This is a genomic window from Pseudanabaena sp. PCC 9330, from assembly GCF_055795045.1.
Genome location: NZ_JAYFES010000112.1, coordinates 1 through 45,631, shown reverse-complemented (window position 1 = coordinate 45,631; position 45,631 = coordinate 1). Strand labels below are relative to the sequence as shown.

Annotated in this window: 40 protein-coding genes and 1 pseudogene; 32 read left to right on the top strand and 9 right to left on the bottom strand. The window is 58.4% G+C overall.

Annotated features, from left to right (window positions below):
- The first annotated feature begins 428 nt into the window (after nt 1-428).
- The 10 genes from AC0QKW_RS16685 to AC0QKW_RS16640 all read left to right on the top strand — a co-directional run bounded on the left by AC0QKW_RS16685 (nt 429) and on the right by AC0QKW_RS16640 (nt 7,642).
- Nucleotides 429-800: an ArsR/SmtB family transcription factor gene (locus AC0QKW_RS16685; RefSeq protein ID WP_473152215.1), complete on the top strand. Its 372-nt coding sequence runs from the start codon at nt 429-431 to the stop codon at nt 798-800.
- A 39-nt stretch (nt 801-839) separates the two neighbouring features.
- Nucleotides 840-2,228 (top strand): F0F1 ATP synthase subunit beta, encoded by a 1,389-nt coding sequence (gene atpD / locus AC0QKW_RS16680; protein WP_473152214.1) that lies wholly within the window; start codon nt 840-842, stop codon nt 2,226-2,228.
- Complete coding sequence (locus AC0QKW_RS16675) at nt 2,228-2,617, top strand: F0F1 ATP synthase subunit epsilon (protein ID WP_473152216.1); 390 nt, start codon at nt 2,228-2,230, stop codon at nt 2,615-2,617. Before atpD ends, AC0QKW_RS16675 begins: the two co-directional genes overlap by 1 nt.
- Nucleotides 2,614-2,931: an AtpZ/AtpI family protein gene (locus AC0QKW_RS16670; RefSeq protein WP_473152213.1), complete on the top strand. Its 318-nt coding sequence runs from the start codon at nt 2,614-2,616 to the stop codon at nt 2,929-2,931. Before AC0QKW_RS16675 ends, AC0QKW_RS16670 begins: the two co-directional genes overlap by 4 nt.
- A gap of 39 nt (nt 2,932-2,970) precedes the next feature.
- The gene (locus AC0QKW_RS16665) at nt 2,971-3,285 is read left to right on the top strand and encodes an N-ATPase subunit AtpR (protein WP_473152212.1); all 315 of its coding nucleotides are present in this window, start codon (nt 2,971-2,973) and stop codon (nt 3,283-3,285) included.
- Between the two features lies 1 nt (nt 3,286).
- Nucleotides 3,287-3,991: a F0F1 ATP synthase subunit A gene (locus AC0QKW_RS16660; RefSeq protein WP_473152211.1), complete on the top strand. Its 705-nt coding sequence runs from the start codon at nt 3,287-3,289 to the stop codon at nt 3,989-3,991.
- On the top strand, nt 3,988-4,257 hold the full coding sequence (locus tag AC0QKW_RS16655; RefSeq protein WP_473152210.1) for a F0F1 ATP synthase subunit C: 270 nt from the start codon (nt 3,988-3,990) through the stop codon (nt 4,255-4,257). Before AC0QKW_RS16660 ends, AC0QKW_RS16655 begins: the two co-directional genes overlap by 4 nt.
- Before the next feature lies 1 nt (nt 4,258).
- Entirely contained in the window at nt 4,259-5,068 is an 810-nt protein-coding gene (locus AC0QKW_RS16650; RefSeq protein ID WP_473152209.1) for a F0F1 ATP synthase subunit B family protein, read from the top strand.
- Nucleotides 5,028-6,584 carry an alternate F1F0 ATPase, F1 subunit alpha gene (locus AC0QKW_RS16645; protein ID WP_473152208.1) on the top strand — a complete coding sequence of 519 codons (1,557 nt, stop codon included), beginning with the start codon at nt 5,028-5,030 and terminating at the stop codon, nt 6,582-6,584. Before AC0QKW_RS16650 ends, AC0QKW_RS16645 begins: the two co-directional genes overlap by 41 nt.
- 98 nt (nt 6,585-6,682) lie before the next feature.
- The gene (locus tag AC0QKW_RS16640; protein ID WP_473152207.1) at nt 6,683-7,642 is read left to right on the top strand and encodes a F0F1 ATP synthase subunit gamma; all 960 of its coding nucleotides are present in this window, start codon (nt 6,683-6,685) and stop codon (nt 7,640-7,642) included.
- Nucleotides 7,643-8,051: 409 nt separating this feature from the next.
- Here the strand turns inward: AC0QKW_RS16640 and AC0QKW_RS16635 are convergent, their stop codons facing one another.
- Genes AC0QKW_RS16635 through AC0QKW_RS16625 form a run of 3 tightly spaced genes read right to left on the bottom strand, consistent with a single transcriptional unit; the run spans nt 8,052 to nt 10,393 of the window.
- On the bottom strand, nt 8,052-8,585 hold the full coding sequence (locus AC0QKW_RS16635) for a DUF1349 domain-containing protein (protein WP_473152206.1): 534 nt from the start codon (nt 8,583-8,585) through the stop codon (nt 8,052-8,054).
- A 12-nt stretch (nt 8,586-8,597) separates the two neighbouring features.
- A complete protein-coding gene (locus tag AC0QKW_RS16630) occupies nt 8,598-10,052 on the bottom strand; it encodes a serine hydrolase (RefSeq protein WP_473152205.1) in 1,455 nt (484 codons plus the stop codon).
- Between the two features lie 44 nt (nt 10,053-10,096).
- Nucleotides 10,097-10,393 carry a hypothetical protein gene (locus AC0QKW_RS16625; RefSeq protein WP_473152204.1) on the bottom strand — a complete coding sequence of 99 codons (297 nt, stop codon included), beginning with the start codon at nt 10,391-10,393 and terminating at the stop codon, nt 10,097-10,099.
- A gap of 170 nt (nt 10,394-10,563) precedes the next feature.
- On the opposite strand from AC0QKW_RS16625, the gene AC0QKW_RS16620 reads away from it, so the two are divergent.
- The 4 genes from AC0QKW_RS16620 to AC0QKW_RS16605 all read left to right on the top strand — a co-directional run bounded on the left by AC0QKW_RS16620 (nt 10,564) and on the right by AC0QKW_RS16605 (nt 13,391).
- Nucleotides 10,564-11,115, top strand: a complete 552-nt coding sequence (locus AC0QKW_RS16620; protein ID WP_473152203.1) for a GNAT family N-acetyltransferase — start codon at nt 10,564-10,566, stop codon at nt 11,113-11,115.
- Nucleotides 11,112-11,582, top strand: a complete 471-nt coding sequence (locus AC0QKW_RS16615; protein WP_473152202.1) for a GNAT family N-acetyltransferase — start codon at nt 11,112-11,114, stop codon at nt 11,580-11,582. Before AC0QKW_RS16620 ends, AC0QKW_RS16615 begins: the two co-directional genes overlap by 4 nt.
- A gap of 20 nt (nt 11,583-11,602) precedes the next feature.
- Nucleotides 11,603-11,914, top strand: coding sequence for a cupin domain-containing protein (locus AC0QKW_RS16610; protein ID WP_473152201.1), 312 nt, complete (start codon nt 11,603-11,605; stop codon nt 11,912-11,914).
- Nucleotides 11,915-11,981: 67 nt separating this feature from the next.
- Nucleotides 11,982-13,391 carry a sensor histidine kinase gene (locus AC0QKW_RS16605; RefSeq protein WP_473152200.1) on the top strand — a complete coding sequence of 470 codons (1,410 nt, stop codon included), beginning with the start codon at nt 11,982-11,984 and terminating at the stop codon, nt 13,389-13,391.
- 79 nt (nt 13,392-13,470) lie between these two features.
- Here the strand turns inward: AC0QKW_RS16605 and AC0QKW_RS16600 are convergent, their stop codons facing one another.
- From AC0QKW_RS16600 to AC0QKW_RS16590, 3 genes and pseudogenes are all read right to left on the bottom strand, one after another.
- Nucleotides 13,471-13,911: a GNAT family N-acetyltransferase gene (locus AC0QKW_RS16600; RefSeq protein WP_473152199.1), complete on the bottom strand. Its 441-nt coding sequence runs from the start codon at nt 13,909-13,911 to the stop codon at nt 13,471-13,473.
- A 189-nt stretch (nt 13,912-14,100) separates the two neighbouring features.
- Nucleotides 14,101-14,763 (bottom strand): annotated as a pseudogene (locus tag AC0QKW_RS16595) (response regulator).
- A gap of 627 nt (nt 14,764-15,390) precedes the next feature.
- The gene (locus AC0QKW_RS16590; RefSeq protein ID WP_473152198.1) at nt 15,391-16,626 is read right to left on the bottom strand and encodes a winged helix-turn-helix domain-containing protein; all 1,236 of its coding nucleotides are present in this window, start codon (nt 16,624-16,626) and stop codon (nt 15,391-15,393) included.
- Between the two features lie 123 nt (nt 16,627-16,749).
- Between AC0QKW_RS16590 and AC0QKW_RS16585 the strand changes: the two genes are divergently transcribed.
- The 8 genes from AC0QKW_RS16585 to AC0QKW_RS16550 all read left to right on the top strand — a co-directional run bounded on the left by AC0QKW_RS16585 (nt 16,750) and on the right by AC0QKW_RS16550 (nt 26,103).
- Complete coding sequence (locus AC0QKW_RS16585) at nt 16,750-17,244, top strand: permease (RefSeq protein WP_473152197.1); 495 nt, start codon at nt 16,750-16,752, stop codon at nt 17,242-17,244.
- A gap of 59 nt (nt 17,245-17,303) precedes the next feature.
- Nucleotides 17,304-18,875, top strand: a complete 1,572-nt coding sequence (locus AC0QKW_RS16580; RefSeq protein ID WP_473152196.1) for an MFS transporter — start codon at nt 17,304-17,306, stop codon at nt 18,873-18,875.
- A gap of 22 nt (nt 18,876-18,897) precedes the next feature.
- Entirely contained in the window at nt 18,898-19,671 is a 774-nt protein-coding gene (gene hdhA / locus AC0QKW_RS16575; protein ID WP_473152195.1) for a 7-alpha-hydroxysteroid dehydrogenase, read from the top strand.
- Nucleotides 19,672-19,872: 201 nt separating this feature from the next.
- Entirely contained in the window at nt 19,873-20,664 is a 792-nt protein-coding gene (locus tag AC0QKW_RS16570; RefSeq protein ID WP_473152194.1) for an SDR family oxidoreductase, read from the top strand.
- Nucleotides 20,657-22,633, top strand: a complete 1,977-nt coding sequence (locus AC0QKW_RS16565; RefSeq protein WP_473152193.1) for an alginate export family protein — start codon at nt 20,657-20,659, stop codon at nt 22,631-22,633. Before AC0QKW_RS16570 ends, AC0QKW_RS16565 begins: the two co-directional genes overlap by 8 nt.
- A 30-nt stretch (nt 22,634-22,663) precedes the next feature.
- Nucleotides 22,664-23,269: a hypothetical protein gene (locus tag AC0QKW_RS16560; protein WP_473152192.1), complete on the top strand. Its 606-nt coding sequence runs from the start codon at nt 22,664-22,666 to the stop codon at nt 23,267-23,269.
- Between the two features lie 10 nt (nt 23,270-23,279).
- Nucleotides 23,280-23,561 (top strand): hypothetical protein, encoded by a 282-nt coding sequence (locus AC0QKW_RS16555; protein ID WP_473152191.1) that lies wholly within the window; start codon nt 23,280-23,282, stop codon nt 23,559-23,561.
- 22 nt (nt 23,562-23,583) lie between these two features.
- Nucleotides 23,584-26,103: an alpha/beta hydrolase gene (locus tag AC0QKW_RS16550; RefSeq protein WP_473152190.1), complete on the top strand. Its 2,520-nt coding sequence runs from the start codon at nt 23,584-23,586 to the stop codon at nt 26,101-26,103.
- Between the two features lie 968 nt (nt 26,104-27,071).
- Here the strand turns inward: AC0QKW_RS16550 and AC0QKW_RS16545 are convergent.
- A complete protein-coding gene (locus AC0QKW_RS16545) occupies nt 27,072-27,263 on the bottom strand; it encodes a hypothetical protein (RefSeq protein ID WP_473152189.1) in 192 nt (63 codons plus the stop codon).
- Nucleotides 27,247-30,186 carry an AAA-like domain-containing protein gene (locus AC0QKW_RS16540; protein ID WP_473152188.1) on the bottom strand — a complete coding sequence of 980 codons (2,940 nt, stop codon included), beginning with the start codon at nt 30,184-30,186 and terminating at the stop codon, nt 27,247-27,249. Before AC0QKW_RS16540 ends, AC0QKW_RS16545 begins: the two co-directional genes overlap by 17 nt.
- A gap of 223 nt (nt 30,187-30,409) precedes the next feature.
- Here AC0QKW_RS16540 and AC0QKW_RS16535 point away from each other — a divergent pair, with 223 nt between their 5' ends.
- Nucleotides 30,410-30,967, top strand: a complete 558-nt coding sequence (locus tag AC0QKW_RS16535; RefSeq protein ID WP_473152187.1) for a transposase — start codon at nt 30,410-30,412, stop codon at nt 30,965-30,967.
- A 9-nt stretch (nt 30,968-30,976) separates the two neighbouring features.
- Here AC0QKW_RS16535 and AC0QKW_RS16530 read toward each other — a convergent pair whose 3' ends face one another.
- Entirely contained in the window at nt 30,977-32,383 is a 1,407-nt protein-coding gene (locus AC0QKW_RS16530; protein WP_473152186.1) for an AAA-like domain-containing protein, read from the bottom strand.
- Between the two features lie 468 nt (nt 32,384-32,851).
- On the opposite strand from AC0QKW_RS16530, the gene AC0QKW_RS16525 reads away from it, so the two are divergent.
- The 9 genes from AC0QKW_RS16525 to AC0QKW_RS16485 all read left to right on the top strand — a co-directional run bounded on the left by AC0QKW_RS16525 (nt 32,852) and on the right by AC0QKW_RS16485 (nt 45,419).
- Complete coding sequence (locus tag AC0QKW_RS16525; RefSeq protein ID WP_473152185.1) at nt 32,852-33,100, top strand: hypothetical protein; 249 nt, start codon at nt 32,852-32,854, stop codon at nt 33,098-33,100.
- 121 nt (nt 33,101-33,221) lie between these two features.
- Nucleotides 33,222-33,863: an SH3 domain-containing protein gene (locus tag AC0QKW_RS16520; protein WP_473152184.1), complete on the top strand. Its 642-nt coding sequence runs from the start codon at nt 33,222-33,224 to the stop codon at nt 33,861-33,863.
- 110 nt (nt 33,864-33,973) lie between these two features.
- On the top strand, nt 33,974-34,603 hold the full coding sequence (locus tag AC0QKW_RS16515) for a hypothetical protein (protein ID WP_473152183.1): 630 nt from the start codon (nt 33,974-33,976) through the stop codon (nt 34,601-34,603).
- Between the two features lie 138 nt (nt 34,604-34,741).
- Complete coding sequence (locus AC0QKW_RS16510) at nt 34,742-35,377, top strand: hypothetical protein (RefSeq protein ID WP_473152182.1); 636 nt, start codon at nt 34,742-34,744, stop codon at nt 35,375-35,377.
- A gap of 186 nt (nt 35,378-35,563) precedes the next feature.
- Nucleotides 35,564-37,417 carry a mechanosensitive ion channel family protein gene (locus AC0QKW_RS16505; protein ID WP_473152181.1) on the top strand — a complete coding sequence of 618 codons (1,854 nt, stop codon included), beginning with the start codon at nt 35,564-35,566 and terminating at the stop codon, nt 37,415-37,417.
- A 113-nt stretch (nt 37,418-37,530) separates the two neighbouring features.
- Nucleotides 37,531-39,306 (top strand): amidase family protein, encoded by a 1,776-nt coding sequence (locus AC0QKW_RS16500; protein WP_473152180.1) that lies wholly within the window; start codon nt 37,531-37,533, stop codon nt 39,304-39,306.
- A 233-nt stretch (nt 39,307-39,539) separates the two neighbouring features.
- Nucleotides 39,540-41,504: an alpha/beta hydrolase gene (locus AC0QKW_RS16495; protein ID WP_473152179.1), complete on the top strand. Its 1,965-nt coding sequence runs from the start codon at nt 39,540-39,542 to the stop codon at nt 41,502-41,504.
- Nucleotides 41,505-41,556: 52 nt separating this feature from the next.
- On the top strand, nt 41,557-43,326 hold the full coding sequence (locus tag AC0QKW_RS16490) for an amidase family protein (protein ID WP_473152178.1): 1,770 nt from the start codon (nt 41,557-41,559) through the stop codon (nt 43,324-43,326).
- Between the two features lie 122 nt (nt 43,327-43,448).
- Nucleotides 43,449-45,419 (top strand): alpha/beta hydrolase, encoded by a 1,971-nt coding sequence (locus AC0QKW_RS16485; RefSeq protein WP_473152177.1) that lies wholly within the window; start codon nt 43,449-43,451, stop codon nt 45,417-45,419.
- Nucleotides 45,420-45,631: the final 212 nt, after the last annotated feature.

Genomic DNA, 45,631 nt, shown 5'->3' with positions numbered 1-45,631 from the left:
GCTCGTCTGTAAATATCCTTCGCGGTTTTTGGGTCATCTGAACATTCTCCTTCGTTATCGACTCTTCGGGAATGTCCTCTTTTTCGAGGCAAGGTCAGTGCGCGGTAGGGGCGTTGTCGGGTTCATCACAGTCCTCCTGTGTTGATGTTCACCCAGGTAGACGACGAAGTTGCAAAAAGGACGCAAAAGTTGCAAAAACCCTTGGCCTTGTACCCAATCAAGGAATTGCCAGGGAACGACTTTTTAGCCCATTCCTATGATGAGCTACATCATCATTTCGACGTCGATCAGGCCACTCTGCAAGTAGAACGAGGGGATGACCAGTTTTTCTGCCGCCTAGAGTCCGACGATCATGCTTGAGTACATATGCTTATCACAAAATATTTCAATAGTTATTGAACTATTGAACAGAGCGGTATGGTTGAACCATGGAAAGAGATGCAGCCACCACCATTTTTGAATCACTCTCCTCCGGCGTGCGGCTCGATGCCTTTCGGCTGCTGGTGAGGAAGGGGTCGCAGGGCATGGTAGCGGGGGATATTGCGATCGCCCTCAACGTGCCGCCCAGCAATCTCTCCTTTCACCTCAAGGCGCTGACCCAGGCTGGACTATTGACCGTAGAACAGGAGGGGCGATTTCAGCGCTATCGGGCCAACACGGCGTTGATGCTGGACTTGGTGGCCTACCTGACAGCGGAATGTTGCGTGGATAGTCTGAGTCAATGCCCGAGCGCGTCTGCGATATCAATGGGCTCAGGCGCGGCACAACCGGCAACGGCTCTGGCTTCGGGGCCGCCATGAACCACCGCTGAGGTAGAGGTAAGCAGAAGGAGTACCCCCATGTCGAACCCAGTCGAGCCACCCAGCAATAGCGGTTCCGTGGTGTCGGTGCGGGGCAGTGTGGTGGATGTGCAGTTTCCTGAGCGCTTGCCCGGATACCTGAATCGGCTGAATGCCGGGGATGATGGCAGCGTCGTAATTGAAGTGATTGCCCATTTGAATGCAGAAGTGGTGCGCGGCATTGCCCTCACCCCCACGTCGGGGTTGGCGCGGGGTGCGCCCGTGGTTGATTTAGGCCATCCCCTTCAGGTACCGGTCGGAAAACCCTTGCTGGGCCGCATGTTCAATGTGTTTGGCACCCCCATCGACAAGCGCGAGCCCCTGGAGGAGGTGGCGTGGCGATCGATCCACCAGGCGGCGGTTCCGCTGATGCAGCAGTCTACCCAGTCAGAAATTTTGGAGACGGGCATCAAAGTGATTGACGTGCTGGCTCCCATCGAGCGCGGCGGCAAAACGGGTCTGTTTGGCGGGGCAGGGGTAGGCAAAACGGTGCTGATCACCGAAATGATTCACAATATGGTGAGTCAGCACCAGGGCATTAGCCTGTTTTGCGGCATTGGCGAGCGCAGCCGCGAGGCGGAAGAACTCTACCACGAGATGCAGGCCGCCGGGGTGCTCGACCAAACGGTGATGGTGTTTGGGCAAATGAACGAGCCGCCCGGTGCCCGGTTTCGTGTCGGCCATGCGGCCCTGACCATGGCGGAATATTTTCGCGATGACGCTCACCAAGATGTGCTGCTGCTGATCGACAATATTTTTCGATTTATTCAGGCGGGGCAGGAAGTGTCGGGTTTGATGGGGGAACTGCCCTCGCGGGTTGGCTATCAGCCGACCTTAGCCACGGAGCTGGCCGCCCTAGAAGAGCGCATTAGCAGCACCACCACCGGAGCCATTACCTCGGTGCAGGCGGTATATGTGCCCGCCGACGACTTTACCGACCCGGCGGCGGTGCATACCTTTGGCCATCTGTCGGCCTCGATTGTGCTGTCGCGCAAGCGGGCTAGCGAGGGCTTTTACCCAGCGGTTGACCCCCTGCGGTCGAGTTCCAAGATGCTGATGCCTGCGATCGCCGGCCAGCGCCACTACGCCACCGCCTTGGCTGTGCGTCAAACCCTGGCCACCTACGACAAACTCAAAGACATGATCGCCATGCTGGGGATGGCGGAGCTGGCGGCGAGCGATCGCCAGATTGTCTACCGCGCCCGCCGCCTAGAGCGGTTCCTCACCCAGCCCTTCTTTTCCACCGAGCAATTTACCAGCAAGCCGGGACGGCTGGTGCGGTTAGAGGCCGCGCTGGCGGGGTGCGATCGCATTCTCAACGACGACTTTGCCGACTACCCCGAAACGGCTCTCTATATGATTGGCGACATTGGGGAGGCGAAACCGTGATGCACCTACAAGTCATGCAACCCACCGAAATCCTGATCGATCAAGCGGTCGCCAAAATCACCGCCGAGGGGCAAGACGGTGGCTTTTGTCTGCTGCCCCAGCATGTCGATCTGGTTGCCGCCCTGGTGCCTGGCATTCTCGCCTTTGAGCTAGAGGGTGGGGAAGAGGTGCTGCTGGCGATCGATGACGGCATTTTGGTCAAGCAGGGAGTCTCGGTACGGGTGTCGGTGCGTAATGCCGTGCGGGGTGACCATCTGGAAGCCCTACAACAGGCAGTGCAGCAGCAGTTTCGCCACCTCGATGAGCGCGAACAACAGGCCCGCCATACCCTGGCCCATCTAGAAACCAGTTTCATCCGCGAGTTGATCGACCTGGGAGGCAGCCCATGAAGCCCTCGAATCCGTCAGGCCAGGAAAATTCTGAGCGAGACCCCACCGCCTTTGAGCAGCAGGTGAAGGCAAAGTCGCAGCGTAAAGCGCAGGCGCGGCGGGAGGGCGATCGCAGCATTTGGTCGGGCCTCGGCCTGTTTGGCATGGTGGGTTGGTCGGTGATGGTGCCGACCTTGCTGGGCATTGCCCTGGGTCGCTGGATCGACCACCGCTGGCCCAGCCCCTACTCCTGGACGCTGATGCTGCTGTTTATCGGCCTAGTGCTGGGCTGCTGGAGTGCATGGCACTGGATTCAGCAGGAGCAAGAAAGATAAGGTTGTCTACTTTAAATCAAACGTTTAAGGAGCATCAATATGAATCTTTTTGTTAACACCTTACTTCCTGATCTCTTCGCATTTCCTATTGGCTTTACGTTAGGGCTCTTTTACTTCAGCTTTTTGTGGTTTACTGTGCAGCGATTGGTGAGCAGTCCCCACCCGGTATTGCTCATGGTTAGCAGTGGGTTGGCGCGGTTAAGTGTGGCGCTGCTGGGGTTTTATTTAATCGTAGGTGGCCATTGGGAACGGTTGCTGATTGCCCTGGCCGGTTTTTTAGTCGCCCGCACTTTGCTCATAGCCCGCTGGAAACCGCAAACCTCCCTAGCCGACCTTTTGGCTCTGGAGGATTGAGATGGAGATCAGCCCTGACAACATCATTTACTTTGCTCGATCGCCTGTGGTGATCAACGCCACCCTGGTCTTTACCTGGCTCACCATGGCCTTGCTGGTCGGGGTTTCGGCCTGGGTAACGCGACACCTCTTAATGGCTCCCCCCTTGCCGAGCTGGCAAAATGTTTTAGAACTCTTGGTAGACGGCATCTACCAGCAAATCAAAGACATTACCCAGCAAGACCCAGAACCCTATTTGTCCTTTGTGGGAACGCTGTTTTTGTTCATCGTCACCGCTAATTTGCTGGCGGTGGTGCCGGGTTACCAGGCTCCAACCGGCTCCCTATCGACAACCACAGCCCTAGCGCTCTGCGTGTTTGTGGCGGTGCCCATCTATGGCATTCGTCAACAAGGCTTAGGGCGCTACCTCAAGAGCTACCTAGAACCCAATCCGATCATGCTGCCCTTTCAGATTATTGGCGAATTTTCGCGCACCCTGGCCCTGGCAGTGCGGCTGTTTGGAAATATCATGAGCGGCAATTTATTGGCGGCCATTTTGCTGTCGCTGGTGCCGCTGTTTGTGCCCATAGTCATGCAGGTTTTGGGTCTGGTATTTGGCATTATTCAGGCCTACGTCTTTGCGGTTTTAGCGCTGGTATATATTGCCTCGGCCACCAGCGCACAACAGTGCCCTCAACCTCTTTCTACCCAGGAGAACAACCCATGAGCGATTTAGCATTAATCGGTGCCGTAGCGATGGTAACGGCAGGTTTGACCATTGCCATTGGCTCCATTGGCCCGGCCCTAGGCGAGGGCATGGCGGTGGCGCGGGCCTTGGGGGCGATCGCCCAGCAGCCCGACAAAACGAACACCATTACCCGCACCCTATTTGTGGGTCTAGCCATGGTCGAATCGACCGCCATTTACTGCCTGGTTGTGTCGATGATTTTGCTGTTTGTCAATCCGTTTTGGAATCACTTTTTGGGGAACTAAGGTGCTAATTAACTGGTTCACCGTCTTCGCCCAGATTCTCAACTTTTTGATTTTGGTGGCACTGTTGCGGTGGGTTCTCTACAAACCCATTCTCAAGGTGATGCATAAACGCCAGGCGCTGATTGAAGAGCGCTGGCAAGAGGCCGAGCGCCTTCAGGCCGAGGCCCAGCAGGCGCTTGTGACCTACCAGCAGCAGCAGCAAGACCTCCAGCACCAGCGGGCCCAGTTGCTGACCGAGGCCCATGCCGCCGCCGACCGAGAACGCCAACACCAATTAACCCAGGTGCGCCAAGAGATGAACGCCCAGCGCGCCGCTTGGCAAGCTGATCTGCACCAGGAGCAAGCGGCGTTTTTGCGCACCCTGCGGCAGCAGGTGATTCACCAGACCACGGCGATCGCCCGTCAGGCCCTGGGCGATCTGGCCAATGCCGATCTAGAGCGGCAGATGGTGGGCGTGTTTTGCGATCGCCTGCACCACCTCGACCCGGCTCAACACCAAGCGATCGCCCAAGCCCTGACCCAAGGCGACCAGTCGATCCTGATTCGCAGCAGTTTTGAGCTGCCGCCTGACCTGCGCCAGCAGCTCATTGACACCCTGCACGCCCAGTTTGCGATCGCCCAGCCCATCGACTTTGCCACCACCCCCAGCCTGCTCTGCGGCATCGACCTCAAACTCGCCGGACAGGAAATTGTCTGGAGCCTAGACACCTACCTGCACACCCTAGACCAACGCCTCTCCACCGCCCTCACCCACGAAGAAACGACCCACCATGACCCCCATCTCTCAGCAGGTGCAGGCTGCCTGCACTGAGGCTTGCGCCACCATAGAACAGGTTTTAGCCGACTATGCCGCCCCCCTGGTGCTGCGGGAGACGGGTCTGGTGCAGTCGGTGCGTCCCGGCATCGCGCGGATCACGGGGTTGCCCGGCGTGCGGGCCGATGAGCTGGTGTGCTTTCCTCGGGCGGGGGTAGGCTCAGGTGGGGAGCCATTGCTGGGCATTGCCTTTAACCTCGACCCCGATGAGGTCGGCGTAATTTTGCTGGGCGACAGTCAGTACCTGCAAGCGGGCGATGAGGTCTACCGCACCGAGCGGGTGATGGATGTGCCCGTGGGCGAGGCGCTGCTGGGGCGGGTGATCACGGTCATGGGGCAACCCCTAGATGGTCGCGGCGCGCTGGATATTGCCGAACGCCGCCCGGTGGAGCGAGAAGCTCCGGCCATTCTCGATCGCGCCCCGGTCACCGTGCCTCTGCAAACCGGGCTGAAGGTCGTGGATGCCCTGATCCCCATTGGGCGGGGCCAGCGAGAGTTGATTATCGGCGATCGCCAGACGGGCAAAACGGCGATCGCCATCGACACCATCCTCAACCAAAAAGACCAGGATGTCCTGTGCATCTACTGCGCCATTGGCCAGCGATCGGCGGCGATCGCCCAAGTGATCGCCACCCTGCAAGCGCAAGGCGCGATGGACTACACCATTGTGGTGGTCGCCGCCGGGCAAGACCCCCTGGGCCTGCAATACATCACCCCCTACGGGGCCACCACCATGGCCGAATATTTCATGGAGCAGGGCCGCGATGTGCTGATTGTCTACGACGACCTCACCCACCACGCCCGCACCTACCGCGAACTGTCGCTGCTGCTGCGTCGCCCTCCCGGTCGCGAAGCCTACCCCGGCGATATTTTTTACCTGCACTCGCGGCTGCTAGAGCGCGCCACCCACCTGAGCGATGATCTGGGCGGCGGCTCCATCACCGCCCTACCGATCATCGAAACCCAGGCCCAAAACCTCTCGGCCTACATTCCCACCAACTTGATCTCCATCACCGATGGCCAGATCTACCTCTCCCCCGAGCTGTTTCAAAAGAGCATTTTTCCAGCGGTGGATGTGGGCAAATCGGTCTCCCGCGTGGGTGGCAAAACCCAGCTCCCTGCCTACCGCTTCGTCGCCGGAGACCTGCGCCTCTCCTATGCTCAATTTCAGGAAGTTGAAGTCTTTGCCCGCTTTGGCACCCAGCTCGACGAGCAAACCCAGCAAACCCTCGAACGCGGCCGCCGCATCCGCGAAGTGCTAAAGCAGCGCCAGTCGCAGCCCCTCGCCGCCGCCGAACAAATCGCCATTCTTCTGACTGTCACCAGCGGCTGGCTCGATGCCGTACCCCTCAACCAGGTGGATGAGACCGAACGGCAGGTGGCCCAAGCCATGACCGGACAATTGCCCGATCTGTGCGATCTGATTCACAGTGGCGGGGCACTGACAGAGGGCGATCGCGATCGGGTATTGGCCGTGCTGTCGGCAGCCCTGGCGGTGGGTTACGGCCCATGACGTTACCGAGAACCGCAAAATCTGGGCAAGCCTAACCCACTCTACGGGGCTATCATCCCCATCCCCCCATCCCCCCATCTCTCCATCCCCCCATCTCCATGCTCACCCTCGAAGCCCTTCAAACCCAAATTCACAGCATCGAAGACCTCCAGGCCGTGGTCAGAACTATGAAAGCCCTGGCCATGGTGAGCATTCGCCAGTACGAAAAAGCCAGAACCGCCCTGACCAACTACAACACCACAGTTGAGCTGGGGCTTCAGGGGTTACTTCACCACCGCCGCTTTTCTGAAGATTCCGCCGGGCTGCTTCCCTTCGCGGATTCATCTCAAAAACAGACATGGGTAGGAGTGATTGTATTCGGGTCTGACCACGGCCTCTGTGGTCAGTTCAATGAGCAGATTGCCGCCTATACCCTAACGCAACTGCATCAGCGCCACATTCAGCCCGATCGCTGCCTGGTCGCTGCCGTAGGAGCACGGCTAATACCTTATCTAGAAGCTGCTAAACAGCCTGTTCAGCAGCTGTTTGCCCTCCCCAGTTCCCTGGCGGGAACTCCTGGGCTCATTCAAGATCTGCTGCTGGCAATTGAGCAGTGGCGCTTTCCCCAAAATGCTGTCCAAAGTTCTCCGATAGACGAGCCAGCAGACAGCCCCTGCCCTGCTATGGGTCAAATTCTTCTGTTCTATAACCAGTCACTTTCAGCCACCACGTTTCAACCCGTCACCCTGCAATTGCTGCCCCTTGATCGCACCTGGCTGCACCAGCTAGAGCAACGCCCCTGGCAATCCTCCGCCTTGCCCATGGTAGGCACCCACTGGCAGCCGCTATTTTTAGCCTTGGTTCGTCAATACCTGTTTGTCTCGCTCTACCGCGCCACCGTCGAATCTCTAGCCAGTGAGAATGCTGCCCGACTGGCTTCAATGCAGGCGGCTGAAAAAACCATTGAAGAACGCCTCGCAGACCTCAATGCCGACTATCGTCAGCAACGCCAAAATGCGATTACCGGAGAACTCCTCGATATCGTGGCGGGATTTGAGGCCTTGGGAACCAATAGCTGAGGTTAGTCCTTGACTGACAAGGACGCAGTGTTAGAGCGGCTTGCTCAACAGCCCAAGTTTCCAGGAACCATTACTTCGGAGATGGCACCAGCCTCGACTTAGCGTTTCAACTCGACCTGACAAGAGCGATGAGAGATTCGCATCGCCTGGTCCAACAATCGCTGAGCCTTATAGCGTTGGCAATATTCTCTGCCTAAGAATAGTCTCCGCTCAGGCCGCATAGTTGCCTGGTCTAGTTGCCCGCGCCGCAACCAGCCTCCCAATCTCTATCGCAGAATCTTTCGTGAAAAGTTCCAAAAATTGTCCTACGCAGAGTAGGACAATTTCTCCCCGGTTGCATCAGCGCAAGCCAGATCGGCTAGTTGAGCGCGTAGGCAACTATTCAGCGCACCATTCTACATATCTGCGACTAAGCCCGCACCACATAATTAGCAAAGGTGACGGTAAATCCTGCTCCCTCTGGAGATGCGCCCATGATCCCCACCTGAAGGGCAGGCGAGTCACGAAAATAGGTCAGCCGAAACGGCCTGAAGTCTCCTGTTTCATCCCGGTAAAATATCTCGATCGCATCGCCCCGCCGCTCTAGTCGCAGCCTTAGTGCTTCAGGGGCTTGCGGTAAGGCCATTCTCGACCAGTCAGAATAGTCGTGGGTGACAACGGCACTGAGGTTTTGCACCCCATTGACGTACTCAATTCCAGCCTTAATCCAGTGGTGGTCGTCAGTGCGCACCATCAGCCCAGCCTGGTCGTAGAGGTCGCGGTATTGCCCCCGGATGGTGACCTCGGCCACGAAGTCTCCGGCAATAGTTTCGTAGAAAAAGTGGCCGCTGTGGCGGATAAAACCGTAGTGGGTGACCCGCCAAAAATCGGTCTGGGGTGCGGTGGTGAGGGTGATTTGTTGATCGGTTTGCGCCCACTGGGGCGGTTCATTAAGCCATTGCATCGGGTTGTCCTGTTAATTTACACTGGGAGCCACGGTATTTTGGCCGCTCTGAATCAGGGTCAGGCTCTCCACCGCGCCGCTGGCGGCGGGGTTAAAGACGATGCGCAGTTCTGGGGCAAGGGCAAAGAACTCGGTGTCAGAGGCGGGGTAGAGGGCGATCGCCGGTTGTCCTGTGCCCTGGGCATACAGTTGCCCATCCTTAACGGTGATCGTGATCTGAAACTCCGGAGCAAACTGGTAGGTACCCACGTAGCGCTCCAGCACCGCCCTATCTACCGTCACCGTGTCCAGGGCCTGGGGCAGCGCGTAGGGTTCGCCCAGCAAAATAGAGGCTAGACCCGCCGAAATCTGCTCAGGGTTAATCGATTCCACATTGCTGAGCACCACGATGGTGGCGTCCTGGTCTGGCAAGTACAGCAGGCTGCTGACAAAGCCGCTGATACCGCCGCCGTGGCCAATGCGGGGTTGGGCAGACTGGTTATCAATCACCAGCCCGTAACCGTAGGAGAGATCTGGAGCCTCCACAATGCCAAGGGATACCTGAGGCGTGGTCATGGCGGCGATCGCAACCTCACTTAAAACAGCCCGATCGCCGGGGATATTGCCAAACAATGCCTGGTTCCACCGCGCCAGATCGCCCACGGTGGAATATAGCCCCCCCGCCCCCTGGGCCGCGGTGGGGTGGGTGGAGGGCACGCTCTGATAATCCTGGGCGTTGCCCCGATAGCCCTGAGCTAGGCCAGGCACGGGCGGCGGCTGATCGTAGCCGGTGTTCTCCATCCCCAACGGCGTCAGCAAATTGTCCTGCACATAGTCGCCGTAGGACTGGCCCGACACCGTTTCAATCACCTGGCTCAGCAGCACATAGCCGGAGTTGCTGTAGCGGTGCTGGCTGCCCGGCTCAAACTCTAGGGGCAAGTCCCGAAAGCGGGCGATTAGCTCGTCGAGAGTAGCGGGCTGCTGCATCCATTCAAAATAGTCGGGGACACTGGTGAAGTTGGGCAGTCCGGCGGTGTGGGTGAGCAGGTGGTGCAGGGTAATGGTCTCGTTGGGGTAATCGGGTAGGTAGGTGGCAACGGGGGCCTGCACGTTCAGCAAACCCCGGTCTTGCAGCTGGAGAATGGCGGCAGCGGTGAACTGTTTGGTTACCGAGCCAATGGGAAAGCGGGTGTCGAGGGTGTGGGGAATCTGCTGTTCTAGATCCGCCAGACCATAGGCCCGGCTCAGCACGGTTTCGCCATCGCGCACCACCAGCACGGTGCCCATAAACTGCCGGTGGTCGGCGTGGGCCTGGACAAAGGCCTCCATTTCAGCGGCGAGGGCGGTGGTGAAGGCAGCGGAAAGTTCTGGGGATGGGGTCATGGCAGCGGGTTGGAGCAGGGGGGACGGGGCGGCGGTGGATGCGATCGCCTGGACTGGGCAGAGGACCAGGCAGAGGGCCAGGCCTAAACCTAATTTAGACAGCATAGGATTACGTTCCTTGGGTAAAAAAATGAGGATGCGGGGGTTGGCTAGTTCGTTTGAATGCAGGTGATGGCCGCTTGGGCCACCCCACCGCTGCGATCGACGCAGGGCCGAGCCACGGACGCTGCTGGGGCGGGACGGCTCAGCGCTGGGGCAGGGGTAGTAGAGCTTGGATAGATGTAAGGCGACGCCTCGCCCTGGGCGACAAACCAGAGCAGTGCCGCTCCGGCCCCGCCACCGATGAGAAAAAATAGCCCGACCTCTAACCCCGCCGCCCAATTGAAAGCTCTAGCCGGAGAACGATGAGGACGTATCGGACGACGGGAGCAGTTGGTTAATAGCATGGGGCTGGGCTTGAACTCGACCCTCACACCGTAGGCGAGGCAACCGGGGCGCTCCTACCTGCTATTGGGTATCGCCCTGGAGGGTTTGATCTCCCCCAACTGGGTGAGTCTGATCGTGGGAAGCCCCCGCGCCGTCTTTCCCCTTAGGCTCAAACCATCACCCCTTGGCGATGCCGATCATGTTTTTCTACCCCATTACCAACTCGCTTAGCCTGCGGCCTTTGAGCCTAGCCGATGCCGACGAGCTGTTTGCTCTGACTGATGACAACCGAACTTACCTGCGCCAGTGGCTGCCCTGGCTGGATACGGTGAAATCTGCCGACGATACTCGCCGCTTTATTCAGTCTTTTTTGCGCCAGTGGGCCGAGAACCGGGGCTTTGGCGCGGCGATTTGCCACCACGGTGCGATCGCAGGCATCATCGGCTACAACCACCTCGACGGTGCCAACCAGGTCGGCACCATCGGCTACTGGCTGGGGGAAGCCCACCAGGGCCAGGGGTTAATGACGGCGGCCTGTCGCGCTCTGGTGGACTACGGCTTTACCGGGCTGGGGCTAAACCGTCAGATGATTGCCTGCGCCACGGAAAACCACCGCAGCCGACGCATTCCTGAGCGGCTGGGCTTTCGCCACGAGGGCACCCTGCGCCAGGCAGAATGGCTCTACGATCGCTACGTCGATCACCACCTCTACAGCTGCCTCAAACAGGACTGGCAGCCATGAGCCTTCGCCCCTATCGCTCCCAAGATTGTGAGGCGGTGTTGGCAGTGTGGCACCAGGCCGCGACCATCGCCCACAGTTTCTTGCCTGCTGACCACTTTGCCCAAGAGCGCATTGCCATTGCTACCCAATACCTGCCAATGGTCGAAACTTGGGTATACGAACACCAGGGGCATATCGTGGGGTTTGTGTCTTTGCTCAATGCCGAGGTGGGCAGCGAGGTGGGCGGTCTGTTTGTCGCTCCCTATTGGCAGAGGCATGGCGTGGGCCGAGCCCTGCTGGATCACGCCGTGGGGCTAAAAGGGGCGCTAACGGTGGCCGTCTTTGAGCAAAATGTCATGGGGCGGGGCTTTTATGCTCGCTATGGCTTTGGTGAAACCGGGCGATCGCGCCACGGCGATACCGGGCTGATCCTGGTGCACATGCAGTATTCTTTTCCCCGTTCACCCGATCAACCCAAGCAACCTTAACATCGACAATTCAGTGACCTATGGACATCATCACTGCTAAATCGTTCACCTCTGATCACCCCTGGGGTGCGCTCGATATCGCCACCATGAACGGCATAACTATCCGCCTGCACTGGACAGATCAGCCTTACCAGTGGCATGTCAATGACGGCGAAGAGGTGTTTGTGGTGCTGGATGGGGCGGTTGACATGCACTACAAACGAGACGGCGCGGTGCAGGTAGTACGGCTCAACCCTGGCGATATTGCCTTTGCCTCGGAAGGCACCGAACATGTCGCCCATCCCATCGGGGAAGCTCGCATTTTGGTGGTGGAGCAAGAGGGCAGCCCTTAGGCGGTTAATCTCCCAACCCTCGGCATCCCTACAAGACGGCCTCCCTCACCCGTCCAGAGCCCCAGCTATGATTTCCATTACCTATCACTGGCAACGCCTGACTCAGTTTTTGGCCCACTCCCCAGGGCTTGGGGCCTCGATATCCAAGGAGTATTACACCTGGCGGCAGCAGTTCATTCGCGATCGCCTTCAGCTGGCCATCTGGATTGCCCTGGGGTTTTTGGTGATTATTGCGGGGCTCAACCTGGGGATGCTCTTGCCCGCCATGGAGCGCAGCGGCGAGGTGGATGAATTTCTCAATAGTGAACGGTTTTGGTTGCTGATCTGGGCGCTGTTGATCACTCCAGCCCTGGGATTGATAATGACCTGGCTGATGCTGCGCTACGTACTGCCCATACACCGGGTTAAGGCTGCATTTCTGGGGTATTCGATTGCCCTAGTATGGGTGCCACAGATCTACTTCACCCTGCAGGGCGAAGCCTTCCTAGACTTTGGCGTCTGGCTAATTTTCTTTACCCTCCAGGCCCTCTTGATTCCCGTGAAATGGACCTGGCATTTGCTTTCCCAGGGGTTAGCGTTGGGGCTACTCATGGCCTCGGCTACAGTCTTCAACCTCAGGGTTGTCGATATCCCTGAGGGCATGGGCTGGTTAGCCTACCTGTTGTTTTTTGCCATCGCCACCAGCTTCTTTTTTTTGCTGGATCTGGGGGTTTATTTGTACGAGCGTATGCTGCTACGCGAATTTGAGCTCCGGCAGCGGCTCCGGCTATTTCTCCATGCCGTCTCCCACGACCTGCGCAACCCGGTGCTGGGACTGGCCATGGTGCTCAAGAGTTTGGCCAAAACAGAGGGGGACACCGTACCCCTGCCACGCCCGGTACTGGAGCAGATGCTCGCCAGTAGCGATCGCCAAATCCAGTTCATTGACTCGCTACTGGAGGTGCATGCAGCAGAGGTGCACGGACTGGTGCTGCACCGTCAGCCCATGGCACTACAGGATCTGGTGGAGTCGGTGCTGGCGGATTTTCAGCCCTTTTTTGAACAGCACCGAGCGATCGTTCAGGTCAACTTCCCTTCGGATTTGCCCTTGGTGGATATCGACCCGCTCCAGGTGCGGCGGGTGTACGAAAACCTGATTGCCAACGCCCTTAATTACAACCCAGCTGGTGTCATCCTCACCCTGGGGGCCGCCGCCCTCCGGCTCCCGTCTGCCCCGCGAGGTGTCGCATTGGAGCCCCAGGGGCTGCGCTGCACGGTACATAACAATGGGGCTGAAATGACAGCGGAGCAGTGCGATCGCATTTTTGACCTCTATACCCGTGGCCCCAACCGCCGCCAAACCCTAAGCCTGGGCTTGGGACTCTACATTTGCCACCAAATTGTCACGGCCCACGGCGGCGAAATTGGGGCAATCAGCCCCCCAGGGCAGGGGGTAACGTTTTGGTTTACCCTGCCCAAGGCTCAGACCAAGCTATGACCCCGGCATGGTTTACCGAGGTCGGACATAGCAGACAGTGAGCCTGCGCACAGGCCCACTGTCTGCTTACCCGCCAAACTTATAGGCTCAATGAGTAATGGTAAAACTCCGTATCTCGCACATAGCCCCGCCCCTCGTACAGAGCCTGAGCAAAAGTATTGGTGACCTGGGTTTCCAGCACCATGCGGATCGCGTCACTGTCACGGGCAAAGGTCTCCGCTGCCTCGATCAAGCCCCTGGCAACGCCCTGGCCCCGGTAGGCTTCTGCCACAAACAGGTCATTCAAAATCCAGATGGGTTTCATCGACACCGACGAAAAGCTGGGGTAAAGCTGGGTAAAGCCCACCAGGTCACCTCCAACCATCGCCCCCAAAATAGTCGAATCGCCCTTTGTCAAACGTTCTTGCAAAAACCGCCGTGCCGCCGCCAGGTCGGAGGGCTGCTGGTAAAACACTCGGTAGCCATCAAACAGCGCTGCCAGATCCTCCAGATAGGCCAAACTTGCGACCACAATCTCCATCCACTCTCTCCTTAGTAAAAAGCCCTGGCCTACCTGCGGTTGGGCGCAATTCGCAAAGTGCTCCCCGAGGGAGTCGCAGGGATGGCTGGGCGGTAACGGCTTCATCCTAGGGGAGCATCATGGCGGGCCACTTCCCCCAGGTCGCGCATCCAGTTGGGTGGAATGGGCCGGTACGCACCGCTGCCTGTCTTAGTCCACCAGCCCCCAGCGCACAGCGGCTACAGCAGCCTGCACGCGATCGCTCACCACCAGCTTGTTCATAATTCCCTTTACGTAGGTCTTCACCGTATTGGGGCTGAGGTAAAGCCGTTCACCAATTTCGGTATTGCTTAGGCCTTCAACAATCAGCTGCAACACCTCCAGCTCACGGCCCGACAGCAGCCCATCCGCCTAGGGGCCAGCCTTGGGCCGCACTGTGGCCAAGTTTTGCACCACCGTTTGAGCAACCTTTGGATCCAGATATGCCGCCCCAGAAGCTGCTACCTGAATGGCGTTGATCAGGGCATTGACCTCGGTACCCTTGATGCAGTAGGCATCGGCCCCGCTAGAGAGAGCGGCAATCACCTCGGTATCGTCGGTGTGGGAGGTCAGCATCACCACCCGCAGGCCAGGGGTGGCAGCCTTAATCGCCTGGGTGGCCACAATCCCATCCATCCCTGGCATACCCACATCCATCAGCACCACATCGGGGCAGAGTGCTGCCGCCTGCTCAACGCCCTGTCGTCCGTCGCTGGCCTCTCCCACAATAGTTAAGTCGGGGTAGCTCCCTAACGCCGCCGTCAGCCCCAGCCGCATCATGGGGTCATCATCCACAATCAGCAGCTTGATTGAACTCGCAGATGCAGATGCCATAGCAGTTGCAGAAAAGTCAGATTCAATCTTAGCCGCGAAGAATGTTGATGATTCTCTTAGAGGTCTAGGATGTGGGCAACCCTGCTAAAACCGGCAATATAGAGAGCTGTCTCCCCTAGCCTGATTAGTTGACTCAAGCATTATCTGCTTACCCTCGTCTGCGGTGTAGTCATCCAGCACCCGAGAGTGGCTTCCGTTAAAGCTGCAGATTGGCTGAGTAGTTACCCGCGCCGCAACCAGCATCCCAATCTCCCTCAGCGGCTCTTTCGTGAAACGTTCCGAAATTTATCCAACGCGATGTTGGACAATCATCCTCTAGCTGCATCGGCGTCAGCCAGATCAGCTAGCTGCGCGCGCAGGCAATTACTCAACCCACAAGCCTTCATCAGGTTAAGGCCCTTGGCCACTCGGCTCATCGATAGTCATCTCAGCTACCTCCCCACAGTGCCATTCTGCCTATTCAAAGTCGATATTTCAGGAAACAAGTTGATTGCAGGCGGTCTAACGGCTCATAGGATTAGCTGCTGCTGAAGTTTATGGGTAGTCCTGAGCGTTTGGCCTCAAGCTGAAACAGACCCATACATACGCTGAGCGACAGAAAACCAATGCTGTACCTTGCCACTACATCTATAGACCATAACTTTCTTTCCGGGGAAAAATTCCATCGGTTACCCACCGAGTTACGTCGAAGGTTGTTCCTGTTAGCTTGATCATTTTGCCGTCCGCATCAAACAGAGGACCTCCTCGGGCATTGATGTACCGAATCTCGCCATCGTTGGCCCGCACAATCCGCAGGTTGGCTTCAAAGGCCTCCCCTCTGGCGGCCGGCTGTCGAATAGCCTCTTCGTGCAATTGTCGATCATCGGGGTGAATTAGGCGCAACGATTCTTCGTAACCGGGCGTTGGCCCTTCGGGAGACAGCCCGTGAATCAGAAATAACTCCTCAGTCCAGTAAATCTCCCGAGTGTGAAAGTCAAATTCCCAGGAGCCAATTTGGGCGACCTGTTGAGCGGTACGTAACATGAGTTCTGAACGTCGCAGTTGGGCTTCAATCTGCTTGCGTTGCTCAATTTCCTGCTGCAAGCGGGCATTGGCAGTCATCAGTTCTTGCCAAAGATTGGCGGTGATATTGTCCATCATCAGTTCTGGCATGGGTGCTCCCCGCTGCAAGGGTTTGGTGCCAGGATCGTAGGCCGGGTTTAAGCAGTACCCCTGGCCGTAGTGGGTTTGAATCAAATCGTTAGCCCCCACCTGCTCTAGCTTGCGGCGAATGCTGCGGATGTGGCTTTTGATCGTGGCGTCGCTGGGAATTTCGTCGTCTAGGGTCCACAGGCGATCGCCGATTTCACTGCGGGCAAACATCTGCCGGGGATGGCTCAGTAACAGCTCCAGGAGTTGATATTCTTTGCGATTCAGTTTCAGCTCCTGCCCCTGACAGGTGAACCGCCGAGCGGTGGGGTCAAGCAATAGTGGCCCCCAAGAGAGGGCCGGACTGGCACGACGCACCCCCCGCCGAGCTAGGGCTCGCAGTTGGGCCAGCAGTTCTGGCTCGTGAATAGGTTTAATCAGGCAGGCGTCTGCGCCGTTATCTAAACCCTGAATGCACGTTCCGGCAGCAGTAGGCTCAATGATCAGCAAAATTAGCACCGGGTTGCCCACATCACGCAAGCGTTGGCACAGGCTCAGCCCATCTAGCTTGGGCAAGAGAGCCTCCATCAAAATCACGTCGTACATAAAGGCTTGCAGCAGATCCCAGGCTGCTTGGCCATCGGTGGCGGCATCAACAATTAAATTGTGGCGAGATAAATCTTTGTGCAGCTGTTGTTGCAAAAGTTTATCGGATGAAACCAGCAGAATTTTCATGATCCAAGGGAATGGATTGAACAATCCAAGGGGGCACCCCTCGATATTACACAAACTTTTTACCTTTTGATGCCATGCTCTTTATCGACTAGCTGATTAAGCTCTCTTCGCTAGGGCAATGTGATGATTTATGTCTCCAGTCATGTCAAAGATTTAATTCAAAAAGATGCCCTGATCAGTAGCATTTCCAATGCAGTGATTAATGGGGTGATTGGCTGGTTCATGTTTCGCGGGAAAGAGGCTCTACCCCTCACGGTTGACACCATATCAGCCCATGAAAAAACGGTGTTCTCCACGGGAGTGATGACAGCCTTTATTCTGTCGGTCATTTTGGGGATAATTGCATTTTTTACCTTTGGCAAGAAGGCGCGAAGCCTACAGCTAGCAGCACCAGAACTTTTAAATCGTCCTTTCTTTTTCTTTGGCGTCAGAACCGTTTTGTTTTACTCGCTGTTTGCCTTTGGTACAGCTGCATTGGTGGCCCTGTTTGTGCAAAAGTTTTTAGGCACTATTCTGGTCACGCCGCTGGCTGGAGCCATTTTGTTAGGAGCCATCGCAGGCATTGCGGCCTGGTTTATCAATGCAGCCGTAATGAGAGCCATGCTACGCCCTGAATAAATTCTTGAACCGATTTTCAGCCTGATGAATCGGCCCTCTACTGCTTGTTAGGGATTACTATGTCAGTCTCGACATCGACTCAGTCTCGCGACCCAAACCGATGGATGGTTCTAGTGGCCTGTATTGTTGCAGTGCTCATGGTCGCCATTGATGCCGGAATTTTGAATTTAGTGGTGCCCGCCATCCAAAAGGAGTTTAATCCGTCCCAGGCAACGATTGGCCTGATGTCTAGCATTTCTACACTGATGCTAGCGGCCTTCATTTTGGGAGGTGGCACCCTGGGAGATTTGTATGGGCGACGGCGATTTTTACTGATTGGCACCGGCGGTATTCTGTCAGCGGCAGTTTTATCGATGGTAGCCTCTACCCCTGAGGCGCTAATCGGTATTCGCGCTTTAGACGGAATCTTTCAGGCCTTGGTTAACCCCCTGGCGCTGGCGATTCTAACAGTTACCTTCGATGCGGAAGAGCGGCCCAAAGCTCTGGGCATTTACGGGGCAGCATTGGGGATTATGGGCGGTCTTTCCTCCCTAGCCGTTCAGTATTTAAATCAAACCCTGGGCTGGCGATCGGTGTTTTTGCTGGTGATCGGCCTGGCATTATTAACCCTGTTTCTCATGCTGCGGTTTGTGGCTGAAAGTAGGGCTGGCGGACAGCGAAAACTCGATTGGGTAGGAATTCTGCTCTGTACTGCTGGACTATTTTCTCTGGTGTATGGCATTAGCCAGGCCAGTGGAACAGGGGGATTTTTCAGTTCTGTGGTGTTGACTCCTGCCCTGTTAGGACTGGCTATACTCGCCCTTTTTGTCTGGTGGGAATCGCGGGTTGAATTTCCAGCCTTAGAGCTGTCTCTATTTCGAGAATCAGCCTTTTCGTTGGGGTGTTTGCTGGTTTTACTGCTGGCGTTTGCCCAAACCGGGGTATTCTTTCACCTCTCCAATTACTTCCAGGTTTTGTTGCAGCAGTCCCCGGTGCAATCGGCGATGATGTTGCTGCCGCTGACCCTGTCTATATTTGTCTTCAGCATTCTGGCTGGCACCCTTGTGGCCAAGTTTACGGTGCGATCGCTGATGGTTATAGGCACAGCTTTCTTTGCCCTGGCGCTGCTGTTGTTCTCTCGCTGGCTCAGCCCTGAGTTGACCCTGGGGACGATGCTGCTGCCCATGGTGTTGTTTGGGGCGGGCTATAGCGTAGCTAATGTGCCCCGGATGAATGCACTGCTGAGTTCGGCCCCGCCCAACCTGGCGGGTATTGCCTCTGCAACCAACAATGCGGTCATTCAATTTGGCAACGCCTTGGGAGTGGCGGTGTCTATTGCGTTAGTGACCACCTTTGGGCGCAATTACTACCTGGGCGAATTAACCAATGCCGGACTCAACGATGAGCAAATTGCCAAAGTTAATGACCTGTTGAAGCGGATTTTGAGTAGCGATGTGCCCTCTATTTCGGCCCAATTTGCCATTCCCCAGACCCAGTTAGAAGGCTTGGTTGGCAATTACCAGGTCGCCTTTACCACAGGGGTAAGTCAGATGTTTTTGGTGGCGGCTGGGATGTTTCTACCGATGCTGCTGCTGCTGTGGTTTGGGCTGCGCCCCCAGCGTACACCCAAGGGCCAAAAGCTTGACGTTTGAAATTGAAAGAACCGGAGAAATTATGACTTTAGCTGTACTGGATGCCTTTAAGCTCGATGGCCAGGTGGCCATTGTCACCGGCGGCGGGGCTGGTATTGGCCAGGGCATTGCTGAACTCTTTGCCCAGGCTGGTGCCGCCGTTGTCGTCAGCGATTTGAAAGAAGAGACTGCCGCTGCGGTGGCCGACAGCATCAATGCCAGCGGTGGCAAGGCGGTGGCGGTGGCCTGCGACGTCACCAATGATGAGGCTCTGGCGAATTTGGTAGAGGTTGCCGTTTCCAACTTCGGCAAGATCACCATTCTGGTCAACAACGCTGGGGGCGGCGGCCCCAAGCCCTTTGATATGTCGATGGACACCTTTATTTGGGCCTACAAACTCAATGTGTTTTCGGTGTTTCATCTCTGCCAACTGTGCGCTCCTCATATGGAAACTGCCGGAGGTGGAGCCGTTTTGAATATCTCCTCCATGGCTGGAGACAACAAGAACATCAACATGGCCTCCTACAGTTCTTCTAAGGCGGCGGAGAGCCATCTGACCCGCAACATTGCCTTTGATTTGGGGCCTAAAAATATTCGGGTGAATGCGATCGCCCCCGGTGCCATCAAAACCGATGCCCTGGCCACGGTGCTAACGCCCGATATCGAAAAGGCCATGCTGAAGCATACGCCCTTGGCCCGGTTGGGAGAACCCAGCGACATTGCCTATGCGGCCCTATTCCTCTGCTCTCCGGCCTCCAGTTGGGTGAGTGGCCAGGTGCTGACCGTCAGCGGCGGCGGCGTACAGGAGTTGGACTAAACGCCCTTTAGCGGTCTGTATCCCCTCCTGGGAGGGGCCAGGGGTGGGTTAATCCTGGCAATTGAACCCTCACCCATAGCTGGCAACTTTTTCGCATTCAAGGCTTTGACCCACCCCGCCCTGCGGGCACCCCTCCGAGGAGGGGACTGCTTAGCCTGCCTTCTATCCACTTTTTTTACCACCACAATCGGAGAACACCCTATGGCACTCGATATTTTTTCCCTCAAAGATTACGTCGTTATCGTCACCGGAGCCGGTGGAGCGATTGGCGGGGCCACCGCTGAAGTACTGGCCGAAGCCGGGGCCAAGGTGGTGCTTTCTGACCTAAATGGGGAGGCTGCCCAGGCCAAAGCCGACGAAATTACCCAAGCCACCGGACAGGAAACCCTGGCCCTCAAAACCGATGTCACCGACGAAGCCCATCTGCAGGAACTGGTGGATGCCACCCTGAACAAATTCGGCAAAATTACCGCCCTGATTAACAACGTCGGTTGGGGCGAGTACACCCCCCTCTGGGGCGTCAGCACCGACTACATGGTGAAGTCCTACATTCTCAACACCGTCAGCAGCTACAACCTGACCAAGCTCTGCATGCCCCACCTCAAAAAAGAACCCAACGCCTCGGTGACGTTCTCGGGTTCGATGGTCGGGGTCAGCCCTTCGCCAGAATTTATCTCCTACAGCAATGCCAAGGCGGCTCTGATCAACATGGTGCGCAGCATCGCCGCCATGAGTGGGCCGGAAGTACGCTGCAACACCATCGTCATCGGCTCGGTGGATAACGGGGCGGCCACTCTGGATGCGGGCTACGACGAAGCCATGCTAAAGCGCCTGGCCGATGCCTTTGTGATGAAGCGGCGGGGTGTACCCCGCGACATTGCTCACGCTTTTAACTACCTGGTCTCCCCTGCCGCCAGTTGGGTGACGGGCATTGAACTGCGGGTTGACGGCGGTGGTTCTTACAAGAGCAAAATGCCGACTAGCGATGACTAAAGGTTTGTTTCTCTGGCATTGCGGCAAGTTGACCTGGGCTGCGACCTCGGTGCTGTCCCTGCTGGGTATGGCAACCGCAGGTTGGGCCCAGCAGGCTCTGCCCGTTACTCTGCAACCGGCGGACTCGTTGGGAACTGTTCAAGGACTGTCTACCCAGGCCGAGGATCTGGCCTCTCCTGAATGGGGGTTACCGGCTGGGCGGGAAGGGGCGATCGCGCTTGAGCCTGCGGAGTCCAACCTTTCCGACCATTCGGAGGCGGGAAATGACGCTGGATTAGAACGGGTGAGCGATGCCTCCCCAACGGAAGACCCCAATGCGGGGTTGCGAATTCCACCGGCTTTTGGGGAAGGCTTGCCCATTGAGCAGGTGTTTGTCTACCTTCGCAACCCAACGGGCGACTCGGCCCAGGATGAGGCTTTGCAGCAAGAGGTGGCGGCCACCTTTGGCATTCAGGCCGGGGGCAACTTTAGCTCCCTGTTTGCCGATCAGGGGTTGAACCAGGTGCAGCGGTTGCCCTTTGTGCAGTCGGCGGAGTACCGCCTGTACGAGTCTACCCGTCCCGGCACAGTCATTCTGGCGCTGCTGGTAACGCTCCAGCCAGCGCAGCCGGAAACCCCGACCGCCCAGCTACCTACGGGTATGGTGGTGAGCGGCAGCTTTGCAGACTTTCCGACGCTGTACCAGAGCGATCGCGCCCTGGCCAAAATTACCCTCAATGGGGGTTTGGGCGTCTTCAGCGATACCAATCCCTGGTTTGGCCGGGCCGACGACTTTGTTGCAGGCCCTTACCAACCCACGGGCACCGTGACCTGGGGCGAGGCTTACCTAGAACCGGGGCTGGCGGGCATTACTCGCCTGGGCAACTGGCCCCTCTATATTTACGGCGCTGGCTCCTACACTCTGTCGGGCACCCTGCAACCCGACATCTTCCGCACCGACAACCGCCTCTACGGCGCGGTGGAAGACCTCTACGGCGGGTTACTCGTGGCAGAACCGGGCAGTCCGTTGGCCTTCAACCTATCGGCGGGGCGACAGATTTTTCAGCTCAACCAGGGTTTTTTGTTTTCCCAGTTCAGCGGCTCGGCCAATGCCCTAGAGCGAGGGGCCAGCTACTCTAACCCCCGCACCGCCTACGATATGACGGTGCTCGCCAACCTGCGGTGGGGCGATTTTCGCCTGCAAGGCTTCTTTTTAGAACCCGACGAACTGCCCATCGCCGACAGCAACACCCAATACCTGGGCACCAGCCTCAGCTACAACAATAACCAGGGCCTAGAAGCCGTCCTGTCCTACATTGCGGTGCCCCAGTCGAACCGGGCCTACCCGTTGCCCAATGGCGATCGCTTCACCCGCGACGGCTTGCAGGTGATCAATCCACGGATACGGCAGTCCACCCTCTTTGGTGTACCGGGGCTGTGGGCCGAAGGAGAGTATGCCTACCAGTTCAGCCAACAACGCCCGATGGCCGCCCACGGGGGCTATCTGTGGCTGGGCTACACAGCTGAGAACGTATCCTGGCGACCCAGCCTTAGCTACCGCTTCGCCGGATTTAGCGGCGACAACCCCAACACCGCCACCTACGAACGCTTCGACCCGCTCCAGGCGGGGGGGCTATCGGACTGGCTCCAGGGCATCAGCCTGGGCAAGCTCTACAACAATGCCAACGGATTTTCCCACCGGGTCACCCTCAGCGCCCAACCCAGCCAAAACCTATCGGTCTCGCTAGATTATTACTACCGCTTCGCCGATGAGTTGAATAATTTAGGCGGCAACGCCGCCCTTTCTACCCTGGGTTCTCACTATATTGGCCAGGAATTTTTGCTGACCACCCGGTATTTTCTATCCCAAAATTTCATGCTTCAGGGGGTGGGTTCTGTGGCCTTTCCGGGCTCTGCCCTGCGGCAGGCAGCGAGTAACGACACCAGCCCCTGGGTCACCCTACAACTCTCACTGTTTATGTTCTTCTAACTCCCCTTTTTAAAAAAGTTGCGGCTAACCATGAATCTAAAAACACCCCTTTTAACGCTGTGCCTGATGGGCTTTGGCCTGTCGTTTCCCTTAAAAGTGGCCGCCGAACCAGTCCTGTTTTCACAACAGGTGGCTCAGCAGGAACCCTCTGAAGATCGTCAATTGCTCCCCTGGCAATTCTCTGCCTCGACATCGGGCAGCTACACGGTTGATTTACCAGGAATTCCCTCAGAACAAACCAGCACCAGTCTTTTACTGGAGCAGGAACTGCGCTGGCAAATGACCTCCGTTACGCTACCGGCGATAGATGAGGCCGATTTATTTGAGTATTACCTGGTGGCCTATGCCGATATTCCCCGCAGTTTACGCTACGAATTTTCTCAAAAAGAGCTGTTAGACGCGGCGGCGGATCAGGTGACCAATGACATTCAGAATGAACAACTCAGCGCCACCCTGGCGATCGAAGAAGTCGCTTTTCAAGGGCTGCCCTCACGGCTGATGACGGCGGAGGGCTGGGGCCAATTTTTAGTCGCGACCCTCAGTATTACCGGCGATCGACTTTACCTGGTGCTGGCCATTGATGATGACCCGGCAAATTTTGAGCACTTTTACAATTCTTTCAGCGTTGTTCCTTAAAAAATACACCATGAAACTTGTTGTCGGCCTAGCCTTTGCTATCCTTACTCTGCCCTTTATTCCTTCCTTAGCATGGGCCAATGAAAGTTTGGGAAACGTGATTCGCGACAGTATCCGCGATGAAATTCGGGATGACATTCGCGACAATGTGCGTCGGGATATTTGCGATCGCCGGGACGAGCGCAACCGAGACCCCGATTTGTGCAACACCCTCGAAGACATCGATCAGTTTCGAGATGACCTGCGCCGGGGCACCAACCGGCTGCGAGCGATTGACGCCATTTTTGATTAGAACCTTCAGCGATTGACGAATCATGCCCCAGCCCACTCGATTCCGCCGCTTTTTGCAAACTGGCCTGGCTACGGCTGCCCTCGCGATCGGCGGTGCGTTGTTCGATGCCGGCCTGCCCCGTCCCGGCTACAGCGCCGAGGAAATTCGCATCAATACCACCGGGCCGCTGGTGTTGACGATCTCGGTTGATGCCCTGGAGACCTTTGCCGAAACCGGAGAAATCACGCCTGAGTTGAAGCTGTACGCTCGCTTTCTCAGTCCTTCTTTGCTGGCGCAACTGCGGACAGGGCTAACCTTCAAACTGCCCCTGGATCTGGTCATGGTCGATAACGTCGCCTATTCTCCCCTGGGGCGAGATGTGCTGTTCAATCTGGGCAAGGTGGTGCAAACGACCAGCGGCGACAATGGGCAAATTGCCCTGCGGGCCGCCGTCATCAACGCCGCCGCCAACGCGGGCCCCGAGGGCTGGACCCTGATCGATGCCCTGCGGGCCTTCCCCACCCAATCCATCGCCATTGACCTGATGGACTTGCTGGCGCTGCGGCGGGAGTTGGCCCTGTACTTTAGCTACAACCGGGCGGCCAATGGGGCGATTCAGGCCCAGGCAGCGGCGGAAGCCAGTACCCAGGCCGACCTAGATGTCACCGGCTTACCCGACCTGAGCCAGCCTGGCCCCTATGCCTTTCAAAAAGCCACAATCACCGTCACCAACCCCGCCACCCGGCAAACGGCGGAGGGGCTGACCGTCAACTATGATTTCGACTCCGATATTTACATTCCCAAGGGGCTGAGCGAGCCTGCCCCCATCGTGATCATTTCCCACGGCTTTGGGGATGTCAAAGAAAGCTTTACGTTTTTGGCCGAGCATCTGGCCTCCTACGGCTTCATCGCCATTATTCCAGACCACGTGGGCAGCGATCTGGCCTACCGCCAAACCTATCTACAGGGGCGGCTAAATACCCTGCTCAGCCCCATGGAGTTTATCAACCGGCCCCAGGAAATTTCGTACCTGATTGACCGGCTGGAAGAACTGACGGCGGAATCGGCGGAGTGGGCTGCGATCGCAGACCCAACCCGCATCGGCGTCGTGGGCGACTCCCTGGGGGGCTCCACCGCCCTGGCCCTGGCGGGGGCCGAAATTAACTACGGTCGCCTGGTAGAAAACTGCGACCAGGAGAACGTCATCTTCAACTTTGCCCTGTACCTTGAATGTCGCGCCCGGTTTTTGCCCCCCCAAAACTACGACCTGAAAGATCCCCGCATCAGAGCCGTCGTTGCGGCCCATCCCCTCGGCGGTGGGCTCTACGGCCCCGAAGGCTTCAGCCAGATCGATGTGCCTCTGCTCATGGTGTCGGGGGGCAATGACATTGTTTCAACGGTGGTGACCGAGCAGATTCACCCCTTCGTCTGGCTACAGACCGAGCCCAAGTACCTGGCCCTGTTTGAAGGGGGCACCCACTTTACCTCCAAGCCGGGGCGGGAGGGGGCCGAGGGCATCTTTAAGCTGCTGGCGGGGGAGCATCGGGATGTGGGGTCTCGGTACTATAAAATCCTCAGTGTGGCCTTCTGGAATGCCTACCTGCGCGATCAGGATGACTTTTTGCCCTACCTGACCGCCCGCTATGGCGCATTCCTTAGCGAAGAGCAGCCCATGGCGGTGGATATTATCTCTGAGCTGTCCGCCAGCCAGCTGGAGGCAGCCTATGGCGGAGCACCGCCTATCCCCGTCATTCCGGCAGCGATCGCCCCCCAGCCCGCCCCTCGCTCAGAAAGCATCCTGGCCGAAATTGCCCGCACCGGGGTGCTCAAGGTGGGCCTGCGCAAAGACGCCGCTCCCTTCGGCTTCATCGATCAAGATGACGCCTGGGATGGCTACTGCGGCGACCTGGCCCTCTCCCTGAGCAGCTACCTGAGCGATCACCTCAATCGGGCTAACCCTGTCCAGGTCGTAGAACTCACCTCTACCCTCGGCAATCGCTATGACCTGGTCAGAGACGACACCGTTCACCTAGAATGCGGCCCCAACACCATCCGCTCGGATGTGGCGGGCATCACCTTCTCCAATACCATCTTTGTCAGCAGTGCCCAATTTCTCACGCGGGCCGGTCAGACAGCAGCGATCAATCCCAGCCTGCCCCTGGCGGGGGTGCGGCTGGGCGTGCTCAGCAACACCACGACGGAACAGTTTGTGCAGACCGCTTACCCGGATGCAGAACGAGTGCCCTTCGCAGGCCCAGAGGGGCGTAACCTGGCCATTCAGGCGGTGGAGCAGGGCGCGATCGATGCCTTTGTCGGCGATGGCATTTTGACCTACGCGGCCCTACAGCTAACAGGCAAACCCCTGGAGGCGTTTGCCCTGACGCCGGAACTGCCCCTAACCTGTGAGTTCTACGGGCTGGTGCTGCCCGATAATGACCCGCAGTGGCGCACTTTGGTCAATCAATACCTGGTTAGCGACAGCGAAAACGCCGTCTCTGCGGAATGGTTTGCCGACCTCTACCCTGCAACCCTCAATCAGGCTGACTTTTGTCTGAATCGGTAGAGTAAACGCAGCCCCAGCCGCAGAGGATAAGATATTTGCGATGTTAAACGCTAGCCACCTCGAAGGTATCAGCTACCGTTATGGCCAACTCTGGAAACGGCATCGAAGGAATGCGATCGCCCCCTCGACACTTCTGGAGCTGATATTCGTAATTGATCAGGATGTATACCGAAACCGTCGGCGTCTTGTGAGCCTCTGGTAGCCATGGCCAAGCTGGGGTAGAAGCGTCGTTGATTGGCGCACAATCTGCCCTGACTTTAGCTGGCAACTCGGGCAGGATCTGGGCTAACCTGTGCACCGATTCTACCCGACTCGTCCCTTACGGTGATGGTTATGTCTGGGAGGACGACGCCTCCAGGCCATGCTGACACGCTGTTACCCTGAGCGGCGAAAAAACCTCATAAACCTCACCCAGCCAATGGTTGGAGGACTTTCAGCCCCAGTACATGTTGGCGCTCTTAGCCCAGCGGGAGTAGCGGTTTTTGATTGGTTGTCCGCGTCTCAAAGCAACACCACAATCTCTTTCAGCAGCTCTTTCGTGAAAAGTTCCAACATTTGTTTAGCGCAGCGCTGGACAATTACGGGGTAAGCTCAACCGGCTAGCTGCGCGCGCAGGCAACTATTCAACCCACAGCCATCAACACACTTACGGCCTAGGCATAAACTTCTCGCTTTGCCCTTGCCCATAGGGTGAGGTGATCCTAACTTAGTGCTCTGCCAAGGTGATATTGACAGTTGTAGTCGAGTAGATGGGTAGGCGGGTGGATGGGACAGACTGTTGAACACTGGTCAGAGTTAGCTTGCTGAACTATTAGAGCGCAGCCCCCCTTTTTTGACCTCAAATGCAGGTTGGCATAACGCCCTAGATTGCTCCTGCAGATTGGTTTGCAGGTACTCGCGCACCCATTGGCAGCCATAGTTGTGACTTTGCTCCCGATCTAGAACGCGATCGAGGGGCCAAGAAATGATCACCTTGTCGAGACCAGCGAAGGCTGGCCGGAGCCTTGGGTAGGGGTGGCGGAGTAGAAATCCACATCCAGGACGCACTCTTTGTAGCCTTCAAGAACTCGATCGGGCTGCGGGTTAAACGTTCCGGCTGGGTTGTGCTGCCAGAGACCGAGGGGCGATCGCCCCTCAGGGTCGTTAACTCCGGCGAGCAAGCCACAGAACCACCCCGATCGCCACGAGGGCAACCAACCCCGTGGGCAACACAATGCGTTTTACATCGGCGTAGACTTGCGCTTGCAAATCAGCCCGAGGCACCACGGTAATGATCAGCCAATCCAGCCCATAGTTATCGCTGTAGGGAATGACCCGCAAAAAGTGTTGCTGACCTTCGATTTCTACCTCCAGCTCTTGAGCGACCTGAATGGCATCAAAGTCACCCAGTTGGCTTTGGAGTTGCTGAGCAGCCACGCGCACGATCGCGTTATCGCTCTCGGTTGCAGACAGGCGCTGAAAGGCAACCTGGCCGGGTTTGGTAAAAGCGGGTTGGGGCTGGTTGGGGAGTCTTCTAGGTTTGTCAGACCTGTAGGCAGACTCGCCCACCGAATTGGCGACCAGTAAGCCATCGCGCTCGATGATGAAGGCCAATCCAGACTGACCGATAGACAAGCTCTCCAAAAATTCATTCAAATACCGCACACTCAGGTTGACCCCGAATACGGCTTGCAATTGTTGGGCGTTGTCGTAAACCGGGGCATAAGCATTAATGGCCAGCAAATCTGTACTGCCAATTTGAAACGGATCGGTCCAGCCCGGTTTGCCAGTCTCAACGGCCAGCCGAAACCAAGGGCGATCGCGCACATCAATATTGCGAATCGTCATAATGTTCCGAACCCGGTTACCGACCTCATCAATGCTGTAGATCCGGTTGACCAAGGGGGTTGAGCGGTCGGAAATGGCGGCTTCAAATAACAATTCTTCTGGCCTTAGCCACGTGTTCAATCCCCTGTCTTCGGGGCTGACGCGATGGATCACCCGCAAATCCCCCTGAGGCGTCCCCAATACAAACGTCGTGGCGGCATCGGTTCGCAGTAATTGCAAAATTAGGTACCGATGTAGGGCATCCAGATCATCCAGGCTGATTGCCCCGGCCTCTAAAGCGGCGATGTGGAGCTGATTGGCTGTGTGCGCGGTTGCCAGGTAAGTATCGAGGTGGCGAGTAATGCGATCGCTGACCTCCCCCAACAGTTGCTGGGCTTCCTCTTCCCGCAGGGTCACCTGTCGAGATTGAACCCAGGCCAGGAGTCCTAAACTGCCAGAGGCAATGAGCATGGCGCTAACGGTAGCCAGCAACCAACGACCCAAGCGACTCGCCCGCTGCTCCTGCCGCAGGCGTTTTTCTTCCGCCACCAGCCTCGCCTGGACTTCCACCAGTCGCTTATTCTCCTCGGTGCGCTTGACTTCATCCAGATCGGTGCTGGTGCCAAACCACTTCACCACCTGCCCCGCTCCGTCGCGAATGGGTACCGCCCGGTTCAAAAACCAGCGGTATTGGCCGTCGGCATCCTGCATTCTCAGCTCTACTTCGTAGGGCTGTCCTGTAATAAGGGCGGTTTGCCAGGCGGTGCGGCTGCGATCGCGATCGTCCGGGTGAACCACCTCTACCCGCTGCCAGCCCTGAAAATCCTCTGCGGATTTGCCTGAGAAGTCATGGCCCTGCTGGTTGCTGTAGGACAGGCTGCCGTCCGGCTCCACGATCCACACGATCTGCGGCACCGCTTCGGCTAGCTGACGAAAGAACCGCTCGCTCTCGGCCTTGGCATCCAGCTTTTGCTGAATCTCCTGCCGTTCGGCATCCTGGCTAGCGGCGAGGAACTGATAATCGACATCGCTGAGGCTTTTGTCCCGCGCCCAGCTTTCGGCTTCCAGCAGAGTTTGGCCCCTGAGCAGGTAGGTGGGGTTGGTGCGATCGCAGGTCAACCACCCCTCCAGGGCCGTGGCGTAGGGGCGCAGACGGCGCAGCTGGCGGTTCACCCAGTCGAGGGTAAAGACTTCCCGATAGATGCGGTTTTTGATCGCCAGCTCGTTGCCCCGGCGCACCACCAGCCCCGACAGCAGCAGGTCGCTCTGCTCGCGACTGTCGTCAGATTGCACCGCTTCGCCCTGCAAGAGCTGCTGATACAGGCCCAAAAGTCTCGCCGTGCGGTTTTGGTGCCAAAACAAATGGTCGCGAATGGTGCGCAGATGAATAGGCTCGTCCTGGGCTTCCCAATGGTCGAGCAGGGCAGCTTTGACCAAACCCTCCACCCAAAACTCCGCCATGCTAGGCGAAAGTTGTAGGGGCACCGTTTCTGACTGCTGGGCGTTTTTCACCACGATCTGACACAGCTTTTGGGTCAAAAACGGCTGGCCACCCGTCCAATCTAAAATGGCCTTGAGCACCGCTTGGGGACAATCCACCAGACCCTCTAGCCCCTGTTGCAGAGGCGCACTCTCAGCCAGGGTAAAGCCTTCTAAAGAAACAGCCTGACCGACGTTGAAGGGGGTGCGCTGTTTGTCGGAAATCAGATCGGCGGGAGTAGCGACCCCAAAGAGGGCAAAGGTGAGGCGGCGGTAGCGCGGGTCGTGGGCGCGTAGGTTGTAGCACGATCGCATCCAGGCAAAGAAGTCGTCGGTAGAAAAGTCGAGGCTCAGCAGCCCGTCAATTTCGTCAACGAGAATATAGACCGGCGCATCCCCAGTAGCGGGTAACACCACCTCCTCTATCAGTTGGTTCAGCCGCTGCACCAGGGGCAGACTTTCTCGCGCTTGCCACCAGGCCAAAAAGTCTACCTGGCTGAGCAAATTCAGGCTTTGCAGCAGGCTCACTCCCACGCCGGTATACCACTGAGCTTGGGTGAGGCCGTTGTTGCCCATGCGGGTCATATCCAGATAGGCGCAGTGGGCCTTGGTCTGCTGCAACTGCGCCTTCGCCCGCACCAGCAGGGACGATTTGCCCATCTGCCGGGCGCTAAACACATAGCAAAATTCCCGCGCCTGCAACGCCGCCACCAGGTCCACGTCGGCCTGGCGCACCACGTAGGTACTGGCCTCGGCGTTGAGGCAGCCGCCAACTTTGTAAACGGAGGGGGTGATCACAGGCTAGGGCATTCAGGGTGCGTTTGAGGAGCGTCCTCAGAGGGGAATCGCAGAGCGTCCACTTTTTAGGATCGCTCCAGTATGCAATGGGTTAAGTCATTTAGCTGGCTTTTAGCCCCCGCTAAACTGACCAACAAATGCAGTTAGGCTTAAATTTAACGGTACTACGCTGGCGCAGACTGCTTCTGGGCATTTTGAATCTATCGATTCAGGAATGCAGCCGATGGAGCAGGCTAAGTTTCGCGGCAAATATCGAATTGCGTCTGCCCGGCTGCCCGGTTGGGACTATGCCACGGCGGCGGCCTATTTTGTGACGGTGTGTACGTGCGATCGCCATCCATTTTTCGGCCACATTGCCAATGGGGTGATGTATCGTTCGGCCCTGGGGCAAATGGCCTGGGATATCTGGGATTTGATTCCGTCCCAATTTCCACATTGCACGTTGGATGCGTTTGTGGTGATGCCCGACCATATCCACGGCATTGTGGTGATCGGTAATGACGGTATTGACCGTAGAGACGCGATTAATCGCGTCTCTACGGTCAATACCGATGAATCATCGCAAACCGTGCCCGGTGGCGTAACCCAACACCACAATCCCATGTTGTCGCCCCATTCCCTATCGCGGGTAATGCGGTGGTACAAAGGGCGATGTACCCATGATATGCACGCCCTACGGCCTGATTTTGGTTGGCAATCCCGCTTTTACGATCGCATCATTCGCAATGAAAAAGAACTAGAGGTGATCAGGTATTACATTGAAACCAATCCAGCCCGGTAATCGTTGCAGTTACGATTCAGCAAACAGCGCCTGCCGAAAGTATTGTCGGTAGAGTTCGCGGCTGATCTGCCAGCCCTCGGAGGAGCCCTGGATGAGTCCAGCGCTTTCGAGCTGGTAGGCCAGCAGGGGCTCCAGAAATACAGCCCCTTCGCCCATGACTAGCGATCGCAGCACCTCCCCCATCTGCGGCTGCCCGTGTACCGTGGCCAGCAGTTTTTGCAGGTGGCCCTGGTAGATGCCCTGGGGGGTGCTGGCGGTCTGCAACAGCTCGTTAAAGGTCAGCCCCGGCTGACTGAGGTGGTAGATCGCCAGGTGAATAAGCCAGGGGTGCCCGCCCACCAGGGCGAGGAGCTGCTCGGCTTCGCCGTCACTCCAGTCCAGCCCGTACAAGCCCGCCAGCTCTAGCACCTGCGCTGCTGTGAACCCCGGCAGGGCCAGGGGCAGGCCAATGTTAAAGGGCGAATAGTTGATATCCAGCGGCAGGTAGCTATCGGTGGAGTAGGTGACGACCAGGCGCAGGTGCTGCCAGAGGTCGTCGTGGCCCGCTTCTTCGTACCACGATCGCAGCAAGGGCAAAAATCCCTGGGCGGTGGCGGGGTGCTCAAACAGGCGGCCAATGTCGTTGATGGCCAGCAGCACGGGGCGGTTCACGGTGCGCAGCACCTGCTCGCGCACAAAGAGGGTAGCGCTGAGCTGGCTGCCGACCAGCTGGTTCCAGGCGGTGGCGGGGGTGGCCTCGACGCCGAGCTTGAGGGCCAGGGTGGCGCAAAACCACTGCAAAAAGCGATCGCCGTCGCCCAACATGTCAGCCCCTACCTGTTGCAGGTCGATCGCCGCCGTGGCGTAGCCCAACTGCTGAGCCTGGTGCACAATGCGCAGCAGCAGCGAGCTTTTGCCAAACTGGGGCGGCGCTTTGATGCGCACCACGCAGCCAGGTTGGGTGATTTCTTGAAAGGCAAGTTGCTCGATGGGCGATCGCGCAATGTAAAGCGGCGACCCTAGGGGCAGCGGCCCACTGGGGTAGCGGTGGGCCTTGGTGGTGGGGAACGGCTGAGCCAACGCCTCGGCGGCGATCTCGGCATCAGTGCGATTCGCGCAGCGTTCGGGAACCGACTCGGAACGAGTATCCCACTGGGAATCGACCCACTGAAAGTCGCTGTCCTGTAGATCTAGGTTTAGGGCGCTGAAAATCTGCTGGAGGCTGCGCTGATCAATGCCCGATTTGGCCGCCCGCAGCCGCCGAATGGTGGAGGGCGACACGCCAACAATAGTGCTCAACTCTTCAGCGCTATGGGGGGTGGCGTTGTTTTGTTGGGCTTCAAGTTGGGCGATCGCACTTCGCAACCGTTCTAGCCCTGGGGCACTCAAAACTACCCCGCGCCTACGCCTAAGAATCTGCCGTTCATCGGAGTTCATACGGTGTACTCTACACTGCCTAGAGCGGCTCGCCCAGCGTGGCAACACCTCTAGCTTAACTGACTAAAAATCTGCTTAACTGACCGCAGGCAAGAGCAGTCAATTACACAGCTCGCCTTGCCCTTTAGGCGCTCAAATTTTACTTACAGGAATCATATATTTCGTACTAAAAGTGTATTTATTAGAGGCAAAATGCCTATTTTGCAGGGCTTTATGTAAACCATATTTTCTTCTGATACCCCCAAAAAAATCAGTTAGCTTAACTGGAAAACAAGATCTTTAAGCTGCTCTTTAGATATGTTGGAGAAAGCTAAACCTGCCTGATATACTCCACTCCAGTCTATTTTATGGGGTGTTTGAGATTGATCGTTTGCCCTGGTTGGTCTTTAATGAAATCCATTTTTTATACCTGCACTCAATCAAGCTTAAGCCGTTTACGATTGGTGCCTGAGGAGGCAGGTTCAATTTATGACAGTTAAGTTTGTTCCTTTTAAGTACCTTGCAGTCTTCCTCGGTACCACCCTGGTAGCTGGTTCTTTAGCAGCCCCAACCCCAGCCCAAAATCGAGCGGCGACCCCCTACTGCTTTGTAGTCAAAGACGCGCTGAGCGTGTTTTCAAGACCCGCGAATAATGCCGCCACGGGCGATCGCTTCAACCGGAGCGACATTGCCTACGCCATCACCAACCCGCCCGCGGCCGTGGTGCGCCCATCTTGATGGATCTGTCCACCGACCAATGCACCAAAACCGGCGGGTAACAGGGGCTTCCCTGCTTGCAGAGCAGGCCTGATCCACCCGACCAACGTTTCAGTCCTTTCTCGAACTTCTTTTTTTAACTATGAGAATTCAATCTGCTGTGCTGTCTGCGGTGACTTCGTTTGCGGCCCTGGGCATGGGCTTGGCGGCTAAGGCCGATACGGTGCCCGCCCACTGCGACCTGTACGCCCCGCGCGAAGACTACGCCTACCTGTCAAGTGCCTGCACCTTTTCCCAGCGGCAAGGCTATATCAGCATTCAACTACAGAGCAACGGTACGCGCTACGAGTTTGACCCGGTGCCCAACGCAGCGCCGGGCAACTTTAGAGACCAGCACGGCCAGGCGGTCTACCGCCAGAGCGGCCTGGGCAATGCAGGTACGATTTTTGAGTTTGTCGATGGCTCGCACCTCTGGGTCTACTGGGATACCAGCACCTCCTACGGCACGGGGCCGGTGAGCCAGGGCACCGGAGGGACTCGCGTGGGCACCCTGGTGGCCCACGAGCGCGGTTCTCAGATCAACCTGCGCAGCCAGCCCACGGTGCGATCGCGCGCCCAGGGCTACGGCCTGGCTGGCGATCAGGTCAACATTCTCGAATGCGTGCCAGACCAGGACACCGCCGGTAGCGACCTGAACTGGTGCAAGGTGCAGTTTTTGACCTCTGGGGCGATCGGCTGGGTGCGCAGCGACTTCATCATCTTCCCTAGCGATGGTGCGCTATAGGCGATCGAGCCGCCTTAACTATCCGTAGGATGGGCACCGCCCACCACTCATGCATCGGCCTGCCACCCTACACCCTTTACGTCGACATTCATTCCTCTGTGAGATTGACCATGAAACCTCAAACCCTTTTGCTGGCAACGGCTTTACTCTTGGGCGTAGCGATCGCTGGCCTGCCGGTCGCCGCCAACCAGACCTCAGCCGCGCCCCTACTGCTGGCGCAGTCTAAAACGCCCGAGCGCACCTACATGACCCCCCAGCGCGACCCCAACCAAATTGCCGTAGACATTACCGATGGCGAATTTCGGGTGTACGGCATCATGCAGCGCAGCTACGGCAACTTTTACACCCTGACGACCAGCGGTGTGCAGATTACCTACAACCGCGACACGGGCAACGTGCTGGTGGTGAACTCAATGACAGGCACCGAGTTCTACAACTACACCTTCACCGAGGCCTCGCGTGCCCCCGCCCCCACCAGTTTTAGCGCTAGCTCTAGCACCCCAGAATCGACGATGCTAACGCCCATTGGCAACGGTCAAATTTCGGCCTACATCACCGATGGCGAGTTTTCTTTTAGCGGCGCGCTGACCCGCACCTCGGGCAATACCTACGTGGGCGAAGACGGTCGCGTGCGGGTGATGTACGACCAGGGCGCTAGCCGCATTGTGGTTATCAATGTGGTCACAGGCACGGAGTTTTACAACTACATCTACAGCATGGCCAACGAAGGGGCGCTGTAGCGATTTCCCTGCCCCTGCCATGAAAAATCCCCTCTTGGGAGGGGTGCCCGGAGGGCGGGGTGGGTCGCGGAGACTCTGAGACCCACCCCTACCCCTCCCAGGAGGGGATTTGACAGATCAATTTTTTGAGAAATAACCATGAAAAACCAACTATTTTCCCTGATTTCTGGGGCGGCGATCGCCGCCCTTGTCGCCCTGGCCCCTGCCCAAGCTGATACCACCACCGCCCGCTGCGATGTTTATCCGCGCGGCGAAGATCGTGCAATCTCCTACGGCGAGTGCACCTTTTCCCAGCGGCAGGGCTACGTCACCATCACCCTCAAGGATGGCACCACCTACGAACTGACTCCTTCCCCTACCGAGCCCGCCGCCTACACCGACCAGAATGGTCGCCCCGCCACCCGCGAAGATGCCCTGGGCACAGAGGGCGTGATTTACCGCCTGGCCGACGTCTCGATCTTTGTTTACTGGGATGCCAGTGCAGTGTCTAGCGAGCCGCGCCGGGGCGGGGGGAATGTGCCCTGCTCGGCGGGGCAGCCCAGCTACGATCGCCTGTGCCAGGCCAATGGCATCTACGGCGATGGCCATGCCACCCTCACTCTGGTGGGGCCGGGGGGCGATGCGCACCATCTGTACTACGACGGCAGCGCCCTCTATTCCACCGATGCCGACGACGAGGTGCTGATGCAGGTGGTCGATGGGCAATACCTGATCTCGGTGAATGATACAGAGTTCTTTAAGCTCGACGAAATCATGGTCACCGGGGTGGATTGAGTCGAGGACATCCCCTCTTGGGAGGGGCAGGGGTGGGTTAGCCCAGACCCCGCGACCCACCCCGCCCTTTGGGCACCCCTCCCGGTCGGGGACGTGCGACTCAGCTCTCAATGCAATGAACTTGCTTTGGGGAAAGGCTTTTCAACCTCCTCAAACTCGATCGCAACCAAAACGCTTACCACCCCGATGCCGACCCAGTTCAGACGATTCCTCAGTCTTGCCCTGGCCTTTGCTCTGGCCTTGGGAATCAGCCTGGCGATCGCCAAGCCCAGCCCAGCTCAGTTTTCGCTGCCCGATGGCTTTGGCGGCAAAGGGCCAGTGGGGCCACCGCCGGCTGTGACCCGCTACGGCAATGTGGAGGCGATCGCCGTTGAGTCACCCCTCAGCACCACCACGCTATTCACCATTGCCTCGCCCACGGTGTATGACCGATCGCCAGATGCGGTGGGCGATCGCCAGACCGTCGAGCAGCGGGCCGAAGAAATTCAGGCCAAGCTGCTGCTGCTGCTGAAGCGGCCCATGGACCCCAAGAGCCTGGTGTTTGAGGTGTCGCAACTGAACAATGTAGCTGTGGTCGACGTGCGGGATGACCAGTTTCCCCGGCCCCTGGTGCTGCTGTCGGTGACGGAGTTTGATGCCGACTTCAACGGCCAGCCCATTGATGCCCTGGCTGAGCAGTGGCGCGACATTCTCGAAGATGAACTCCGCAGTGGTTTGGCCAAACTGCCCGACGACCAACGCCGGGTAAACCACATTTTGCTGGGGCTGGGGTTGCTGACCGCTGGGCTAGGGTTGCTCAAGTACGGGCTATGGCGACGGCAAAAGCAGCTGCGGCGGCAGAAGAAAGCGCTGCGGGCGGCGGCGATCGCTGAGGCTATGCCGGTAGAACCACCCGATCTTCCAGATGAACCCGTTGCCCGGGCACGGACTGCCTTTTTGCAGCGGCTCCCGCAAATCTTCACCCTCGATCGCCAGCTGGCCGCTCTGGATTTTCTCCAGTGGCTGCTGTTTTGGCTGATGATTTCGGCCTGGTTGAGCGGCTTTGTCTGGGTGGCAGGCGTTTCGCCCTATCTGCTGCGCAATCGATTGAAGTTTCTAGACGTGCTGCTGGCCCTGCTGCTGCTCTGGTTTTTGACTGGGCTGGCCATTCGCATCAGCCGCCGCCTGATTGATATTGTCATTCATCGGTGGAAACCCTTCGATCGCGTGGATTTTCTCGATTTTGGCGATGCCCAGCGCCGCCAGCTGCGCAGCTCGACGATTTCTGGGGCGGTCAAGGGGTTGGTGACAATCGCGATCGCTCTTTTTGGCCTGCTCTCGGCGTTGGGGACTCTGGGTCTACCCACCGCGTCGGTAGTGGCAATCGGCAGCTTGGCAGGTCTGGCGATTACCTTTGGTTCGCAAAACCTGATCAAAGACCTGGTGAATGGCTTCTTTATTTTGGCCGAAGACCAGTATGCGATCGGCGATGTGATTGACCTGGGCTCGGCCACAGGTCTGGTGGAAAACCTCACCATGCGGGTCACTCAACTGCGCAGCGCCAGCGGCGAACTGGTGACCGTGCCCAACAGCAGCATCGCCCAGGTCAAAAACCTGACCCGCAACTGGTCGCGGGTGAATTTCACCATTGATGTGGCCTATCACACCGACCCCGAAAAGGCTCTGGCCGTGCTGAACCAGGTAGCCCAAACCCTCTACGACGACCCCGCCTGGCACGACAAAATTCTAGCTGAGCCCACGGTGCTGGGCATTGATAGCGTTTCCCACAGCGGCCTCACCATTACTGTCTGGATTCAGACCGAACCGGGGCAGCAAATGCCGGTAGGGCGCGAGTTTCGACTGCGGGTGCGTAAGGCATTAGAGGCCAACAACGTTGAAATTGGCATGCCTCAGTACTACTCGCTGGAGGCGTCGCAGAAGTTGAGCGATCGCCCCATGCCCAATGGCCACAACCATGTTGATACCAACACCCGTCCCGAGTTGCAGCAACAGCCCTGCACCCCCGATCAGGCCAGATCCCAGAGTTCTTCTGATGAATAGACCAAATTTTCTAGCCCCCAGGGCAAAAACAGAGACCTGTATGTGATGTGCGATCGCTCCCACCGACACAGCCCATCAATCTTTACCCTTACCCTTTCTTAAATTCAGCCCCCATGAAACTGCTTCGTCGCATTCTACCGCTGGCTCTGGCCGCGATCGCCCTCACCCTGGCCACCCACACCGTCGCCGTTGCCCCACCGCCCGAAGGCCCGCCCCGCGCCTATCCCACCGAGTTTCCCCTCTCAGAACCCGACTACACCAGCAAGCGCCTGCGCGACTTCAGCCCTTTTGCCGAGGCGCTAGCTCAATGGCCCTCCGGGCGGCGGCGCTACCTCAACGATCGGTTGCGGCTGCCAGAGGCCACGGTGCCTGAGCTTCAGGCATACATGGCCAAGGGCGACCTCACCGCCGAGGAACTAGTGCTCTATTACCTCGATCGCATCCAGCGCTACGACGTGAACCAACTCAACTCGGTGATGGAGCTGAATCCTGAAGCGTTGACCATTGCCCGCAACCTGGATACTGAACGGGCCGAGGGCAACCTGTGGGGGCCGCTGCACGGCATCCCTGTGTTGGTTAAAGACAACATCACCACGGGCGACCAAATGCACACTACGGCTGGAGCCTACGCTCTGAAAGATTGGCGGGGCGATCGCGATGCCCAACTGGTGAAAAACCTGCGCAATGCTGGAGCCGTGATTCTGGGCAAGGCCAATCTGTCGGAATGGGCCAACTATGTCGACCCCGCCATGCCCAGCGGCTTTAGCGCCCTGGGCGGGCAAACCCGTCACCCCTACGGCCCCTTCGACCCGCTCGGCTCTAGCTCTGGCTCGGCGGTGTCTGTGGCGGCCAGCCTCGCTGCCGTCAGTGTGGGCAGCGAAACCGAGGGTTCCATCGTCAAACCAGCGGCCACCAACGGCATTGTGGGGCTAAAACCCACCCACGGCCTAGTCAGCGGCGACTACGTCATCCCCCTGGTGGACTGGATGGACGTGCCGGGGCCGATGGGCCGCACCGTGACCGATGTGGCGACGCTGCTCAGTGCCCTCACCCACACCGACGAAGGTTCTGAAGAAAGCCCTGACCCCGATGTGGCGGAGTTGCAAAGCGCCGACTTTACCCGTTTTCTGAGTCTGGATTGGGCTAAGCAGCAGCGGGTCGGCGTAGCCGTAACCCCCCAGGCTGTCATCGACCAGTTGGAAGCGGCAATTGCCAACCCACCCGCCGAGATGACAGCGGACATTGTGGCCCTCTTACCCAGCCTCGTGAGCCGATACCAACGGGCCAATCAAATCGCCAACGAGGCGATCGCGGCCCTTACCCAGCAGGGCATTCCCGTCGTTGAGGTGGACAGCAACACCGTGCCTCCCGCCCCGGATGCCAACGAGGCTCTACCCCCCGGTTTCAAAGCCTCCCTGAATGCCTTTCTGCCCACCCTGCCCAATCCACCCGTCGCCGCCCTGATCGATGTCATTTCCTTCAACAACGCCGATCCGGCCAACCGCATTCCCTACGGGCAACGCCACCTCACCACTGCTCAGATCAGCTACAGTCCCTCTGCCGACTACACCACCCTGCGCGAAATCCACCAGACCACCGCTCGCACCGACCTCGATCAACTCTTTGCCCAGGCGGGTATTGACCTGCTGATCTCCGACACCCAGGCTTATGCCCCCGCTGGTTATCCGGCGCTGACTGTCCCCATCGGCTTTGCGGAGACGGGCGAACCCCAGGGCATTTTCCTCATCGGCAAAGCTCTCAGCGAACCCGATCTGCTGGCGGTGGGTTATGCGATCGAGCAAGCCACCCATGCCCGTAAAGCGCCCGACCTAGATAAGACCCTGGCGACCTTCACCAACCTCCACCACGCCGTACCCAGCCCCCGATGACCCAACCCAACCCAAATTCGGGATTAGAAAATCCTTGGAAAAGCAGGACTACTATCCCCTCCTGGGAGGGGCAGGGGTGGGTCATCTAAGGCCAGCCCAACATCTAAGAACTCATATTCCTGGGCAGTTTTGACCCACCCCGCCCTCCGGGCACCCCTCCCAGGAGGGGACGGCGCTATCCCGAACCAAGCTTTCCTTGCCCTCCCCACCTTCCCCATCACCCCATCGCTTCCATGAAACACCTACCCCGCACCCTGGCCCTCCCTCTGCTCGCCGTTGCGGCGGCCCTCGCGGCCCAAATCCCTGCCCAAGCCCAGACCCCGCGCTACCCGCTCACCGTCATCCCCTGCCCCACGGTGCTGCCCCCCAACGAGGTCGAAGGCGAAACTATCACCTGCGGCATTCTCACCGTGCCGGAAAACTACGCTGAGCCGAATGGTCGCCAGATTGACCTCACCTACGCCGTGCTGCACAGCCGCAGCCTTTCCCCTGCACCAGACCCGATTATGGATCTGCGCGGTGGGCCAGGGGGCAGCCTGATCGAGGCGAAGGCGCTGGAGGGACGGGCGAAAAAGTTTGAAACCCTGCGCCAGACCCGCGATGTCATTGTGCTGGATCAGCGGGGGGCTCAGTTCTCCAATCGGTTGGGCTGTGCTCCCGTGGCGCTGATTACCCTGGGCGTGTTGCTCAACCCCGCCAGCCCCTATGCGGGGGGGCTGGAACCCCTGCTAGAGCAGATGCGAGCCCGCTTTCCCAATGCCGACGACGGTACGGTGAGAAACTATGCCTGGCAAGACCTGTGCGCCCGCGTGCTGGAAAACCACGGCAACGATTTGAGCCACTACAACACCCCCAACAACGCCCAGGATGTAGTGAACTTGACCGCCGCCCTGGGCTACGACGAGGTCAATCTCTACGGCATTTCCTACGGCACCTACCTGGCCCAGCGGATTATGACCAACCACCCCGACCGGGTCCGCAGCGTGGTGCTCGATTCCACCGTGCCGATGCAGGTCAGCATGATTGGCTTAGGCATCCGCGCCAAGGAGGTCAGTTTCCTCAACCTGGTGGCCGACTGCGAAGCCGATGCCGCCTGCGCCGCCGCCTACCCCAACCTGACGGAGCGCACCCAGGCCCTGCTGGCCAAGCTGGAGGAAGCGCCCATTCCCCTGGCCGAACCCATTACCCAACCCACCGCCATCGATCGCGTCACCCCGGCAGAGTTTGCCAACCTGATCGATACCATGAACGGGCACCCCAGCCAGATTGCTCCCTACCTGCCGCTGATTGTCTATGAGCTAGAGCGGGGGCAAACCACTACCTTTGCAGGGGTCGTCACCGGATCATTGGCAGCCAGCGAACCCGCGCCCCCCACCCTGGAACCCTCGGCAGAGTCCTATCGCCTGCAAGCCAGCGACTTTGAAGTGAAGGCTGAAGACCTGTTGCGCGCCAGTGCCGCCGCCGCCGAAACCAGCCGCCCGGCCAGCCAGTGGGTACAGCAGGTGCAGGCCGTGGCCGATACCCTGCCCGAAGCGGAGAAAACCTTGCTGCTGACTAATTTCTATGGGGTCGGTTACCTGGAGACCCCCCGCGACCGGGATACCCTGCTCACCTTTGTGGCCGAAGAATTTGAGGGCGACACCGCCAACCGCCTCACCGCTGCCCTCAATGCCATGTCCGACATCGAAGTCCGCCATGTGTACGACGTGGTCTCGGCCCTCACCGACTCCTTTGCACCGATCGATAACCTGGTGACCTGGGGGATGCTCCGCACCTTCCACTGCCGCGAAGAGCGCCCCGATATGGATCTCGCCCAGACTGTCTACAGCCAGATGCTGATGCCCCAACTGGGGGGCAGTTCGCTGAAAAGCGCCCAGGAACAGCACGATGTCTGCTCCTTCTGGCCCGTGGAACCCGCCCCCGCCAGCGAACGTGCCCCAACGACCAGCCGCATCCCCACCCTGGTCTTGCAAGGGCGCTACGACACCCAGACCAATAGCGAATTAGCCATTCAGGTGATGGAGGGGCTGCGCAACGGCACCTATGTGGAGTTGTCGAGTACGGGCCACGGGGCGATCGGGTTCTCCCAGTGTGCCAAGGATATCGGCGTCGCCTTTGTGAATAACCCCGATCGCACCCCCGATACGAGCTGCACCACTGACCTGCTCCCGGAGTTTGTGCTGCCGCCTGCCAATTAGTTCAGGGACAGGTAAAACACCAACGCCCCCTACCCTACCCATCCACCACGCCATGAAACTCTTTCGTCACATCTTGCCGCTGGCCCTGGCCGCGATCGCCCTCACCCTGTCCACCCATACCGTCGCCATCCCCCCACCCCCCGAAGGCCCTGCCCGCGCCTACCCCACCGAGTTTCCCCTGTCAGAACCCGACTACACCAGCAAGCGCCTGCGCGACTTCAGCCCCTTTGAATCCGCCCTGGCGAACTTTTCCGCCGAACGGCGCGGCACCCTGGATGCCCTGGTGCTGGAAGCAACCATCCCTCAATTGCAAGAGTTGATGGCCAGTGGCGACCTCACCAGCGAGGAACTGGTGGTCTACTACCTCGATCGCATCCAGCGCTACGACATCAACCAGCTCAACTCGGTGATGGAGCTGAACCCGGATGCCCTGGCGATCGCCCGCAACCTGGATACCCAACGGGCCGAGGGCAACCTGTGGGGGCCAATGCACGGCATTCCAGTGCTGGTCAAAGACAACATCACCACCGGCGACCAGATGCACACCACCGCCGGAGCCTATGCGCTGAAGGACTGGCGGGGCGATCGCGATGCCCAACTGGTCAAAAATCTGCGGAATGCTGGCGCGGTCATTCTCGGTAAGGCCAACCTGTCGGAATGGGCTAACTATGTCGATCCCGCCATGCCCAGCGGCTTTAGCGCTCTGGGCGGCCAAACCCGTCACCCCTACGGCCCCTTTGACCCGCTCGGTTCTAGTTCTGGCTCGGCGGTATCCGTAGCGGCTAACCTCACCGCCGTCAGCGTGGGCAGCGAAACCGAGGGTTCCATCCTCCTGCCATCGGCCACCAATGACATCGTGGGGCTGAAACCCACCCACGGCCTGGTCAGCGGCGACTACGTCATTCCCCTGGTGGACTGGATGGATGTACCGGGGCCGATGGGTCGCACCGTGACCGATGTGGCGACGCTGCTCGGTGCCCTTACCCACACTGACGAAGGAGCCGAAGAAAGCCCTGACCCCGAGGTGGCGGAGTTGCAAAGCGCAGACTTTACCCGGTTTTTGGATCTGGAGCGGGCCAAGCAGCGGCGAGTCGGCGTAGCGGTGGTGCCACAGGCCGTCATCGACCAGTTGGAAGCCGCGATCGCCAACCCGCCCGCCGAGATAACACCGGACATTCTGGCGCTCCTACCCAGCACTGTGAGCCGATACCAACGGGCCAATCAAATTGCCAGCAAGGCGATCGCCGCCCTCACCCAGCAGGGCATCACCGTCGTTGAGGTAGATAGCAACACCGTGCGCCCAGCCCCGGATGCCAACGAAGCTCTGCCCCCCGGCTTCAAAGCCTCCCTGAACGCCTTTTTGCCCACCTTGCCCAACCCGCCCGTCGCCGCCCTGATCGATGTGATTTCCTTCAACAACGCCGATCCGGCCAACCGCATTCCCTACGGGCAAAACCACCTCACCACCGCCCAGCTCACCTACAGCCCCTCCGCCGACTACACCACCCTGCGCGAAACCCACCAAACCACCGCCCGCGCCGACCTCGATCAACTCTTTGCCCAGGCGGGCATTGATGTCCTGATCGCGGACACCCAGGCCTACGCCCCCGCTGGCTATCCCGCCCTCACTATCCCCATCGGCTTTGCCGAGACCGGCGAACCCCAAGGCGTGCACCTGATCGGCAAAGCTCTCAGCGAACCTGACTTGTTAGCTGTGGGCTATGCGATCGAACAAGCCACCAAGGCCCGTAAGGCTCCAGATTTAACGACAACCCTGGCCACTTTCACCAACCTCCACAACGCGGTCCCCGCTGTGCAGTAGGAGTTCTGATGCTCCTGCCTTCCAATTCGCCTTTGGCTGAATAAACGCATGGCTTGGGCCTGGGCAAACACCATTTGCCCCTACGGTGCCCATCACCCCACCACCCCGTCACCCATTCACCCATGAACCCCCTAACCCTAGCCCTCCCCCTTCTCCCCCTCGCCGCTGCCCTCGCCGCCCAAATCCCCGCCTTGGCCCAAACCCCGCGCTACACCACCGTCATCCCCTGCCCCACGGTGCTGCCCCCCAACGAAATTGAGGGCAAAACCGTCACCTGCGGCGTGTTCACCGTGCCCGAAAACTACGCTGAGCCCAACGGTCGCCAGATCGACCTCACCTATGCGGTACTGCACAGCCGCAGCCTCTCCCCTGCGCCCGACCCGATCGTCGATTTGCGCGGTGGGCCGGGGGGCAGCACCCTAGAGTCGCGATCGCTGGAGACCCGTGCCATCATCTACAAATCGTTGCGCCGCAACCGCGACATCATCGTGTTCGATCAGCGGGGCACGCAATTTTCTAATCGGTTAGGCTGTGCGCCAGTGGGGCTGCTCACCTTTGGCGTGTTACTGGATCCTACCAGTGAATACGCGGGCGGACTTGAGCCGTTGCTGGCACAAATGCGATCGCGCTTTCCCGATGCCACCGACGACACCCTTCAGCAATATGCCTTCTACGACCTCTGCGCGCGGGTGCTAGAAAACCACGGCAACGACCTGAGCAACTACAATTCTCCCAATAGCGCCCAGGATGTGGTGAACCTGGCCACCGCCCTGGGCTACGACCAGATCAATCTCTACGGCATTTCCTACGGCACCTACCTGGCCCAGCGGATTATGGCCAACCACCCCGACCGAGTGCGCAGCGTAGTGCTCGATTCCACGGTGCCCGTACAGGCCAACAAGTATGAACTCATTGTCCGCGACCTGGAGATCAGCTTCCTCAACCTGGTAGAAGACTGCGAAGCCGATGCCGCCTGCGCCGCCGCCTACCCCAACCTAACCGAGCGCACCCAGACCCTGCTGGCCAAGCTGGAGCAAACCCCCATTCCCCTGGCTGAACCCATCACCCCCCAGGGGAAAACAACCCCCATTGATCGCATCACCGCCGCCGATTTTGCCGGACTGATCGACCTGATGAACCACCGCCCCCGCCAGGTGGCCCCCTACCTACCGCTGATTGTCCATGAGCTGGAGCAGGGCATCACAACGACCATGGCGGGGGCCATCACTGGGGCGCTGTTTGCCGACCAGCCCACGCCGCCCACCCTAGAACCCTCGCCAGAGTTCTATCGCCTGCAAGCCCGCGATTTTGAGGCCAAGGCCGAGACCATTCTACGCGCCCAGGCTACCGCCGCCGAAACCAGCCGCCCCGCCAGCCGCTGGGTACAGCAGGTGCAGGCCATCGCCAACACCCTGCCCGAAGCCGAGAACACCCTACTGCTGGCCAATTTCTATGGGGTCGGGTACCTGGAGACCCCCCGCAACCGGGAGACCCTACTCACCTTTGTGGCCGAAGAATTTGAGGGCGACACCGCCAACCGCCTCACCACTGCCCTCAATGCCCTGTCCGACATCGAAGTGCGCCACGTCTACGATGTGGTAGCCGCCCTCACCGACTCCATCCTGCCCCTCGATGCCGATATCACCACGGGCATGTTTCGCAGTGTCGACTGCCGCGAAATGGTCTCCGTCAGCGCCTCCGCCCAAACCCAAGCCCTCTACGACGCCATGCTCATCCCCCAACTGGGGCAGGGACGGTTAGTGGCGGCCCAGCAAGCCTACGACCTCTGCTCCTTCTGGCCCGTGGAACCTGCCCCCGCCAGCGAACATAAACCCGTCAACAGCACCATCCCCACCCTGGTGCTGCAAGGCCGCTACGACGTGCAAACCAACAGCGAAATGGGGGTTAGGGTGATGGAGGGGCTGCGCAACGGCACCTTTGTGGAGCTTTCTAGCACGGGCCACGGGGCGATCGTCGCCTCCCAGTGCGCCAAAGACATTGGCGTCGCCTTTGTGAATAACCCGGCCCGCACTCCAGATACGAGTTGCACCGCTGAGCTGTTCCCCAACTTTGTGCTGCCCCCGACGGAGTAGCTTGCAGTTGGGAGGAGAAGGAAGCACTTGAAGCTCCCATCGATTGCCTAACGCCTGGGCCAATTGCTGTAGGTTGGCTCTCACTAGCGATCGCGCGTATGGCCCAATAGAGAATTGACCTTGCCTCGAAAAAGAGGACATTCCCGAAGAGTCGATAACGAAGGAGAATGTTCAGATGACCCAAAAACCGCGAAGGATATTTACAGACGAGC

What these genes read in the sequence shown, in the direction of transcription:
- AC0QKW_RS16685 (WP_473152215.1), top strand. Translation starts at nt 429, where the DNA reads ATGGAAAGAGATGCAGCCACCACCATTTTTGAATCACTCTCCTCCGGC.
- atpD (WP_473152214.1), top strand. Translation starts at nt 840, where the DNA reads ATGTCGAACCCAGTCGAGCCACCCAGCAATAGCGGTTCCGTGGTGTCG.
- AC0QKW_RS16675 (WP_473152216.1), top strand. Translation starts at nt 2,228, where the DNA reads ATGCACCTACAAGTCATGCAACCCACCGAAATCCTGATCGATCAAGCG.
- AC0QKW_RS16670 (WP_473152213.1), top strand. Translation starts at nt 2,614, where the DNA reads ATGAAGCCCTCGAATCCGTCAGGCCAGGAAAATTCTGAGCGAGACCCC.
- AC0QKW_RS16665 (WP_473152212.1), top strand. Translation starts at nt 2,971, where the DNA reads ATGAATCTTTTTGTTAACACCTTACTTCCTGATCTCTTCGCATTTCCT.
- AC0QKW_RS16660 (WP_473152211.1), top strand. Translation starts at nt 3,287, where the DNA reads ATGGAGATCAGCCCTGACAACATCATTTACTTTGCTCGATCGCCTGTG.
- AC0QKW_RS16655 (WP_473152210.1), top strand. Translation starts at nt 3,988, where the DNA reads ATGAGCGATTTAGCATTAATCGGTGCCGTAGCGATGGTAACGGCAGGT.
- AC0QKW_RS16645 (WP_473152208.1), top strand. Translation starts at nt 5,028, where the DNA reads ATGACCCCCATCTCTCAGCAGGTGCAGGCTGCCTGCACTGAGGCTTGC.
- AC0QKW_RS16640 (WP_473152207.1), top strand. Translation starts at nt 6,683, where the DNA reads ATGCTCACCCTCGAAGCCCTTCAAACCCAAATTCACAGCATCGAAGAC.
- AC0QKW_RS16635 (WP_473152206.1), bottom strand. Translation starts at nt 8,585, where the DNA reads ATGCAATGGCTTAATGAACCGCCCCAGTGGGCGCAAACCGATCAACAA.
- AC0QKW_RS16630 (WP_473152205.1), bottom strand. Translation starts at nt 10,052, where the DNA reads ATGCTGTCTAAATTAGGTTTAGGCCTGGCCCTCTGCCTGGTCCTCTGC.
- AC0QKW_RS16625 (WP_473152204.1), bottom strand. Translation starts at nt 10,393, where the DNA reads ATGCTATTAACCAACTGCTCCCGTCGTCCGATACGTCCTCATCGTTCT.
- AC0QKW_RS16620 (WP_473152203.1), top strand. Translation starts at nt 10,564, where the DNA reads ATGCCGATCATGTTTTTCTACCCCATTACCAACTCGCTTAGCCTGCGG.
- AC0QKW_RS16615 (WP_473152202.1), top strand. Translation starts at nt 11,112, where the DNA reads ATGAGCCTTCGCCCCTATCGCTCCCAAGATTGTGAGGCGGTGTTGGCA.
- AC0QKW_RS16610 (WP_473152201.1), top strand. Translation starts at nt 11,603, where the DNA reads ATGGACATCATCACTGCTAAATCGTTCACCTCTGATCACCCCTGGGGT.
- AC0QKW_RS16605 (WP_473152200.1), top strand. Translation starts at nt 11,982, where the DNA reads ATGATTTCCATTACCTATCACTGGCAACGCCTGACTCAGTTTTTGGCC.
- AC0QKW_RS16600 (WP_473152199.1), bottom strand. Translation starts at nt 13,911, where the DNA reads ATGGAGATTGTGGTCGCAAGTTTGGCCTATCTGGAGGATCTGGCAGCG.
- AC0QKW_RS16590 (WP_473152198.1), bottom strand. Translation starts at nt 16,626, where the DNA reads ATGAAAATTCTGCTGGTTTCATCCGATAAACTTTTGCAACAACAGCTG.
- AC0QKW_RS16585 (WP_473152197.1), top strand. Translation starts at nt 16,750, where the DNA reads ATGATTTATGTCTCCAGTCATGTCAAAGATTTAATTCAAAAAGATGCC.
- AC0QKW_RS16580 (WP_473152196.1), top strand. Translation starts at nt 17,304, where the DNA reads ATGTCAGTCTCGACATCGACTCAGTCTCGCGACCCAAACCGATGGATG.
- hdhA (WP_473152195.1), top strand. Translation starts at nt 18,898, where the DNA reads ATGACTTTAGCTGTACTGGATGCCTTTAAGCTCGATGGCCAGGTGGCC.
- AC0QKW_RS16570 (WP_473152194.1), top strand. Translation starts at nt 19,873, where the DNA reads ATGGCACTCGATATTTTTTCCCTCAAAGATTACGTCGTTATCGTCACC.
- AC0QKW_RS16565 (WP_473152193.1), top strand. Translation starts at nt 20,657, where the DNA reads ATGACTAAAGGTTTGTTTCTCTGGCATTGCGGCAAGTTGACCTGGGCT.
- AC0QKW_RS16560 (WP_473152192.1), top strand. Translation starts at nt 22,664, where the DNA reads ATGAATCTAAAAACACCCCTTTTAACGCTGTGCCTGATGGGCTTTGGC.
- AC0QKW_RS16555 (WP_473152191.1), top strand. Translation starts at nt 23,280, where the DNA reads ATGAAACTTGTTGTCGGCCTAGCCTTTGCTATCCTTACTCTGCCCTTT.
- AC0QKW_RS16550 (WP_473152190.1), top strand. Translation starts at nt 23,584, where the DNA reads ATGCCCCAGCCCACTCGATTCCGCCGCTTTTTGCAAACTGGCCTGGCT.
- AC0QKW_RS16535 (WP_473152187.1), top strand. Translation starts at nt 30,410, where the DNA reads ATGGAGCAGGCTAAGTTTCGCGGCAAATATCGAATTGCGTCTGCCCGG.
- AC0QKW_RS16530 (WP_473152186.1), bottom strand. Translation starts at nt 32,383, where the DNA reads ATGAACTCCGATGAACGGCAGATTCTTAGGCGTAGGCGCGGGGTAGTT.
- AC0QKW_RS16525 (WP_473152185.1), top strand. Translation starts at nt 32,852, where the DNA reads ATGACAGTTAAGTTTGTTCCTTTTAAGTACCTTGCAGTCTTCCTCGGT.
- AC0QKW_RS16520 (WP_473152184.1), top strand. Translation starts at nt 33,222, where the DNA reads ATGAGAATTCAATCTGCTGTGCTGTCTGCGGTGACTTCGTTTGCGGCC.
- AC0QKW_RS16515 (WP_473152183.1), top strand. Translation starts at nt 33,974, where the DNA reads ATGAAACCTCAAACCCTTTTGCTGGCAACGGCTTTACTCTTGGGCGTA.
- AC0QKW_RS16510 (WP_473152182.1), top strand. Translation starts at nt 34,742, where the DNA reads ATGAAAAACCAACTATTTTCCCTGATTTCTGGGGCGGCGATCGCCGCC.
- AC0QKW_RS16505 (WP_473152181.1), top strand. Translation starts at nt 35,564, where the DNA reads ATGCCGACCCAGTTCAGACGATTCCTCAGTCTTGCCCTGGCCTTTGCT.
- AC0QKW_RS16500 (WP_473152180.1), top strand. Translation starts at nt 37,531, where the DNA reads ATGAAACTGCTTCGTCGCATTCTACCGCTGGCTCTGGCCGCGATCGCC.
- AC0QKW_RS16495 (WP_473152179.1), top strand. Translation starts at nt 39,540, where the DNA reads ATGAAACACCTACCCCGCACCCTGGCCCTCCCTCTGCTCGCCGTTGCG.
- AC0QKW_RS16490 (WP_473152178.1), top strand. Translation starts at nt 41,557, where the DNA reads ATGAAACTCTTTCGTCACATCTTGCCGCTGGCCCTGGCCGCGATCGCC.
- AC0QKW_RS16485 (WP_473152177.1), top strand. Translation starts at nt 43,449, where the DNA reads ATGAACCCCCTAACCCTAGCCCTCCCCCTTCTCCCCCTCGCCGCTGCC.